General features: G+C 69.5%; 43 protein-coding genes. 17 read left to right on the top strand and 26 right to left on the bottom strand.

Annotation, left to right across the window (positions count from 1 at the left end; genetic code table 11):
- Positions 1-197 precede the first annotated feature (197 nt).
- From NS2_RS12280 to NS2_RS12265, 4 genes are read left to right on the top strand one after another with little or no spacing between them, the layout of a single operon-like run.
- The gene (locus NS2_RS12280; RefSeq protein WP_036551592.1) at positions 198-2,273 is read left to right on the top strand and encodes a lipoxygenase family protein; all 2,076 of its coding nucleotides are present in this window, start codon (positions 198-200) and stop codon (positions 2,271-2,273) included.
- 13 nt (positions 2,274-2,286) lie between these two features.
- Positions 2,287-3,423, top strand: a complete 1,137-nt coding sequence (locus tag NS2_RS12275) for a YncE family protein (protein WP_052086329.1) — start codon at positions 2,287-2,289, stop codon at positions 3,421-3,423.
- Between the two features lie 46 nt (positions 3,424-3,469).
- Positions 3,470-4,246 (top strand): acyl-[acyl-carrier-protein] thioesterase, encoded by a 777-nt coding sequence (locus NS2_RS12270; RefSeq protein ID WP_045437384.1) that lies wholly within the window; start codon positions 3,470-3,472, stop codon positions 4,244-4,246.
- A 9-nt stretch (positions 4,247-4,255) separates the two neighbouring features.
- Positions 4,256-5,404 carry a YncE family protein gene (locus tag NS2_RS12265; RefSeq protein ID WP_033087634.1) on the top strand — a complete coding sequence of 383 codons (1,149 nt, stop codon included), beginning with the start codon at positions 4,256-4,258 and terminating at the stop codon, positions 5,402-5,404.
- On the opposite strand, the gene NS2_RS12260 is transcribed toward NS2_RS12265, so the two are convergent.
- The 11 genes from NS2_RS12260 to NS2_RS12210 form a co-directional block, all read right to left on the bottom strand.
- Positions 5,392-6,783: a flavin-containing monooxygenase gene (locus NS2_RS12260; protein WP_147207167.1), complete on the bottom strand. Its 1,392-nt coding sequence runs from the start codon at positions 6,781-6,783 to the stop codon at positions 5,392-5,394. The genes NS2_RS12265 and NS2_RS12260 overlap by 13 nt on opposite strands.
- Positions 6,784-6,790: 7 nt before the next feature.
- Entirely contained in the window at positions 6,791-9,169 is a 2,379-nt protein-coding gene (locus NS2_RS12255; protein WP_147207166.1) for a KR domain-containing protein, read from the bottom strand.
- Positions 9,166-10,566, bottom strand: coding sequence for a cytochrome P450 (locus NS2_RS12250; protein WP_052086330.1), 1,401 nt, complete (start codon positions 10,564-10,566; stop codon positions 9,166-9,168). The genes NS2_RS12255 and NS2_RS12250 overlap by 4 nt, the downstream gene beginning before the upstream one ends.
- Before the next feature lies 1 nt (position 10,567).
- Positions 10,568-16,537, bottom strand: coding sequence for an SDR family oxidoreductase (locus tag NS2_RS12245; RefSeq protein WP_052086331.1), 5,970 nt, complete (start codon positions 16,535-16,537; stop codon positions 10,568-10,570).
- Between the two features lie 9 nt (positions 16,538-16,546).
- Positions 16,547-17,935: an acyltransferase domain-containing protein gene (locus NS2_RS12240; protein WP_033087637.1), complete on the bottom strand. Its 1,389-nt coding sequence runs from the start codon at positions 17,933-17,935 to the stop codon at positions 16,547-16,549.
- On the bottom strand, positions 17,932-19,173 hold the full coding sequence (locus NS2_RS12235) for a lipase family protein (protein WP_052486642.1): 1,242 nt from the start codon (positions 19,171-19,173) through the stop codon (positions 17,932-17,934). Before NS2_RS12235 ends, NS2_RS12240 begins: the two co-directional genes overlap by 4 nt.
- A gap of 86 nt (positions 19,174-19,259) precedes the next feature.
- Entirely contained in the window at positions 19,260-22,466 is a 3,207-nt protein-coding gene (locus tag NS2_RS12230; protein ID WP_106852377.1) for a V-type ATP synthase subunit I domain-containing protein, read from the bottom strand.
- Between the two features lie 250 nt (positions 22,467-22,716).
- Positions 22,717-24,333: an ATP-binding protein gene (locus NS2_RS12225; protein ID WP_082062613.1), complete on the bottom strand. Its 1,617-nt coding sequence runs from the start codon at positions 24,331-24,333 to the stop codon at positions 22,717-22,719.
- Between the two features lie 6 nt (positions 24,334-24,339).
- Positions 24,340-24,876: a hypothetical protein gene (locus tag NS2_RS12220; protein ID WP_033087641.1), complete on the bottom strand. Its 537-nt coding sequence runs from the start codon at positions 24,874-24,876 to the stop codon at positions 24,340-24,342.
- Positions 24,877-24,919: 43 nt separating this feature from the next.
- On the bottom strand, positions 24,920-25,210 hold the full coding sequence (locus NS2_RS12215; RefSeq protein ID WP_033087642.1) for a hypothetical protein: 291 nt from the start codon (positions 25,208-25,210) through the stop codon (positions 24,920-24,922).
- A 7-nt stretch (positions 25,211-25,217) separates the two neighbouring features.
- The gene (locus NS2_RS12210; protein ID WP_033087643.1) at positions 25,218-25,739 is read right to left on the bottom strand and encodes a hypothetical protein; all 522 of its coding nucleotides are present in this window, start codon (positions 25,737-25,739) and stop codon (positions 25,218-25,220) included.
- Between the two features lie 348 nt (positions 25,740-26,087).
- Here NS2_RS12210 and NS2_RS12205 point away from each other — a divergent pair, with 348 nt between their 5' ends.
- Both NS2_RS12205 and NS2_RS38165 read left to right on the top strand, forming a co-directional pair.
- Entirely contained in the window at positions 26,088-26,822 is a 735-nt protein-coding gene (locus NS2_RS12205; protein WP_052086333.1) for a DsbA family protein, read from the top strand.
- Between the two features lie 41 nt (positions 26,823-26,863).
- Positions 26,864-27,256, top strand: a complete 393-nt coding sequence (locus NS2_RS38165) for a LysR family transcriptional regulator (protein ID WP_052086334.1) — start codon at positions 26,864-26,866, stop codon at positions 27,254-27,256.
- Here NS2_RS38165 and NS2_RS12195 read toward each other — a convergent pair.
- Complete coding sequence (locus NS2_RS12195; RefSeq protein WP_033087644.1) at positions 27,213-28,259, bottom strand: alpha/beta fold hydrolase; 1,047 nt, start codon at positions 28,257-28,259, stop codon at positions 27,213-27,215. The genes NS2_RS38165 and NS2_RS12195 overlap by 44 nt on opposite strands.
- Positions 28,260-28,490: 231 nt before the next feature.
- Here NS2_RS12195 and NS2_RS12190 point away from each other — a divergent pair, with 231 nt between their 5' ends.
- Complete coding sequence (locus NS2_RS12190) at positions 28,491-29,384, top strand: LysR family transcriptional regulator (RefSeq protein ID WP_036546014.1); 894 nt, start codon at positions 28,491-28,493, stop codon at positions 29,382-29,384.
- Between the two features lie 13 nt (positions 29,385-29,397).
- On the opposite strand, the gene NS2_RS12185 is transcribed toward NS2_RS12190, so the two are convergent.
- Positions 29,398-30,807 (bottom strand): glycoside hydrolase family 1 protein, encoded by a 1,410-nt coding sequence (locus tag NS2_RS12185; protein WP_083415002.1) that lies wholly within the window; start codon positions 30,805-30,807, stop codon positions 29,398-29,400.
- A gap of 220 nt (positions 30,808-31,027) precedes the next feature.
- Here NS2_RS12185 and NS2_RS12180 point away from each other — a divergent pair, with 220 nt between their 5' ends.
- From NS2_RS12180 to NS2_RS12170, 3 genes are read left to right on the top strand one after another with little or no spacing between them, the layout of a single operon-like run.
- Entirely contained in the window at positions 31,028-31,573 is a 546-nt protein-coding gene (locus tag NS2_RS12180; protein WP_033087647.1) for a (2Fe-2S)-binding protein, read from the top strand.
- A complete protein-coding gene (locus tag NS2_RS12175) occupies positions 31,570-32,577 on the top strand; it encodes an FAD binding domain-containing protein (protein ID WP_186817593.1) in 1,008 nt (335 codons plus the stop codon). Before NS2_RS12180 ends, NS2_RS12175 begins: the two co-directional genes overlap by 4 nt.
- Complete coding sequence (locus NS2_RS12170; protein ID WP_033087649.1) at positions 32,574-34,820, top strand: xanthine dehydrogenase family protein molybdopterin-binding subunit; 2,247 nt, start codon at positions 32,574-32,576, stop codon at positions 34,818-34,820. The genes NS2_RS12175 and NS2_RS12170 overlap by 4 nt, the downstream gene beginning before the upstream one ends.
- A gap of 71 nt (positions 34,821-34,891) precedes the next feature.
- On the opposite strand, the gene NS2_RS12165 is transcribed toward NS2_RS12170, so the two are convergent.
- From NS2_RS12165 to NS2_RS12155, 3 genes are all read right to left on the bottom strand, one after another.
- Positions 34,892-35,998 (bottom strand): XdhC family protein, encoded by a 1,107-nt coding sequence (locus NS2_RS12165; protein WP_033087650.1) that lies wholly within the window; start codon positions 35,996-35,998, stop codon positions 34,892-34,894.
- 219 nt (positions 35,999-36,217) lie between these two features.
- Entirely contained in the window at positions 36,218-37,144 is a 927-nt protein-coding gene (locus tag NS2_RS12160) for a metallophosphoesterase family protein (RefSeq protein ID WP_033087651.1), read from the bottom strand.
- Positions 37,145-37,228: 84 nt separating this feature from the next.
- A complete protein-coding gene (locus tag NS2_RS12155; protein ID WP_143837476.1) occupies positions 37,229-38,404 on the bottom strand; it encodes a SaeA-related protein in 1,176 nt (391 codons plus the stop codon).
- A gap of 423 nt (positions 38,405-38,827) precedes the next feature.
- On the opposite strand from NS2_RS12155, the gene NS2_RS12150 reads away from it, so the two are divergent.
- Complete coding sequence (locus tag NS2_RS12150) at positions 38,828-39,241, top strand: hypothetical protein (protein ID WP_033087652.1); 414 nt, start codon at positions 38,828-38,830, stop codon at positions 39,239-39,241.
- Positions 39,242-39,845: 604 nt separating this feature from the next.
- On the opposite strand, the gene NS2_RS12145 is transcribed toward NS2_RS12150, so the two are convergent.
- Positions 39,846-41,528, bottom strand: a complete 1,683-nt coding sequence (locus NS2_RS12145) for an Hsp70 family protein (RefSeq protein WP_033087653.1) — start codon at positions 41,526-41,528, stop codon at positions 39,846-39,848.
- Positions 41,529-41,577: 49 nt separating this feature from the next.
- Between NS2_RS12145 and grpE the strand changes: the two genes are divergently transcribed.
- On the top strand, positions 41,578-42,111 hold the full coding sequence (grpE, locus tag NS2_RS12140; protein ID WP_033087672.1) for a nucleotide exchange factor GrpE: 534 nt from the start codon (positions 41,578-41,580) through the stop codon (positions 42,109-42,111).
- 97 nt (positions 42,112-42,208) lie between these two features.
- A complete protein-coding gene (locus NS2_RS12135; protein ID WP_036546024.1) occupies positions 42,209-43,354 on the top strand; it encodes a 3-ketosteroid-9-alpha-monooxygenase, oxygenase component in 1,146 nt (381 codons plus the stop codon).
- Between the two features lie 49 nt (positions 43,355-43,403).
- On the opposite strand, the gene NS2_RS12130 is transcribed toward NS2_RS12135, so the two are convergent.
- The gene (locus NS2_RS12130) at positions 43,404-44,762 is read right to left on the bottom strand and encodes an MATE family efflux transporter (protein WP_033087673.1); all 1,359 of its coding nucleotides are present in this window, start codon (positions 44,760-44,762) and stop codon (positions 43,404-43,406) included.
- Positions 44,763-45,432: 670 nt separating this feature from the next.
- Between NS2_RS12130 and NS2_RS12125 the strand changes: the two genes are divergently transcribed.
- Positions 45,433-47,004, top strand: a complete 1,572-nt coding sequence (locus NS2_RS12125; RefSeq protein ID WP_033087655.1) for a mucoidy inhibitor MuiA family protein — start codon at positions 45,433-45,435, stop codon at positions 47,002-47,004.
- 94 nt (positions 47,005-47,098) lie between these two features.
- Here NS2_RS12125 and NS2_RS12120 read toward each other — a convergent pair whose 3' ends face one another.
- From NS2_RS12120 to rimP, 7 genes are all read right to left on the bottom strand, one after another.
- Positions 47,099-48,085, bottom strand: a complete 987-nt coding sequence (locus NS2_RS12120; protein ID WP_033087656.1) for a DHH family phosphoesterase — start codon at positions 48,083-48,085, stop codon at positions 47,099-47,101.
- Positions 48,086-48,091: 6 nt separating this feature from the next.
- Complete coding sequence (gene rbfA, locus NS2_RS12115) at positions 48,092-48,541, bottom strand: 30S ribosome-binding factor RbfA (protein WP_033087657.1); 450 nt, start codon at positions 48,539-48,541, stop codon at positions 48,092-48,094.
- A gap of 20 nt (positions 48,542-48,561) precedes the next feature.
- Positions 48,562-48,852 (bottom strand): DUF503 domain-containing protein, encoded by a 291-nt coding sequence (locus NS2_RS12110; RefSeq protein WP_033087658.1) that lies wholly within the window; start codon positions 48,850-48,852, stop codon positions 48,562-48,564.
- 112 nt (positions 48,853-48,964) lie between these two features.
- Positions 48,965-52,087, bottom strand: coding sequence for a translation initiation factor IF-2 (gene infB / locus NS2_RS12105; protein ID WP_071811724.1), 3,123 nt, complete (start codon positions 52,085-52,087; stop codon positions 48,965-48,967).
- Between the two features lie 105 nt (positions 52,088-52,192).
- Positions 52,193-52,501, bottom strand: a complete 309-nt coding sequence (locus NS2_RS12100; protein WP_228102954.1) for a YlxR family protein — start codon at positions 52,499-52,501, stop codon at positions 52,193-52,195.
- A 152-nt stretch (positions 52,502-52,653) separates the two neighbouring features.
- Positions 52,654-53,736, bottom strand: coding sequence for a transcription termination factor NusA (nusA, locus tag NS2_RS12095; RefSeq protein ID WP_033087659.1), 1,083 nt, complete (start codon positions 53,734-53,736; stop codon positions 52,654-52,656).
- Positions 53,733-54,356 (bottom strand): ribosome maturation factor RimP, encoded by a 624-nt coding sequence (rimP, locus tag NS2_RS12090; protein ID WP_036546033.1) that lies wholly within the window; start codon positions 54,354-54,356, stop codon positions 53,733-53,735. Before rimP ends, nusA begins: the two co-directional genes overlap by 4 nt.
- Before the next feature lie 303 nt (positions 54,357-54,659).
- Between rimP and NS2_RS12085 the strand changes: the two genes are divergently transcribed.
- The 3 genes from NS2_RS12085 to NS2_RS12075 all read left to right on the top strand — a co-directional run bounded on the left by NS2_RS12085 (position 54,660) and on the right by NS2_RS12075 (position 57,330).
- Positions 54,660-55,232, top strand: a complete 573-nt coding sequence (locus NS2_RS12085; protein WP_231992920.1) for a hypothetical protein — start codon at positions 54,660-54,662, stop codon at positions 55,230-55,232.
- The gene (locus tag NS2_RS12080) at positions 55,229-55,663 is read left to right on the top strand and encodes a ferritin-like domain-containing protein (protein ID WP_033087661.1); all 435 of its coding nucleotides are present in this window, start codon (positions 55,229-55,231) and stop codon (positions 55,661-55,663) included. The genes NS2_RS12085 and NS2_RS12080 overlap by 4 nt, the downstream gene beginning before the upstream one ends.
- A gap of 206 nt (positions 55,664-55,869) precedes the next feature.
- Positions 55,870-57,330: a three-helix bundle dimerization domain-containing protein gene (locus NS2_RS12075; protein WP_261772278.1), complete on the top strand. Its 1,461-nt coding sequence runs from the start codon at positions 55,870-55,872 to the stop codon at positions 57,328-57,330.
- Positions 57,331-57,490: 160 nt separating this feature from the next.
- Here NS2_RS12075 and NS2_RS12070 read toward each other — a convergent pair.
- On the bottom strand, positions 57,491-57,671 hold a 181-nt coding region (locus NS2_RS12070), incomplete at its 5' end, for a VOC family protein (protein WP_045437373.1).

The raw sequence follows: 57,671 nt of genomic DNA, 5'->3' as shown, positions 1-57,671 counted from the left end.
CTATGTTGCTTAGTTTTTCTTGGAAACACCTGAGGGAATTTCCGTTACACAGATTTTGTGGATAGTGGCGTGATCCACAGTCCCCTGGCGCGCAACCCCGCGATCATTAAGGTTGCTGGAAAGTTGCTGAATTCTTGCCGCGACATGTCCGCCGTATCGGTCGGACAACGGCAAATCGAAATCTCGTCAGGATTGAAATGCATCGCAGACAGTTCTTCAAGGCTTCGGCGGCCGCCGGAGTCTCGGCCATCGGCACCCTTGCCCTTACCGGGGATCCAGCGCTCGCGGCACCGCCACTGGACCTGCCCCTGCCGTTCGGTGACCCGGCGGGACCCGGAACGGCCAATCCGCTACTGCCGCAGTTCGATCCGAACACCGCCGGACGGGCGTCGGAACTCGCTCGGCTACAGGGGAAATACGTGTGGTCCGAGGACGCCAATTACGTGCACGGTGTTCCGATGGCGGCCTCGCTGTCCATCGAGGACAATCCGACCCTCGAATGGTTCACGATGGTGATCGACGGGCAGTATCCGGTGATCTCCAATATCGCGATCGCGCTGAGCAAGCATTTCAACAGCCTTGCCGGAGATATGCTGCAACCCCTGGTGGATCAGTTGTCCGGTCTCAAGACCACGGTCGACAAGGTGCTCGGCGTCGTGGCGCCCTTCCTGCGGAGCCCGACCGCGCAACCGGTGGACCCGGCCGCGCGCGGGGGCGAATATCTCCTCGTCGAAACCATCCAGGCCACGCTGCGCACGCTCGACCAGATTCGCGACGATCTGTTCAAGACGATGCGGAAGATGTTCGACAGCCCCGGGCTCGGCAACTTCGGCACGGTGGACGGCGTGGAGCGGTATCGGCAGCTGTACGCCACCATGCCGGTGCCCGCGATCGCCGACAACTTCCGGGACGACCTGGTTTTCGCGCGCATGCGGGTGGCCGGGCCGAATCCCATGGTGCTGCGCCAGGTGCGCGGCTCGCTGCCGGGCAATTTCCCGCTCGACGACAAGGGCTACCGATCCGTCATGGGGTCCGGCGACAGCCTCGGCGGCGCGATCGCGCAGGGCCGACTGTATTTGGTCGATTACGCCGAATTGGGTCCGGCGGCGTCGGAATCGGCCACCTACAAGCTGCTGACCGGACCGGGCTACAACACCGCGCCGATGGCGGCCTTCGCGGTCCCCGCCGGTGGCGGGGAATTGCGGCCGGTGGCGATTCAATGCGGCCAGGATCCGTCGAAACACGTGATGTTCCTGCGCCCGGGACCCGGTGACACCGACCGCTATTGGGGCTGGCAGATGGCGAAGACCGTGGTTCAGACCGCGGATTTCAATCACCACGAACTTTTCTCGCATCTGGCGCGAACGCACCTGGTATCCGAGGCGTTCTGCGTGGCCACCCGCCGGCACCTGGCCGTCAATCATCCGCTGAGCGTTCTGCTGACACCGCATTTCGAGGGATCGCTGTATATCAACCAATTCGCGACCTACCTCATCCTGGCGCCGGAGACGACCGGTGACCTGATTTTCGCGTCGCTGCTCGAGGACACCATTTCCACCGCCGGACAGGCGCGTTTGGGCTGGGACTTCTACGAGAACATGCCGGCGCGAGAATTCGCGCAGCGCGGCGTCGACGACACGCACCTGCAATACCCGTACCGCGACGACGCCCTGCTCATCTGGGACGCCATTCACGGCTGGGCCGACGAGTACGTGCGTACCTATTACGGCTCTGACGATGACGTGCGCGGCGATTTCGAACTCGTCGCGTGGGCCGACGAGATCGCCCAGGTCGGAAAGGTCAAGGGTTTCAAGCGAATCGACACCGTCGATCAATTGGTCGAGGTCGTGACGATGATCGTGTTCACCGCCAGCGCCCAGCACGCCGCCGTGAACTTCCCGCAGAAGGATCTGATGGAGTTCGTGCCGTTCTACAGCGGGCTGACATCGGCCCCCGCGCCGACCACCCTCACCGGGCTGGCCGAGCCGGACTGGATTCGCATGCTGCCCCAGCTGCTGACCTCGATGGCCCAGCTGTATGTGCTGGACACGCTGGGCAGCCTGCACTACCGCCCGCTCGGCGACTACCGCAACAACACCTTCCCCTTCGCGAATGCGATCAACGATCCCCGGATCGTCGGCCCCGGCGGGCCCCTGGACCGGTTCCGGGCGGCGCTGAGCCGGGCCGAGGACACCATCGGCGCGCGCAACACCCAGCGCGAGCCCTACACCTACCTGCTGCCCAGCGGCATTCCGACCAGCACCAACTTCTAGGAGCGGTAAATACATGAAAACCCTTGGTCGTCTCGGCATCTCGTCGCTGCTGACGTTGTGCGTCGTATCCGGGACCGCGCAGGCCGCGCCGACGGCCGACCCGGCGCAGCCGCAAGGCCCGGCGGGCGAGCTGTATCTGCCCGAGGTGCAGAGCGATACCGTCGCCGTGATCGACACCGCCACCAACACCATCAAGGAGCGGATCCCGACCGGACCGGCCACCAAGCCGGGCGTGCTGGCCGCGACCCCGGACGGCAAGAAGATCTACGTCGACAATTTCGGCTTCCAGCCGCCCAGCGTCACCGTCATCGACCGGCCGTCCAACACCACCAAATCGATTCCGGTGCAGAGCCCGCCGCTGGGCATCTTCACCTCCAACGACGGCAAGGAGATCTTCCTGCCCGAGGTGGGCTTCGTGATCGAGGTGCTCGACGTCGCGACCGACACCATCGTGCGGCGCTTCCCCTACCCGGATCTGGCGGCCGGACGCCATCCCGAGATTCCGGCCGGCGCGATCCAGGGGCCGGACGGACTGCTCTACGTCGGGTTCATGCAGAGCGGCATGATCGAGGCGATCGACCCGATCAGCGGCAAGGTGGTGCGCCCGCCGCTGATCGTCGGCGGCTTCGGCACCTTCTGGTACAGCTTCAGCAAGGACGGGTCGAAACTGTATGCCAATTCGATCAATACGATCAGCGTCATCGACCTGAAGGACTGGCGGGTCACCAAGCTGCTGCACACCAGCGAGGACAGCCAGTACCGGTTGAGCAATCCCGGGGCGTTCGTCTCCACGCTGAACCCGGACGGCACCAAGTTGTACGTCACGGTGTTCGGCGGCAAGGACGTGCTGGTGGTGGACACCGCGAAAGACGAAGTGATCGGCCGCATTCCGACCACGGGCGCGTCGACCTCGGTCATGTTCAGCGCGGACGGCACCCGCGGCTACATCACCGACATGGGCCCGTCGTCCAACGCCTACCCCGGCCCGATCCTGGATCCGGTCCTGTTCGGCAACCTGGTGACCGCCGGTGTGGGGCTCACCCCGGGTCAGGTGATCGTCTTCGATCCGCGCACAGATCAGATTGTCGGAGACCCGATTCCGACCAATGTCGGCCCGGGCGTCCCGGTGTGGCTGCCGCCCATGACGTAGCGGCTACTCGTTCGAGACCATCCCCCATCGCACAGAGAGAGGTCAGATGACGAGCATCCCCGGTGTCCTGCCGGATCCCCCCTTCCAGGACGCGGGCTACGCGACCGACTGGCCGGTCCGCGCGGGCGACGTGGACCGCAACGGCCGACTGCGCCTGGACGGCATCGCCCGCTACCTGCAGGACATCGCCTGGGAGGACCTGAACGTGAGCGGCTTCGTCGACACCGATCCGGCCTGGATCGTGCGGCGGACCGTGATCGACGTGATCCGCCCGATCCGCTGGCCCGACCATGTCTCGCTGCGCCGCTGGTGCTCGGGTGTGTCGACCCGGTGGGCCAGTATGCGGGTCCGGATCGCCAGCGACGCGGGCGGACTCGTGGAGACCGAGGCGTTCTGGATCAATGTCGACGAGCGCAACGGCACCACGGCGCGGATCAGCGACGCGGGTTTCGCGCACCTGGCCGCCACCACCGACGAGCATCGGCTGCGCTGGAAGCCGATGCTCGACCGGACGCCGGGGCCGCAGTCGGGAAACGACCTGCCCTATCCGATCCGGGAGGCGGACATCGACCTGCTGATGCACATGAACAATGCCGCGTATTGGCAGGCCGTCGAACAGTTCCTGCCCGCCCGGCCGGAGCTGCCGATCGCGCCGCATCGCGCGGTCATCGAATACAACGCGCCCCTCACGGCCGATCAGCCGCTGCGCATCCGGCCGGAGGACCGTACGAGCGGGCTGCACCTGTGGTTCCTGACCGGCGAAAGCGTCAGCGCCGCGGCGCAGATCGGCCCGTATCCCCATATCCACGATCCCGTGAAGTGAGTTCCGCTCTTGTCCACACACGTTCGTTCACACGCACCGGGGCCGCTGTGGCGCGCCGCCGTCCTCTTCGCGACCTGTGTCACCACGCTGTTCCTGACTTCGGCCACCGCGCTGGCCAATCCCTCGATCTCGGGATCCACCTCGGGCCCCGGCGGGCCGATCTGGATACCGAACTACGGCACCGGATCGGTGCTGCGCGTCGACCCGGACACGCTGTCGGTCCAGCAGGAGGTGCCCGCGGTCGGCGACCATCCGATGGTGATCAAGGCGCTGCCCGACGGCTCGCGCATGTTCGTCGGCAACTTCGGGCCGGGCAACCCGCTCACCTGGAACGTCTCGGTGATCGATATGCCGAGCGGCCAAGTGGTCAAACGCATTCCGACGCTGGGCGCGCCCTACGCGACCATCATCCTGTCCAAGGACGCCCGCTACCTGTTCGTGCCCACCTCGCTGTCGATGACGCAGGTGATCGACACGCAGACGCTGGAGGTGGTGCGCACGATTCCGGTGCTGTTGCCGCCCGGGCCCGCGCACATCGAGGTGTCCCCCGACGGCTCCTCGATCTACGTGATGGCCGCGACCGGTGTGCTCACCAAGTACGACGCCTACACCGGCGCTGTGCAGGCGCCGCCGCTGTTCCTCAACGGGTCCACGCCCGGCTGGGGCGCGCTGTCCGCGGACGGCAGCACCATCTACACGGTCAACTTCTGGTCCGGCGTCACCATGGTCGACGTGGCCACGTGGACGGTGAAGAAGACCGTGTTCATGGACCTGTGGGCGGAACCGATCTCGGCGACCCTGTCCCCGGACGGCACCCAATTGTGGGTGTGCCTCTACAACTCCGACGAGGTGATCATTCTCGACGCCCGCACCGGTGACGAGATCAACCGCTTCAAGACCGACGGCGCGGCCGTCTACGCGGGCTTCTCCCCCGACGGCAAGACCGCCTATCTGTCGACCGTCTCCGATGGCGCGCCGCTGATCTACTTCAGCCCGCTGGCCGGGTGGTACAAGGCCAAGCAGCAGGCGTGGGATCCGTTCATGGCCAATCTGGCGAATCTGGACACGTCCCTGGTCGCCTACGACACGGCGACGCTGACACCGATCCGGTCGTACACGACCAAGGGCGCGTTCGTGGCGGGCGTCTATCCCGGCTGACGGCGCGGCGGCGCGACCGCGAGCTGTTTCGCGGTCGCGCGCAACCGTTTCCGGTACGACACGTGCTCGACCTGGAGCCAGTGGCGCTCGGAACGGTAGAAGTCGATGCCGCCGTTGAGCTTCGGGCCGAACAGCGGCTTCGCCTTCCGTGCCCGGAACCGCGCGACCCGCTGCGGATCGGTGCGCAGCAGATACAGGTACCTGGCCATGATCCGGGATTGGTAGTCCATGATCGGCCAGGTGCCCGTGGCGGTCTGGAAGTAGCCGATGACGAACAGGTTGTCGTACTCGGGGTGGAAGGCGTGCAGGTGCAGCGCCGGGATCGGGCCGTCGGACCAGTTCAGGTGCTCGCGGCCGATGAAGGGGAATTCGGCCTGCCGGTAGCCGGTCGCGTACACGATGACGTCGATCGGCTCTTCGGTGCCGTCGGTGAAACGCACCCGGTCCCCGCACAATTCGGCGATCTCAGGTTTGACGCCGATCTCGCCATGCCCGAGGTGGTAGAGCAGCGTCGAGTTCATGACGAAATGTTCTTCCAGCAGTTTGTGTTCCGGTCGCGGCAGGCCGTAGCGGACCGGGTCGTCGGCGCTGTTCATCCGCAGCAGCGGTTTGCCCATCGCCCGCACCAGCGGTCTGGGCATGCGGAATTTCAGGATGAACTCGTAGTAGGCGTCGGTGGGGATGCCGAACATGTACTTGGGCCAGATGTAGTTGCCGCGCCGCACACTCAGGACGGTGCGCGCGGCGCTGCGGCAGCTGTCCACGGCGATATCGCAGCCGGAGGTGCCCGCGCCGACCACCAACACCCGTTTGCCGCGCAGCACGTCCGGGCCGCGATAGTCGGCCGAATGCAGGGTGGTCCCGTTGAAGACGCCCGGGAACTCCGGCCGCCGCGGTGACCAGTTGTGGCCGTTGGCGATGACCACTCCCCCGTACCTGCGCACCGACGTGCCCTCGGCGGTGCGGATGCGCACGAGCCACTCCGGGCCGCCGTCGACGCGGTCCATCGACTCCACCGTGCCGCCGAACTCGATATGCTCGCGCACCCCGAAATGCTCGGCGTAGGAACGCAGGTACGCCATGATGTGGCGCTGCCCGAGATAGGTCGGGTAGTCGTCGGGGATCGGGAAGTCGGTGTAGCGGATGAACGGTTTCGAGGTGATCAGGTGCAGCGACGGGTAGGCGGCCCCGTTCGGGCAGTCCGGGTTCCAGGTGCCGCCGATCTCGTCGGCGCGTTCGATGACATCGACCGCGATGCCGTACTCCAGCAGATTCTTCGCCGCGGTCAGCCCCGCGGCACCGGCCCCCACCACGCAGTACCGATCGCTGCGATCGATGGTCGCGGCAGCGGTCCGCGCGGGTTCGAGCAGGGTCCTCACAGTTGAATCATCCTTTCCGGTAACGAATTCCGTGCACGAGCAGCCGTACCCGCCCGTCCGGGGCGTACGCGGTCGAGGTCCGGCCCTCGGCCGTGACCCGGCCGTCGGATCCCGACAGCGGGGCGGCGATCTCGATCGACTCGATGGTCAAGCGGCGCACCGGCTGTGCCGGGGTGCGCCGATATGCCTGCCGCAGCAGGGTTTCGAGCTGGTTCAGCGGCAGCTCCGGCAGCGGTGACGGCACGCCGGGCAGTAGATCACGCGGGCGGTCGGCGTCCACCTCGGCCGATCGGCCGTCGGGCAGCTCCCGCCCCAGGCGGAAGACGTGGCCGTTCCAGTGCAGCCGGTGCACCGGGGCTCCGAGCGAAACCGCCTCGGGATCGGCTGGGGTGGAGGGTGTTTCGACGCCGGGTCGGTCCCCGGCGGTGGCTGCGTACACGAGGGTGGCGAGGGCGACCGGGGTCCCCTCGCGCGTGACCCGCACGCGGACCACCCAGTCCCGGTGCGCGCCCCACCGCCCCTCGGCGGTCGCCCGCAGCCGCACGCCGGTCTCCGGCAGTGCCAGGGCGGACAGGTCCACGTGAATGTCGCGCAGCGCGGACGCCGGGCGCGGGCCGTCGTCGGGTTGCACCCAATCACCCAGCGAGCGGAGGAATTCCAGCAGCAGGCTGAGCGGGATCGCGGGGCGGCCGTCCACCCGGAAGTCGGTGCAGGCGGGAAACCGATCGGTGGTCAGGCGCAGCTCGGTCTCGAGCAGCGCGCCGACGCGGAACCGGATCGGCTCGCCCAGCAGCAGGAGCCGGTTCACCAAGTGGGCGACGCCGGTCAGACCGGTTGTCGGCGGGTAGCCGCGCAGCAGCGACGGCAACAGCGCCTTGCCGAACTCGCCGACCAGCGTGACCTCCCCCACGGTGCCCGCCACGATCTCCCGCTCCCAGTGGCGCAGCCCCTCCTCCACGCCCATGGCCGACATATACGCCAGGGTCGCTTCGTAATTGGTGATGATGCCGAGGCGTTCCCAGGTCGGCCAGCACATGGTGGCCACCGGGACGTCCCGGTCCGGGCTCGCGGCCCACAACCCGATGCGGCTCATGGCGTCATTGGCCGCCCCGTATTCGAGCTGGCCGACCATGCCGCCCCAGCGTCCGGCCAGTGACCCCGCCGTGCTGAAGAAGCGCACCGGCGGTGACTCCGGCAGCGCGGCGAGCAGATTCAGCAGGCCCGTCACCTTCACCCCGGCGGTGCGGCGCACGGACGCGGGGGATTTGACCGGCAGGCGGGCCGGGGCGTCGACGCCCGCGTTGTGCACCACCCCGGCCAGCTGCGGGCCGGCGGCCGCGAGCAGCGCGCGCACCTGGACCGGATCGGTGACATCGCAGCGGTGATAGACGATGTCGAGGCCATCGGCGCGCGCCGCGGCCAGCCCGGCGGCCAGCTGCCTCGCCTCCTGGGCGCGCGCCAGCTCGGTGCGGGCCCGCGTCAGCGAGCGCGAACGGGCGGCCGCGACGAGCACGCGCGCGCGATACTCCCGAAACTCGTTGTCCGCCATCATGATCAAGGGATCGACCGGGTCGGGTTGCGGGCTACGGCCGGTGACGATCACCCGGCAGCGATACCGGTCGGCCAGGCGCCGCGCCAGCGCCCACCCGATCCCCCGGCCACCGCCGGACATCACCACCACGTCACCGGGCCCGAGTTCGATGGCGGGCGCGGGGACCTCGGATCGGTCCGCCGTCAGCGTGTAGCGGCGGCCCGCGTAGTGGCCGATCTCGAAGGGGCCCCAGCGATACAGCTCGCGGCAGACGAGATCGGCCATTGCCGCGCTCAGCGGCAGGACCGCGGCGCGATCGGGCGATTCGGTCGCCGGAAGGTCCAGCACCCGGATGTTGACGGTGTCGAATTCGCGTGGCAGCCCCTTCGCCAGACCGGCCCACAGGCCGCCCAGCGGCTGCCCCCGTCCGGGGTCCGCGTACCCGTGCCTGCCGTCCATGCGGGTCACGGCCAGGTAGAACAGGCGGCGGCAATCGCCTTCCGCGCGCCAGTCGTCGTAGGTCTGCCGCAACAACCCGATCGTCTGCAACAGCGGCGATTCCCAGTCGCCCGGATCCGAAAGATCGAAGGGCCGTTCGTAATTCAGGTCCACGATGCCGTCCAGCGGCCCGGTCGATCGGTAGAACTCGGCGACGTCACCGCCCTCGTGCGGCGGGGCCAGCCGGGCGGGCGAGGCCCCGGCCCCGCGCAGGACCGCCAGCATCCGCGCCGCCGATTCGCCGCTGCCGCCCACCACCGCGATGCGGCGGCCCAGCAGGCCGATGCTGGGTTCCGGCGGCAGCGCCGCGACCTCTACCGGCCGCCAGACGAACCGGTGTACCGGCTGCACCGTCATGAGTGCCTCGGGACGATGCGCAGGGGCAGGCCGCCGACGGGGCGCAGGGACACCGCCGTCCGCAATGCGGGGTCACCGGGTCCGGCGGGGTGGATCGTGAACCGGGACACCAGCATCGCCAGGGTGAGCCGCATCTGGGTGGTGGCCATCGCCTCGCCCACGCATTTGCGCTGACCGCCGCCGAACGGGAAGTAGGTGTACCGGGGCCGATTTCGCTTGGCGGTCTCGGTGAAACGCTCCGGATCGAACCGCTCCGGCGTCACCCAGTAGTCCGGATGCCGGTGTGTCACATAGGGACTGAGGAACACGCATTCGCCTGCGGGAACGTGCCAGCCGCCGAGTTCGTCGGCGGCCCGGCTCGCGCGGGGATAGACCCAGATCGGCGGGTGCAGGCGCAGGGATTCTTCGACCGCCATCCCCGTGTAGGTCAGCTGCGGCAGGTCGGCCGCCACCGGCGCGCGGCCGCCGAACACCCGATCGGCTTCCTCTCGCATCCGCTCCTGTGCCACCGGCGCGTGCGCCAATTCGTGTAGCGCCCAGGCCAATCCGGTGCCGGTCGTCTCGTGGCCCGCCATGAAGACGGTCATCAGCTCATCGCGCACGTCCGCGTCGGTGAGCGCCGGGCCGTCCGGCGACTCGGCGGCGGTCAGCAGCAGGGTGATCAGGTCCGGCCGCCCGGCCCCCGCACCGGTGCGGTGCGCGGCGACGGCCCGGCCGAGCACGGCGTACAGGTCGGCGCGGGCGCGGGCGATGTGCAGATTCGACGGGAAGGGCACCCACGGGGGCAGCAGTTCGGGCACAGTGCCGCGGAACACCATGGCCTCGACCGCCGTCTCCATGGCCGCGCCGACCCGTCGGCGGTCGCCGTCGAGATCGGCGTCGAACATGATCCGGCCCAACGCGCCCAGGGTGATTCGCATCATGGCGGGCAGCACGTCGCCGGTGTATCCGCTGCGGCCGTGCCGCTCCCAGCGGTCGAGCACGACGGCGGTCGCGGACGCCATGGTATCGACCATGCCCTCGACGGCGCTGCGATGGAACAGCGGGTTGACCGTGCGGCGGCGCTCACGCCAGGCGTCGCCGTCGGTGGTGAGCAGCCCGTCGCCCATGAAGAGCCGGAAGCGCTCGTAGCCGGGGCCGCGGACGTAGTTGGCGTTGTTGTCCTGCAGCACATGCTTGATGGCGTCCGGGTGGAACGCCAGGGTGGCCGTCAGCAGGCCGAGCGGGAGCCGGACGGTATCGCCGTAATCGCGGCGCAGCCGCGCGAACAGGCCCGCGGCATCGGTGCGCAGCGCGGCCACGTGCCGCGGAATGCGTTGTGCGCCAAGCGGTCCCGGCGGCAACCGGTGCGAGGTCGGGGCGACGGTGCGCGAAGTCGGGGTGACGATGGCGGCCATATCACTCGGCCCCTTTCAGATAACCGGTGGTGATCCAGTGCAAACCTTTGAGCGCCAGGATGATTCGCCCGTCCGGGCGCACCGCCGCGAACAGGCTCTCCGGGGCCGACTGCCCCGGCGCGTCGTCGGGCCCGGGCACGATGGCGTACAACTCGATCGGCCCGTCCCGGGCCACGAGCGTGTCATTGGTGTGCTCGTACAGATCCAGCCGATCGATGCGCAGCGGGGCCGCGATCGGCACGCCCCGCTCGTCACCGGCGGACAGCACACCGGTGCGCAGCAGGCCGTCGAGCAGCAGGACGGGAACACGGAATCGGGAGAACACCGGGTCACCCGGGGAAAGCCGCGGCACGTAAGTCGACCGCTTGCCCAGTGGATGCAGCGCGGTACCGGTGGTGGATTCGAAGACGCCGGTCAGCAGCACCGGAGCACCCTCCCGGTGGTAGGGATCGGCCACCAGCCGCACCGCCGCCGGATGCCACGGCGTCCAGGCCGGGGCCGCGGGCAGGGTCGCCGCCAGCAGGACGGTCGCGCTGAAATGCCGCCGATCACGCACCAGCACGACGCCATTGGGGGCGATCACATCCCCGGTCACCTCGACACCCACCCGTACCTGGCCGAGGTCTGCGCGCTCCTCCAGGACCTCGGCCCGAATCCGCACGGGCACCGGCCGATTCGCGGCCACCTTGAGAAAATGATGGAAGGTCAGGTCCTCCAGGGCGAAAGCCCGGAGCCCGGGGACCAGGGCGCGCGCCGCCTCCAGCGCCAGCTCCGCCACGAACGCGCCCGGCAGGGTCGGCACCCCGCGCACCGTGTGGCCGGTCAAGTACGCGTCACGGTGCAGGTCGAACGTGCGCTCGTGCACCTCCCACCGGCGGCCGTCGACCTCCCCGCGGGCCACGCGGCGATCGAGATAGAACGGGCGCGGGGACGGACCCAGGAAGCCGGGCAGCAGCGCGTCCACCGCGCCGTACTCGGCCCAGCCCAGGTGCGCCACATAGGGAGTGCGCCGCGCCGACCGCAGCTGACGCAGGAAGTGCCGCGCGCCCTCGGCGGTCGGCATGTTCGAATACTGGCCACTCTGCTCGAAGTAGGACTTCGTCAACTCGTCCGCGCCCAAGCCGATATCGCCCCACAGGGTCCACCCGATGGTGAACTCGTCGCGGCCCGCGCCCGCCGCCGACAGCGCGGCGGTACCCAGGAAATCATTGGCCGACGCGTAATCCACCTCGCCGATCTGGCCGGTGACCCCGAGCAGCGAACCGAAGTTGCACCAGCGGCGCGGCGGCCGGTCCGCCAGCGCGGCGGCGAGATTCGTGTAGCCCAGCAGTTTGATGTCGCGAATGCGGCGGAACTCGCCGAAATCCTTGTCCGCGATCCGCGCGGACCGGTTCAGCCCCGCCGCATTGATCAACAGGTCGATCCGGTCCGCGCCGGCGTGGACGCGCGCCACCGCCCGCGCGACCGCCGCCGGGTCGGTGACATCGCAGACCAGGTATTCGACGGCGGCCGCACCGGCCTCCCGCATGCGCCGCAGGTTTCGTATCGTGTTGCGCGCGTTCGCCATTCGATCGAACTCGGCGCTCAGCTCGCGCGGCGTCGCCACCGGGTCCGCGGCGCGCCGCACGCGCAGGTATTCCCTTCTCGCGGCGGCGAACGCGGCATCCTCGAGCTCCAGATACCGGCCGGGCACCGCGCTCGGATCGCCGCTGCCGAGCACGTGGATCCGACCGGCGGTCTCGCGGGCCAGCGCCACCAGCAGTTCCGCGGTGATGCCCCGCCCGCCGCCGACCGCGACGATCACCGAATTCCGGTCCAGTGGTGCGTCTTCCGCGGAATCGTCGGCCAGGGCCGTCAGCGTCGCACGGTATCGGACGCCACCGGCGTAATAGGCGACGGGCATCGACCGTTCGAGCATCGACTCCGCCCGCACGAGCGCGCTGCCCGCCGCGCAACCGTCATCGGTGACCAGGGCGAAGGTGGCGCTGCCGGGCCATTCCAGCGCGGCGACCTTGATCGCCCCGGTGAACAGGCCCGCATACGGGGCGGGCGTCGTGTCGTCCAGCGCGTGGAGCAGCAGGGTCACCGTGGACGATCCGGATTCGGCCAGCACCCCCGACAGCCGCCGGGCCGCCAGGAACCACAGATCGTGCAGTGCGCGCAGGGCATCGGTGCGTTCGGCGCACACGTCCCCGGACAGATCGGCGATCAGGCGCAGATGCCGGACCTGCGCCCCATACTGGCAGTGATCCAGCAGTTCGCCGAACCGCTCCGGCGTGATCTCGGGCAGATACCGTACCCCCGGACCGGGACGCACGGACAACACGACGGTCCCCTCCGGCACCGAGATACCCTCCAACACAACGGGATCCTCGACCAGCAGCAAGGTCGGCTCGCCGGACAGGAATTCGATCGGCGCACGCACCGCCACCCCCGGCTCCGGCGCCAAGCCCCACACGTGCGGGTCCACGAGAGTCCCACCGGCCGTACCGCTTCCGGTGCGCGCGAGGATTCCCGCAGCCGCATCGCCACCGGTGCGCGCGGCGGCGGTCAGGCGCGAGGCGTCGGCGTTCGCGACGGCACGGTGCTCGGTGGACCCGGCCCCGCCGACGTCTCCCCTTGCCGTGTCGGGGACCTCGGAGGTCCCCGTGCCGCGACCGTCGCCCCGCAGGAAGCGCGACCCGGCTGGTCCGGTGACGCGGATCGCGGCGTCCGGCGCGCCCGCACCGCCCCGGCAGATCACCACCGCCGTGCCGTCCGGCGCGATGGTGCGCAGGGCCGCGTCGATGGCGAAAGCGCCTTCGCCGCCGAGGAAGTTCGGGCGGCCGCCGTCGTGCGCGCCGCATTCGAAATCGGCCGGGAGGTCAGGGGTGACGGATTCCAGGTAGCCGAGTATCGGGAGCCCGGCCGCGGCGGCGGTCTCCTCGGCAGTGAGCGCCAGCAGGAACGCGCCCTCCGCGATGCGGGTCCCGGCGGGCAGCAGGTCGCCCAGCAGTGCCCGCTGTTCCGCGGTCGCATTGCCATTGATGCCGCCTGCCAGGGCCATGCGCAGTTCGCCGGTGCGCAGGTATCCGGCGGCCACGTCGATCGCGCTCGAGGTGGCGGTGAAGCCGGTGTCGACGGTCATGTTCAGGCCATTGAGGCCGAAGTAGTTCGCGACCCGCGCGGGAATGACGTTGGGCATCATGCCCGGGAAGGTGTTCTCGGTCGACGGCGGCACCAGCGCCCGGACCTCCGCGGCGATTTCGTCCAGTACGTCCGCGAGCCAGGGTTCGCGGACCGCGTCGGTGCGCAAGGCTTCGGTGATGTCGTCCAGATAGCAGCGGGTCGCGTAGTGCAGCGCATTTCGGGTGGAGCCGAAATGTCCCAGTATGACGCCGGTTTCGGCCTGCTGGGCAGTCCAGAAGTCACCGAGATCGGTGCGGATGGTGCGGGCGCAGTCGAGGATCATCAACTGGCAGCGATCGATCGCGCGCATGAGGCCCGGTGGCAGTTTGACTTCCGCGAGGGTCGGCAGCGGATATCGGTCACCGAAGGTGGTCTCGGGGGCGACCGCTGCCGACCACTCGCGTGCGCCGGACGCACCGGGCAGGCGGGAAGCCGCCGCTACCACCGCGATCCGGCCCGAAGGCGTGGTCGGGCCCAATGACGGTGTGGACAGGCGAGCCGGGACCGCGTCCGCCACGGCCCGCGGCGGCTCTTCGATCACGAGATGGGCGTTGGTGCCGCCGAATCCGAAGCCGGACACCGCCGCGACGCGTGGCCGCTGTCCGCCCGCGGGCCAGCGCACCGCGGTCTTCGGGATCTCCAGATTGCTCGCGTCGATCATGAATTCGGCCGGGGCGCGGTCGAATCGGTGCTGTGGAGGGATCAGCTCGTGCTCGAAGCCGAGCAGTACCTGGATGATCGACGACGTGCCCGCCGCCCACCCGGTGTGACCGATGACCGACTTGTTCGAGGTCACCCGCACCGGCTCGGAGCCGGTCATGGTGGCGCGCAGGGTGGCGAATTCGGCGGCGTCACCGGCGGGGGTGCCGGTCGCGTGCGCGACCACCCAGTCCGGAATCACCCCGGTCATGCGCGGACTCGCCTGCGCGCGCCGCACCGCCAGCTCCTGACCGGCGGCGCTGGGCGCGTAGACGGCCTTGCCCTTGCCGTCGGAGGACGCGCCGAAAGCCTTGACCACACCGAGGATTCGATCGCCGTCAGCGCGCGCCCGGCGCAGCGTCTTGAGCACCACGGTGGCCGCGCCGTCGGAGAACAGCACGCCGTCACCGGTCTCGTCGAAGCTGCGCACCGCGCCCCGCTCCGACAGTCCGTTCAGCTTCGCGAACAGCACCGAACCGCGCGGGCCGACCGCGAACGCGCCACCGCACACCGCGATGTCGTAGCGGCCCTCGGCCAAGCCCTTGATGCCGAGATCCACGGCGTACAGCGAGGACGAGCAGGCGGTGTCGACCATCAGCAGCTCGGTGTCCCCCGGCAGTACGCCCGCCATCGCGGCCGCACCGACCTGATGCGGGAACACCCGGTCCGGATCGATCGCGCTGCGCGGATACCGGGCCCGCAACCGCGATTCCAGCACGGCCATCCGACGCTCGAGATCTTCGGTGCCGCTGCGCCGCAACACTTCCCGCGCCCTCTGCAGCACACCCGCGACCACCGTGGCCTCCTCGGCGTGCTGGTTACCGTCGGCGGTGTAGCCGACCAGGAAACCGCAGCGATCCGACGGCCGCCGGGTCACCGAATCCATCGCCTGCAAGACCGAATTGCGCAGCCACAGGGTGGTGGATTCGACCTCGGCACCGGACTTCCCGGCGGCTTCCAGCTCCGCGGCCAGGGCCGGGTGCGGGCTGAAATCGGTGATGAAGGCCGAATATTCGGAATACGACTTGTCCTCGGCCGACCGGTCCGGCGAGTGGAAGGCGGTGTTGTCCCAGCGATCCGGCGGGACCGTTTCGAAGCGCTGGTCACCGTCGAGCAGCGCGCGCCAGAACTCCTGCGGGTCATTGGCACCGGACACCGTGATGCCCATGCCGACGATCGCGATGGCATCTTCCGGATACTCGTCAGCGGCAAGAGCTTCCGACACCGGCGCAACAGCTTCCGGCGACGGTGCATCGACTTGCACGGGCGGCGAACCGGATTCCGACCGCTGCGCGGCGACTTCCACGGGCGAGGTGTCCGCGAGCGGCGGCGACAGCAGTGCCGCGCCGGTGGACAGGCCACCGTCGGCCAGCAGCACCTGCCCGGTGACCCAGGCGGCGTCCGGCGAGGCCAGGAAGGCGACGATGGCGGCGAATTCCTCGGGCGTGCCGAGCCGGTGCAGCGGCGTGGCGGCGACGGTCGACGCCCGCATTGCCTCGGCGCGCGGAAACTGTTCCACCACCGGGCTTTCCAGCATGCCGGCGGCGGCCGTGTTCACCCGGATACCGAATCCGGCATATTCGACGGCGAGATAGCGGGTCAGCGCCTCGACCGCGGCCTTGGCCGGGCCGCAGGCCAGGTAGTCGGCCATCACGAAGCGGCCACCGCCGAGGGTCGAGACGTTCACGATCGCCGCGCCGGGACGTCCCCGCATCAAGGGCAGGGCCAGGCGCGAACAGCCCAGCGCGCCCTTGAGATTCGTGTCGATGGCGCGATCGATCATCGCCTCGTCGACGTCGTCGAAGGCGGCGAGGCGACCGTCGGCGGCGCTGTTGACCAGAATGTCGAGCGCCCCGAATTCACTCGTGATCTCGGCGAACATCCGTTCCCGCTGGGCGGCGTTCGCCACCGAGGCCCGAATGATGTGGGCCCGGCCGCCCGCGGCCTCGATCTCGGCCTTGGTGGCCCGCGCCGCGGCGGGCGAGCGGAAATGGTTGATCAGGACCAGCGCGCCATCGGCGGCCAGCCGCACGGCGATCGCCCGCCCCACATTCCGCGCGCCGCCGGTGACCAGCGCGATCTTCCCGTCCAGCTGAGCTGTCATCACGCGGACCTACGCACTCACGATCAGGTCGGCGATGCGGCCGAGCGTATTGTGTTCGGCGATCTTGAAATCGGCGGGCAGCGGGCCGAGCCCGTAGCGCTCGCCCACCCGGCGCAGCAGTTCGGTCTGCTTCACCGAGTCGACGCCCAGTTCCGCCTCCAGATCGGTGTCCGGCTCGAAGACCTCCGGCGGGTATTCCAGGGCGTCGGCGTACAGCACCACCAATTGCCCGAAAAGCTGTTCGCCGGAATTGAATTCGACGGCCCGGGGTCGCTCCGCGACGGACTCCGCGGCATCGGCCGCCGCCGGTGCGGCGGGCTCAGCCGGTGGTTCCGCACCTCTCGCGTCGGCCTCGGCCAGGGCGGCCGACACCTCGTCGATCACCAGACGGGCGATGCGCTCCACACGCGAATCACGCAGTCGCACCGGCGCACTCCGCTCGGCGGTCGGCGCGGCGAGGGTCTCGGGAATGCGCGCGCCCGGTACGAGCAGCGGCACCGTCACCACGTCCGCGCCGAGCACCCGGCCGGTGATACGCGAGAGCGCGTCGAGCGCACCGCATTCGACGAAGACCTCGACACCGGCGGTACGCAGCTCACGCAGCGCGGTCGCGAAGCGGACCCGCCGCGTCAGATGACCGGCCAGCGCGACCGCCAGCTTGTCGGTGTCGCGATACGCGCGACCCAGGATCGGCGAGTAGACCTCCACGGACAGCCGGGCCTGCGCGAGATCCCTGGTGCGGAACCCGAACTCGATGAGGGCCTCGCGCAGCAGGGGACTGTGGAACGGGTACGGCGAATGCAGCGGCACCGCGCCGATCCCGAGCGCCGTCGCGACCGCCTGCGCGGTGTCGATCGCGGCGCACGGGCCCGCGACGACCGTCTGCCCGTCGTGGTTCTCCACCGCCACCACGGCATCGGGATCGCCGATCAGTCGCAGGATCCGCTCGGATCGGACCAGGTCCGCGCCGAGCGCCAGCTGATAGCCGTCCACGGCCGGCACCGACCGCAGCGCGGCCGAGCGGTGGCAGACGATCTCCGCTCCGGCGGCGGTGGAGTACGCGCCCGCGCAGACCAGCGCGGCGATCTCACCGAAACTGTGGCCCACCAGCACATCCGGGCGCGGTCCCCGGGCGAGCAGCATCCGGTACGCGGCCACCGACGCGGCGTAGATGGCCGCCTGCAACAGGTCCGGATCCGATTCCAGGAGTTCGTCGATGGCCGGGGCGTCCGGTGCGCACAGCAGCTCCGACACGGTCCCACCGGCGAGACGCCGTGTCACCGCGTCGATGTCGCGCAACACCTCCCGGACCTCGGGCCGGTCCGCGACCTCGGCCAGCGCGCCCGGGGCGTACGCGCCCTGCCCGGGAAACAGTGCGGCGCTGCGTACTTCCGTCATCGGTTCTCCTCCCGGCTGTCGAGCCGACTTGCCAGCCAGTCGATGGCGGGTCCCGCCGCCACGGCATTGGATGTGATGTGCTCGGCGCCGGGCACTTTCACGTAGGTGAGGTCGACGCCGCGGGCGCGATAGTCGGCCGCGAGTCGGTCATTGTCCTCGGGCAGCGCCACCTCGTCACCGGATCCGACGGCCAGATACAGGGGCGCGTTCGGGGTGCCCAGCGCGCCCGCGCGCAGTGTCGAGACCACCGCGGCCACCTGCGGGTCAGCCAGCGGCCAGCGACCGCCGACGGTCATGTCCCGGCCGTCGGCGAAGGCGTAGCGGGCCATGAGCTCCGCATTGCACATTTCACCGACCTGACGGCCCAGATCGGGATCGACGAACATCTGCGGCAGTTTCAGTTCCGGGTACGCGCGCGCCAGCCCGAAGGCCGAGACGAGATCGATGCCCGCGAACAGGCTTTCGTTCATCCGCCATCCCGAGTTGGTGATATCGGCGGGCAAGCCGATGGCGACGGTGCCGGCCAGGTTCAGTTCCGGCGCATAGGCCGCCGCCAGCTCGGCCGCGAATTCGGTGCCGCGCGCGCCGCCGGAGTAGCCGAACATGCCCACCGGCGTCGCCGCCGAGAGTCCCGCCGGGGCGAAGTTCAGCGCGGCGCGGATGCCGTCCAAGGTATTGCGGCCCTCGACATAGGCTGCCGTGAACTGGTTTTCGGGTCCCAGGTAGTCGGGCACCACCACCGTGTAGCCGCGATCGAGCAGGAAGGCCAGATCGATGATCTCGGTGATCATGCCGGTGGACGCCAGATATCCTGCGCCCGCGCGCAATTGGTAGGAGGGATTGCATCGCGAATCCAGTGCGTCGATCCACGGATCGAAGGCCACCAGGCGATCGGTCCGGGCGCCGCCGACCGGTTTCAGGATTGTCGCGACCGTCGTCCACGGCCGCCCCTGCGAGTCCTGGCTCGCGTACTTCACCTGCCACGATTCCAGCGCGGTCCGCGCCGGAACGTCGCGCACCACAACGGGCCTGCTGTCCACGACTTCGCCCATGGCCAGGCCCGCCGCCGACGGTGGCTGGGCGTAGAACGAGTCCGCGGCGGGTACCGGCGGCACCGCCGCGGCGTCCGGCGGGGCCGAATTGCCCACGGCCGCAACGGCTTGCCCGGCGACCACCGCCGCGATGACGACCAGCGCGGAGCACAGTCGCGACGCGGTGGGCGGTTGGATTCGAATCATGGTTCCACTCTCGGGTTCATCTCGGAGAACACCCGTGGCCGGCCCGCCCGATGGTGCGGGCCGGCCACGGTGCTGCGATCAGGACGTCACAGCGACACGGACACCAGACGGTTGCCCGAATCACGCACCGGGCCGTCGGCCACACCGGCTCCGACGGTCGGGACGCTCGGTGCCGCTTTGGTCTCCTCCGGCGAGACCTGCTGCACGGCACCAGAATTCGGTGCCAGCAGCGCCTGCAGACCGGCCACCACCTGCTCGGTGGTGAGGTCACCACCGTCGAGGCGGAAGCCGCCGCGCGTGCGCCGGCTCGACGTCTTGGCCGAGGTCTCGTCGATCGGCTGTGCGACGAAGGCCAGCGGCCACGAGAAGGTGATCGGCAGGCTGATCCCGACCGAGGCCAGGAAGATCAGGCAGCCCACCACGAACAGGCTGCCCGCCAGCCCGCCGATGACCAGTGGCGCGGCCACCACGGCGGCCCCGATCAGCAGCGCGCCCAGCGCACCGATCCCGACCATGAGGGCCAGCACCGGCGAGGCCAGCAACAGCAGGCCCAGTGCGACCGCCGGGAACGCGAACACCGCGACCGGCAGGAGCAGCAGGTACGGGACCGACAGCACCGCGGCGATCGCGACGCCGAGGATGGCGACGATCGCCGTGGCGACGACCGCGACCGCCGCGAGCGCCACCCCGAGGGCATTGCCCACCAGGAACACCGCGGCCGTCAATGCCAGCGCCAGCCCGATGCCCAGGGCGGTGGCCACGAAGATGGTCGCGATGGCAGCCAGCGCGATCGGGATCGACACCACCCACAGCGGCGGGAAGAGCCCGGTCACGATGACCAGGGTCGCGGCGAAGGCGAGAATCGCCACGGCCCAGATGATTCCGAAGCCGACGAACGCGGCGGCCACACCGAGGGCCACCACGCTGCCGGCCGCCATCGCGGTCCCGATCATGACCAACAGCCCGACCAGCATCGCGCCGAAGATCAGCGGCGAGGCCAGCAGCGCCAGCGGCGGGGCGGCGATGATCAGCAGCAGCGCCGCCAGCACGAAGCCCACGAAAGCCACCGCCGCCAGCAGGAATCCGCTCGCGAACACCAGGCCCGCGCCGATGATGGCCGCCGCGGCCGTCAGCAGCATGTACGCGCCGCCCTCGACCAGGGTGAGCACGGTCGCGCCCGCGGTCAGGAAGCCCAGCCCCAGGGCGACGAACGCCGCGAAGGCCAGATCCGCGAGCAGGATGATCGGAATCGCGTACGGCATCAACACCATCAGGAACAGCGAGCCGACCAGCACCGCCGCGGCCAGGCCCGCGATCAGGACGAGCCCCACCGCGACGCAGATAACCGTGGCTATGATGACCGCCCCGAGACCGGCCAGCATGAGCGCGAGCGCGTTGATCACGGGCAGCACGACCAGGCCGAGGAACAGCAGCGGTGCCAGGAACGGGCCGATGATCGGCAGCCCGAGAATCAGCAGCCCGGCCGCGATCGTGCCGATGACCAGTGCCACGGCGGCGAATGCGAGCCCGCCCAGGGCCAGCAGCTTGGCCGCCGAACCCACCAGGTAGCCCATGATGACGCCGCCCGCGGCCGCGATCACCAGTCCGGCCAGGGCCAGCGCGAGCAGCCAGGTCACGGTGACGCCCGCGGCGATGCCCAGCAGCACCACCCCGGCCACCAACGCCACCACCAGGATTCCCAGTGCGATCGCCGCGGCGGCCGCGAGGAAACCGGCGGCCACGACCGCCAGCACCACCAGGATCGGCAGTGCCAGCAGGCCGAACGGCGTCAGCAGCGACAGCAGGCCGGTGATCACCGCCAGTGCGGCGACCGCCAGCGCGCCCAGCGCCAGCAGGCCGAAAACCACTGCGGCCGTGGCCAACAGCCCCAGCACGAGCACCGCGAGGGTGGCCGTGAACAGCAGCGGCGCGAGGATCAGGGCCAGCGGCGGCAGCAACGCGCTGGCCGCCACCGCGATCAGTCCGGCCACGACGAACGCGATACCGGTCGCGGCGATCCCGACGATCAACGCGGCCGCCGCGGCGAGGATCGCGCCGACGGTCACCACCGCGATGCCCGCCAGCAGGCCCGCGAGCACGAACGGCGCGACGAACTGGAACGCCACCAGACCCGCCACCACGAACGGCAGCGCGACGACCGCGGCGACCAGCAGCACCGGTGCGAGCACCACCGCGCCCACCACCAGCGCCCCGACCAGGGCCGCGGCGGCGAGCCCGCCCACCACGACCACCCCGGCGACGACCGCGACCAGGGCCGCCGCCGCCAGACCCAGCGCGATGATGCCCACCACGGGCATGGCCAGCACCGCAACGAAAATCGGCACCGTCAGGAACGGCAGCAGCGGCAGCGCCGTGTCGTGCAACTGCGTCTGCGGCAGCAGCGCCCGCACCGCGTCACGCAGCGGGGCGAAGGCCGCGTCGAGTGCCGAACCCGGATCCGCGACCGCGCTCAGCACCGGCGCCAGGAACCCGCTCAGGGCGGGGGCCAGCTCGCCGAGCGCGGGCGCGAACTGCGCGAGCATCGGCGACAGGTCGGTCCCGCCCGCCACCGGCGCGAGCAGTTCGCGCAGGGCCTGGGCCTGGTCACCGCCCGGTTGCGGGAAGCCGAACAGCTCGCGCGCCTGGGTGATGAGGGTGTCGATCGCATTGGCGGCCGGGTCGGTTCGCCGGCCGCCGGCCAGCTCGGTGGCGTCGCGGACGAAGGCCAGCAGATCCTGCACCGGCTGCTGTAGCGGACCGCTGGGCACCTGCTGGGCCCACGCGCCGATCTGGTTCAGATCCAGTCCGGAGGAGGCGATCTGGCCGACCACACCGGCGATCTCCTCGACGGCGGCGGGCGCACGGCCGGTGCCGCCGCCGGTGGCGCCCCCGTCGTTCTCCAGGCTCGCCGCCCGCAGCGGGGAACGCGGCGCGGCCGGAGCCGACGCGTCGCCCTGATCTGCCGTAACCGCCTGCGGCGCACGGGATTGCACGCCGCCGGTGAAAGCACCGACCGGGTCGGCCAGGGGTGTGCCCGCGGTCAGCGACGCGACACCGCTCAGGGCCGATTCCAGCTGGGTGCGCGCGGCCGGGTCCAGGTTCGAGCCGACGGCGGTACCGAATTGCGTGAGCAGTTCGGAGCCGTCGGGGCCGGTGGCCGTATCGGCGTTGGCGAGTCCGCCCATGCCGAGCGAGGCCGTCGCCACCGAGGCGAACGCCGCGGCCGCGTACAGGCCCCGGCGATTTCTGGAGTTCTTTCTTCGAGCCCGGCTCGATGCCTTGGTTTCCCGCATTTTGAGGCCCGGGGTAAAGCCATTCGATAACTGCACGTTTCGCCTATGCCTTTCGCACGAGTACATCACTACTGGGTGAGCAAACCGCGATCCGAATTCTCGAGACAGCGCCGTCTCGGGGGTGCGCGCGGTCGCCGACGATGGATGTCGCACAAGAACACTCGAATCCCTCGACAGAAATAAGACAGCGGTTGTTTTCAGTTTTTGGAGCAGTCGGCCGGTGCGGAGGAGATTCGCCGACGCGGCCCGTTCAATGCGAAAGCAGCGCGAGCAGAACGAGAAACGTGACCACGGTGGCCGTGCCCAGAGACAGCAGCCGCCGGAAACGCCGCCGCTGCGCTTCGCGGAGGAATTCGTCGACGGTCCGATTCCGCGAGGCATCCCGCGGACACAATTCCACCGCCTCCCGAAGTAGTTTTCCGTCGTAGAGCAGTCGCTTCGGACGCTCGTTCGCCGCCCACACGCGGGCGTCCTCCCAGATCCGGCGCCGGGACGAGGTGGGCTCGCGTTCGTCGGCCAACCAGTCCGCCAGCCGCGGCCAGTCGGTCAGCAGCGCGTCATTGCACAGTTCGACCGCGTCGCCGACGGCGCTCAGCACGCCGGCCGCGGTCAGCCGATCGATGACGATGTCGGCGGTGGCGGGATGCGGCGACTCCTCCAGCAGAATCCGGCGCGGCAGCCGGTCCCGGTTCGCCGAGCGCGGACCCGGGATGGCGAGACTGAGCAGAATCGGTTGCGCGACAAGACGTTCGTACTCGGTCAGCGACTCCCAGGACCGTTCGGCGTCGGCCACCAGCCGCTGCCCGAGACCGCCCAGTGCCCGGTAGGCGTCCAACGTGGAGGTGATGCCGGAGCGCTGCTCCCACACCGCGGTGAGCACCGGCGTCAGCACCCGCAGCACCGCGGCTTCCGTCCCCAGCCCCAGCGTTCCGATATCGCGCAGCATCACCTCGGCCAGCGTGGCCTCGACCCGCCAGCCGAGCTTCGCCGCGGGACGCAGAATCACCTGGCGCAGTTCGGTTTCCGTCAGCGCGCCCAGCGTCAGCGACCTGTCCGGCAGCGCCTCGGCGAGCACCGGATAGGCGTCCAGATCGGCGCGCTGTTCGGAACGGAACGCCAGCACGACCACCATCCGGGGCCGGTCCGGGTCGGTGGCGAGACGCTCGAGGTCGGCGAGGAAGCGTTGCCGCACAACCTTATCGGGGCAGTGCGTGAACAGGCGCTCGGCCTGATCGACGATGAGGAGCGTGGCTTCGCCATCGAGTTCCCCCAGCGCGGCTACCGCGTCCGCGAGTGCCGACTCCGGATCGGACTCCAAAGCCACCGCCACCGAACGTTTTTCGGCGGCCCCGGCCCGCAGCCCCGCGCCCAGCACCGAGGATTTCCCGGAGCCCGCCGCGCCGAGCAGCAGCACCAGTCGCGGGCCGCCGCCCCCGCGTACGGACTCGACCAGGTGTTCCAGATCCGCCGAAATCGCACGGCGGCCGAAGAATATCTCCGCGTCCCGCGGCCCGTAGGGCTCGGTGCCCCGGTAGGGCGGGCGGTCCGGGTTCGGCGCCGGGGCGGTGTCGCGGGCGCGCGACCACGCGCCGTGCCATTCGTTGAGGTCGTACAGCCGCCGGTCGGCCCGGCCGGAAGTCGGTCGCGCCTTCGCCTCGTCGATGAGGACCGACAGCAGCGGCAGCACCGAATCGAACCTGGCCGGGATATTGCGGCCCAGCCGCCAATCACTGAGGCGCTGACCGCTGAAGGCCCGCGTCCCGGGTGAGGAGCGCAGGTTCACTCGCCGCACGACGGACTTGCTCGGCGGTGAGCCCGCCGCGGCGTGCAGTCGAGTCAGCCGTATCGCGAATTCTTCTCTGGACACTGTCGCCTATCTCGCTGTCCGGGTTGGGGAAACGGTGGTCGGCTCCACGGTCGTGGCGGAGAAATTGCTGGAACACGCCAGCGACAACCGCTCCAGCGCGGTGTTGAAAGCGGTTATCGCGGTTTGGAGTTGCGCCGACTGATCGCCGGGCCCGGGGCCGCCGGCCAGCGCCGCGCGCAGACCGTCGAGGGTGGAGCGCAGGTCCGCACCCGAGGTGGCCGCGTTCTGGAACTCGGTCCGGATGAGCGAGGACGCCGTCATGGTCGCCGCCGCCGCGCCGAGGCCGCCGCTGATGGTGTCGGCGGCCCCGCGGGCCGAGTCGATCTGGTCGAGCACCGCGTTCAGATCGTTGCGCTCCGAGGCCGGGCCGATCCCGCTCAGACCGTCGGATAGTTGCCGGATGGCGGTTTGCAGACCATTGGCGGCCTGCGCGCCGCCGGAGCAGTCGGCCGCGTCCGGCCCGGCGCTCGTCGTCGGTGACGAGCCCGGGTTCTCGGTCGTGCCGCAGGCCGCGAGCAGGACCGCCGCCGCCGCGATGAGCACGGTAGCGGCTGCCCGTACCCGACGGCTACCGGTCCGCGCGGAGCTACAGAACATGTCCCAGCACCACCAGCGCGGCGCTCTGCACGGAAGGAAGCAACGCCAGGTACACCGCGACCGCGCCACTCAATCCGGTGGTCAGCAGCTTGTGCCGATTCCACCACCCGATGGGGCCCTGCCGTTCGATCTTGTTGTGCGCGACCGCGGCCCGGCCCTCGGCCACATTGCCCTGGTGGTAACCGAAGCTGACAGCGGCCGACTGCAGGTCGGTCAGGTCGGCCAGACTCGGCGCCGAACCGATCGAGGTATCGCGGCTGGCCTGATTCGTGATGCCCATCGCCGCCTCAGGCCCCGATGCCTTCCCGCCACGGGCGCATCAGTTCCGCGTAGACGTCCTCGGTGAACTCACCGCGCCCGACCAGATCCGCGAGTACCGCGGCGGTCACCGCCTGGTTGAGGACGCTGACCGCGCCGAGCGAGCCGAGCGATTGGAGGATGCCCGCGATGTCCCCGGCCCCGGCCCCCGGGGACATGGCCTGTCCGGCGACGGCTGCCGCGATCTGGGTATTGCGGGCGCGCCCGAATTCCTTGGCCACCCGGGTGGCGATCTGCAGCGGCTGCGATGTGCCTTGCTGCCCGAGCCCGGACAGCAGACCGGACAGCCCCGACAGGCCGGAGAGCCCGCCCGTGCCGGAGGCCGCGTTCTGCAGCTGCCCCAGCTGGGATTCGGCGGCCTTGGCCGCGGCGGTGTTGAGTCGTTCCCGTTGCTCGGCCGTCAGCTGGCCAGCCTGTTCGACGATGGTGAGGACGGCATTCCATTGCGGGCCGTACAGGTACTCGAGGTGCAGGGTTGCTTGATCACTCATACCGATCTTCTTTCTTCCTTCGTCCCCGATCCCCGTGGTCGCCCACGCGCCGGGAGCCTGCGCCAGACGAGCTCCAACCGATAACTGAAAGTTAGCTACCGTGCCGCTAATTTTGTCGGTCAAGTGACACAAGTCAACCCGAAAGAATCGCCCACGATGTAATTTCGCTGGTGAAACGCCGGTTACGTGGTTCCCGGACCGGGATTTCGTTACGCAATGTTTCCACGCGCCCCCTTGACATTTCACACTCTTTGATGTTTGCCGAAGGTGTGCTAACTTGGCCAACACTTCGCAGTGTCAAGCGAAATCTGTGGCCTCATGGCCCGAAACCCTGGAGAGAATCCATTCATGCGTAAGACCCGGACGGGCCGCTTCCCCCGGGCAGATCAGTCGGAACGCATCGGTGTCCTCGGACGCCTGCTGAGTGTGGCCATCCCGCTGATACTGACCGTGGCGATCGGCTTCGGACTGTCCGACCAGATCCGCACCCGCGACCGCGCGGCCGAGGCCGCGGCGGCCGCCGTCGCGGGCCCGGCCACGCTCACCGATGGCCTGGTCCGGATCGGCAACCCCGACGCGAAGGTCGTGGTCACCGTGCTCGAGGATCCGCAGTGCCCGCTGTGCGGGTCGTTCCAGAAGGTCACCGGACCCACGCTGGACGCCCTCGTGCAGCAGGGGGCGATCGCGGTCGACTACGGCATGATCGCCATTCGCGACAAGAGTTCGACCACGGCGTACTCGAGCCGGGCGAGCAATGCCGCCGCCTGTGTCGCCGAGGCCGATATCGGCAGCTGGCCGGCGTGGCGGCGGGAACTGCTCAGTCGTGTTCCGGCCGAAGGATCACCGGGCCCGAGCGACCAGGAACTCATCGACATGGCCGTGCGCGCCGGTGTCGCACCCGGCCCGCGACTCGACGACTGCGTGACGAGCCGCCGCTACGGCGGATACGTGACGGATCGGACCGGCAAGGCGATCGCCGACCGACTGACCCGGGCCCCGGCCGTACGGATCGGCTCCACACCGGTCACCAACCTGACTCCCGAGGGCCTGGACGCCGCGGTGCGCGCCGCGCAGCCCGGGTGACCCCGATCGGCGGATGCCGAGGATCGACGAAAGGCAAGGTAATGAAAGCGATTCCGCTCCCGACCGCGGAAGAACCACTGAACCTGTACCGCCTGACCCCCTTCCTGGAAGTGGCCGAGCAACTCAGCTTCACCCGGGCGGCGCGCCGCCTGCACATGACCCAGCAGGCCCTGAGCACCTCGGTCCGGCGCTTGGAGAAGGATCTGGGTGTCACTCTTTTCGAGCGCACGACCCGGCAGGTCGCCCTGACCTCTGCCGGGCACACCCTGCGGGACGGCTCCAGGACCCTGTTGACGGTCTCCCGCGAGGTGACCGTCCAGACCCGCGCGGCGGGTTCACCCGCCATGCTCGGTGACCGGGACGAGCCCGGCAGCGATCAGGCGGCGGTCGTCACCGCAATCGGCCTGTCAGCCAGCCGATCACCTCGGGCATGACGACGCCCAGTTCGGACATGGCGCAGTGGCCGCTGCCCGCGATCGATTCGACCCGGGTGTCGGGGCGGCCGCTGAACACCAGGGTGTCGGCCCGGGGGATGTGAATGTCGTCGGCCCCGTTGACGACGAACATCGGTGCGTTGCTCCGCTGTTCGAGCAGTGCGTCCAGCGACATCGCCGACGCGCGGGCCACGATCTCCGCGGCGGTCGGGCGCTGCTCGAAACCCAGTGCGTGCGCGACGATATCGGCCATGCCGACCTGCCAGGTGCGGTCCGGGGCGAAGGCGGCCTGCACCGGCCCGCCGATCACCACGGCCGCGTCGGCCTTGCCGGACAGGCCGCTGTAGGCGGAGAAGTAGCCGCCCATGGAGAAGCCGAGATGCGCCACGATCCCATTGCCCATTTCTCGGGCGGCCACGATCAAACTGTCGATGAGCCCGGTGCTTTCGCGCGACAGGGGGATCCGGGTTTCCCCGGTGCCCGGGATGTCGAAGGCCAGCACGTGCGCGCCGGTGTGCGCGGCCAGGGTGAGCAGGATCTGGTGCAGGTCGATCTTCCAGCCGTCCACGCCGCCGCTGGCGAGCAGGACCGGGGCGTCGGCGGCGGTGCCCGGCGCGGTGAACAGGTGCACGGGCACCGCGAGCACGGTCCCGCCGTAGGGCAGATCCAGCACGCGGCGTTCGAAGCGCATCGGGAAATCGGTCGCGGCCAGCAGATACTCGTCGATCTGCCGCTGGAACGCGACCCGCTTCGGGGTATCGGCCAGGACCGGGAACTTCGCCCATCCGTAGGCGAGCGCGGCCAGCTCGTGACGCCCGTCGGCGGCATATTTCGCAGCGCGCGTGGACCATTCGTGCACCCACCCGCCCGGCTCGTCCGGCCACATCGCGGCGACGGCGGCACGCACGGCGTCGACATCCGACGCGGGCAGGCCGGTATTGACCATCTGCGGATAGCGCTCCGCGAAGACATCGCGCGGATCGAGCGGCCACTGATACGGCATCACAATCTCCTTAAAGCATCGTCACTTGCGTTAAGGCTAGCCACGGCGCGCCTATAAACGCAAGGAATTTGCGTTACTGTTCCAGGGTGGATGACACCGGAGTCGGATGCCGCCCAGCCGCCCTGCCCCCGGCCGTCGAGTGCCACACCCGGGAGGGAATCCGCCGATCACCTCGTCGGCGTGCCGGTCAACGGATTCGGTGGGGCGTGTTGGGGCGCTTACAGTTCAAGGGTGGAATTGAGGCAGTTGCGGTACTTCGTGGCGGTGGCGGAGGAGCTGCATTTTCGGCGGGCCGCGGAGCGGTTGTTCATCTCGACTCCGACACTGAGTCAGCAGATTCGGGCCATCGAGAAGGAGGTGGGCGGGCCGCTGTTGATTCGGGGGAATCACGGGGTGGAGTTGACGGCGGCCGGGGAGGTGCTGTTGAAGTCGGCGCGATATGTGCTGGAGGCGGCCGAGATCGCGGTGCGGGAGACGCGGGCGGTGGCGCAGCCGGGCAATGCGTCGTTCCGGCTGGGGATCGTGAACGGCGCCCCGCAGTGGCTGCCGGGGCGAATCGAGTCGCTGCTCAAGGCGCGGCAGCCGGGGGTGCGGATCGCATTCACCACCGGGACCAGCGGCGATCAGGCGCGACTGCTGGATTGCGACGAAGTGGATCTGGCAGTACTGCGGCTGCCGGTGCGCCTGGCCGAGCATCTGGCGTATACGCCCATCGCCGACGAGGAACTCGGCATCGTCATGTCGCGCGAGAATCCGCTCGCCGCGGCGGGTTCGGTGGAGCCGGCCCGCATCGGCGACCACGAGCTGATCATGTTCGCCCGTGACGCCGCGCCCGAGGTCCACGACTCGGTACTCGCGCAGCTGCGCGAGCGCGGCGCGTCGGTGACGCTCAGCGACAGCGCCATGAGCCACGCCCAGATGCTGCAACTGCTCCCGCTGCGGCCCGAGGCCATCGGGGTGGGCTCGGCGCGCACCGCGACGGTCCCCGGCCTGGTCTGGCGGCCGCTGCAACCGTGCCCCCTGGTCATCACCTACGCCGCCGCCTGGCGCGCGACCACCCGTAATCCGCTGCTGCACACCATGATCGACGCCTTCGCCGGCGGCCTGCGCCTCACCTCCGGCTGACCGGAGCGGCCGGTCAGGGGACGGAGACGGGGCGCAGGCAGCTCTCCAACGGGACGATGATGGAGCACAGGGCGGGCTTGCGGGTGGGGCGGTAGTCGGCGGGCACGCCGCTCTGGGCGGTGATGGTCTCGAAGGCGGCGACCGCGTCGGTGGGGCGGCGGGTGAGGGTAGGGTCGGTCTTCACATCGACGGTGTAGAGGCCGAATCGCGGTGCGTAGCTGCCCCATTCGTAGTTGTCGGTGAGGCTCCAGTAGTTGTAGCCCATGACGTCGATGCCGTCGGCCTTGGCGCGCTGCAACCAGTAGACGGTGTCGCGCAGGTGGTCGGCGCGGTCGTAGCCGTCGGCGCGCGGGGCGGCGTTGTCGGTGGGAAGTCCGTTCTCCACCAAGTAGATCGGCAGGCCCGGGAACTTCTCGGCGTAGGCGCGTAGGTAGTAGTAGATGCCCTCGGGTTCGATGGCGTTCTTCCACAGCTCGCTGCCGAGCAGGTCCGGGCTCGGCGGATTCGACAGGGAGGCACCGTAATAGAAGTCCGCGCCGATGAAATCGAGTTTGCCGTGCACGCGATCGACGAAGAGCATGTCGGTCAGGCCCTGGATCACGGGGTATTGCGCGACATTGCTTGTCACCTTCGCGCCGGGCTGACGCTGATGGATGTAGTCGTAGATCGCGCCGTGTGCCTGCACCAGCCGATCGAACATCGGCAGCGCGTCCAGCACCCCGATATCGCCGATCTGGATCGACTGCGCGACATAGCCCATCGGCTCGTTGATGGTCACCCACAGCGGGTCGACGCCCGCGTACCGGTCCACGACCCGGCGCATATTGGTGAGCCAGTCCGAGACCATGCCCTGGTTCTTCCAGCCCCCGCGATCGGCCTCCCAGCCCGGGATCACCCAGTGGTCGAGGGTCAGCATGGGCCGCATGCCCGCGGCCCGGATCTTCTGGATGACCTGGTCGTAGAAGCGGAATCCGGCCTCGTCCCAGACCCCGGGCTGGGGTTGCACCCGCGCCCATTCGATGCTGAGGCGGAAGACCTTCAGCCCCATCCCGGCGGCCAGGTCGATGTCCTCGGCATAGCGGTCGTAGAAGTCGACGGAATCGCCGTAGCGGTCGGGGGCCTTGCCGGAGTCGGCGTAGCGGCTCCAATTGCTGTCGGGTGCACGGCCTTCGGACTGGAATCCGGCCATGGCCACGCCCCACAGGAAGTCGGGCCCGAACGCGGGCACGCTGGTCGGCGCGCCCGAGCTGCCGGTCCCCGAACCGCTCGCGCTGCCCGAGGCCGACCCCGAGCCCGAGCCGCTGGAGCTGCCCGACGATCCCGTCCCGGCGATATCCGCCGGTTCGGCGTTCACCACGGCGGATACGCTCGAAGCGATGGCCAGCGTCGACAGCATCGAGCACAGGATGCGGGTACGTCTCATCTCGGCGGAATCTCCCTGGGCGATTCGATTGCGGCGCAGCGCCGCTCGGCCGTCCGGCCGACCGGACTATAACTGGTCGCTCGTCCAGCATGGGCCGATTCCGCCGAGTTCGCCCACCGAGCGCGATCCGGTCGAGGTTGCTAGGCTTTTGCCAGTTCATCCCAACCGCAGTCCGGCAACCATCGCGGTACTCCAGAGTCCGCGAGGCAGGAGGCGAGGTATGACCGTCGAACCATCGAAACGGACCGGCACGCAACCGGCCGAATTCATCGGGCCCACCCGCACCATGGCCACGCTGCGCGTCAACGGCCACGAGCACTATCCGGTCCTGGAACCCCGCACCAGCCTGCTGGACGCGCTGCGCGAGCACCTGCACCTGACCGGCACCAAGAAGGGCTGCGATCAGGGCGGCTGCGGGGCCTGCACGGTGTGGATCGACAACCGGCGGGTGCTGTCCTGCCTGACCCTGGCGCTGGCCGCCGAGGGGCGCGAGATCACCACCATCGAGGGCATCGCCGACGGTGACCGGCTGCATCCGGTGCAGCAAGCGTTCCTGGAGACCGACGGATTCCAGTGCGGGTACTGCACCCCCGGGCAGATCATGTCGGCCATCAAATGCATCAAGGAGGGCCACGCCGAATCCGAGAGCGAGATCGCGGAGTGGATGAGCGGCAATATCTGCCGCTGCGCGGCCTATCAGAACATTCGCGACGCCGTGTGCCAGGGCCGGGACGGCATGCGGCACAAGGAAGGTGGGCTGCCGTGAAACCCATCTGCTACGCCCGGCCGACCAGCGTCGAACAGGCCGTCTCCACCGTGACCTCCAGGCCCGCAACGGTTTTCCTGGCGGGCGGCACCACCCTGGTGGACATGCTGCGCATCGGCGCGATGGAGCCGGACAACATCGTCGACATCACCTGGCTGCCACTGGGCGGCATCGCGCACACCCCCGACGGCGGGCTGCGCATCGGCGCGCTGGCGACCATGAGCGAGGTGGCCGCGGAACCCGTTGTGATCGAACGCTATCCGTTCCTGTCGGTGGCCCTGTGGAAGGGCGCGTCGGCGCAGCTGCGGAACATGGCCACCATGGGCGGCAATCTCATGCAGAAGGTGCGCTGCTCCTACTTCCGGGAGCCCGGAAGCGCCTGTGACAAACGCGATCCCGGCTCCGGCTGCGATGCCGTCGACGGCCTGCACCGCGGGCACGCGATTCTGGGCACCGGCCCGTCGTGCTTCGCCACCCATCCCTCGGACGTGGCGATTCCACTGGTCGCGCTCGACGCCACCGTCACCGTGTGGGGTCCGCGCGGGGAACGCAGCATCGGCTTCGACGACTTCTTCCTGCTGCCCGGCACCACCCCGCACCTCGAGCATCCGATCGCGGCCGACGAGCTGATCACCCGCATCGACGTGCCCGCGCTGCCGTTCGCGCGCAACTCGCACTATCTCAAGGTGCGCGACCGGGAGTCCTACGAATTCGCGCTCGCCTCCGCGGCGGTCGCCATGAGCATCGCCGACGGCACGGTCCTGGATGTGCGGATCGGGCTGGGCGGCGTGGCCACCAAGCCGTGGCGTGCGCGCATCGCCGAGCAGATGCTGATCGGCGTCTCCGCGACCCGGGAGAACTTCACGAAGGCGGCCGCGACCGAATTGCAGGCCGCCGACACCTCGCATCCGATGAACGCGTTCAAGCGCGAGCTCGCGGTGCGGACACTGGTACGTGCCCTGGAAACCGTTCGGCCGCAGCATGACTCGGGAGGTACGCGATGACCGCCACCGCCGCCCGGCCGCTGGTCGGGCAGGGTTTCGATCGGATCGACGGGCGCGCGAAGGTGACCGGGGCGGCGCAGTACACCGCCGAGGTGCCCCTGCACGGGCTGGCGCACGCGGTGCTGGTGGGTGCTCGGATCGGCAGTGGGAACGTACTTTCCGTCGATGTCACCGCCGCGCTCGCCGCCGGGGCGGTGGCGGTCTACACCCACGAGAACCTGCCGAAGGTGGCGGCCATCCCGCCGCAGTGGCCGTCAGGGTTCGGCGGGGCCGCACCCGGGCAAACGTTCTTTCCCATGCAGGACAATACGATTCACTACTACGGCCAGCCCATCGCGGTGGTGATCGCGGATACCTTCGAAATCGCTCAGCACGCCGCGGAACTCGTGACCGCGCGGTACGAGGCGCGGGAGCCGTTGGTGCGACTGGACGATGGGCGCGACGCGCAGTATCAGCCGGAGAAGGTGTTCTGCAATCTCGTCCCGGCGGCACAGTCGCGCGGCGACTTCGGCGCGGCCTTCGGCTCCGCCGCCCATTCGGTCGACATCACCTACCATTTCGCCGCCAATCACCACAATCCGATCGAATGCTCTGCCACCGCGGCCATTTGGGACGGCGACACCGTCACCGTCTACGACGCCACCCAGGGCGTGTCCGCCACCCAGGCCACCGTGGCCGCCTACCTGGGCATGTCGGCGGGCAATGTGCGGGTGGTATCGCACTATGTCGGCGGCGGGTTCGGGGCCAAGGCCATGATCTGGCCGCACGTCACGCTCGCGCCCATGCTCGCGCGCGAGCTGGGCCGCCCGGTCAAGGTGGTGCTCGATCGCGAGCAGATGTTCTACGGCACCGGATTACGCGAGGAACAGGAGCAGCGGGTCACGCTGGCCTGTGACGACAAGGGCACGTTCACCGGGCTGCGCCACCACAAGCTCTCGGTCACTTCACCTTTCGACGACTGGGCCGAGGTGTCACTCGGCGTGGCCGGGCAGGCGTACGCGATTCCCAACTGGGACGGGCAATACCGGCTCATCCGCGGCAACACCATGACCCCGACGTTCATGCGCGGACCCGGTGAGGCTTCCGGCATGCTCGCCCTGGAGTGCGCCATCGACGAGCTGGCGGCCGCGATCGGCCTGGACACCATGGCATTACGGCTGCACAACCACGCCACCATCGCCCCGGAGAGCGGCCACCCGTGGAGCTCCGACGGCTACGCCGACTGCGTGCGCATCGCCGCCGAACGCTTCGGCTGGTCCGCCGAGGCCGGGCGTGGGCCCGCCCGCACCGACGGCAACTGGCGCATCGGCTGGGGCATGGGCACTTCCGGCTACCCGGTCTACGAACCCGGGCAACCGCAGCGGGCGCACGCGCGCCTGCTGGCCGACGGGGCGCTGATCGTGCAGGCGGGCACCCAGGAGTTCGGCACCGGCGTGGCCACCACCATGGCGCAGGTGGCCGGGGACGCCATGGGCATCGAATTCGACCGCATCCGAGTCGATATCGGCGATACCGACTACCCGAACATCGCCGCCGCGGTCGGCTCGATGGGCGCGGGCATCATCAGCGCCGCCGTCCACACCGCCTGTACCGACCTGCGCAACCAGCTGATCGCACTGGCCGTCGGCGACCCCGAATCCCCACTGCACGGCCGGATTCCGCAGGAGATCGAATCCCGCGACGGCCGCCTGCGGGTCCGCTCCAATCCCGCCGTGGGCGAGACCTATTCGGCCCTGCTGGCCCGCCACCACCTCACCGACATGGAAACCATCGGCACCTGGAATCCACCCCCGGCCGATCTCCCGTTCGGCCGCATCAGTTTCGGTGCGCAGTTCGCCGAGGTAGCGGTCGATCCCGACCTGGGTCTGGTCCGAGTCCGCCGTATGGTCGGGGCCTTCGCCCCCGGCCGCGTCCTCAACGCCAAACTGGCCCGCAGCCAGGTCCTGGGCGGCATGAACTGGGGCCTGTCCCAAGCGTTGATGGAAGCCACCCTCCCCGACCCCCGCACCGGGGCATGGATGAACCCGTCCCTGCTGGAGTACCTCCTCCCGGTCAACGCCGACGCCCCCGAGGTCGACATCACCTTCATCGAGGAACCCGACAACATCGTCAACCCGCTGGGCGTCAAGGGTCTCGGCGAACTGGGCATGATCGGCGCAGCCGCCGCCATCATCAACGCCGTCACCCACGCCACCGGCACCCGCATCACCCAAATCCCCGTCCGCCTCGAGCACCTCCTCTGACCCGTCGAGTGGCAAACCCTGGAGGGAGAATCCGACAATTCCCCTCCGGGGGTTGCCGCTCGGCGAATGGGTCAGTGGTGGATGGGGCCGGGAGTGTGGGTCAGGGGGCGGGCTGAGGCTCCGGTGGATTCGGCGATGATCTGGGCGGCGATGGAGACCGCGGTTTCGTCCGGGGTCGAGGCGTTCAGGTCCAGGCCGATGGGGCTGCGCAGCCGCCGCAACAGCTCCGGCCCCACCCCGGCAGCCGTCAGCCGCGCGAGCCGGTCCTCATGCGTTCGCCGCGAGCCCAGCGCCCCCACGAACCCGATCCCCTCGATCCCCAGCGCCTCGGCGATCATCGGCACATCGAACTTGCTGTCATGGGTGAGCACGCACACCACCGTGCGCGAGTCGACCCGTCCCAGATCGCGCTCCCGCCGCAGATACCGATGCGGCCATTCCACCACCACCTCGTGCGCGGCCGGGAATCGCGCTGCGGTGGCGAAGGTCTCGCGCGCGTCGACAACCGTCACCCGATACCCGAGCTGCGCCCCGAGCCGACTCAACGCCCGCACGAAGTCATTGGCCCCGGCCAGAATCATCCGCGCGCGCGGCCCGAAACTCTGCACGAACGCGCGCACCGGAAACTCCGGCTCACATTCCTCCGAACCGACCGTCCCGGTCCGCCCGCCCGCCGCCATATGCATCGCGTCCCGGCTCGGCCCTGACGATTCCAATCGGCCGGTCGCCGAATGTGCCGCAGCAGCCAGCGATTCGATGCCATCCTCAACGAGATGCCATACCGGCGCGCTGTTCAAGGTCGTCACCAGGGAAACGGCCCGCCCGGCCCGCAGCGCCCGATCCAATGCCGCGAGCTCCTCGAGCCGCTCCGCGCCCACCCGCTCGACGAAGACCTCCATCTCCCCTCCGCAGGTCAGCCCGATGGCGATGCCGTCCGGATCGGCGATCCCGAAGTGCTCGAGTACCGCGGAGCCGGTGGCCAGGACGTCGGCGGCGGATTCGACCACCGCGGCTTCCACGCAGCCGCCGGACAGCGAGCCGATGACCTCGCCCGCCGCGGTGACGACCATGGCGGCTCCGAGTTCGCGGGGGCCCGCGCCGGTCACGGCCACCACTCGCGCCAAGGCGACCGGTCCCTGCCGGACCCGATCGATCAGCTGCGGCAGCACATCGCGCACCGGACCATCTTCACAGGTCAGGACCCATCACGCACGCCCAGCCAGGTTGCAGCTATATGACAGCTACCGCGCTTGCCGCTGCTGTGTCCGCGCCATTCCGGCAGGCTTCGGCCGGGATCCGCCGCGGCAGTTCTGGAGCAGCAGTGGCGGATCCGGCCCGTGGGATGCCGGAGGGGGCGGTGTTGCGGGCTAGGCCAGGCCGCGACGGCGTTCGACGGTTTACTTCATTTTCAGGGCGGCTTCGCGCATTTCGGGGGTGATCTTGAAGTGGCCGCCCCACTCGTTGAGTTCGTCGCCGTAGTCGGGGACGGGGAGGATCTGGCGCAGGAGTTTGTCGGGGAGGCCGCGGCGCTGCCATTCGCGGGGGTAGCCGAGGGATACCTCTTCGAAGCGGACGCCGTCGTACCAGGTGGTGCGGGGGATGTGGAGGTGGCCGTAGACCGAGCAGACCACGTTGTAGGTGGTGTGCCAGTCGGAGGTGAGGTCGGTGCCGCACCACAGGGCGAATTCGGGGTACCACATCATGTCGACGGGGGTGCGGACCAGCGGCCAGTGGTTGATCAGGACCAGCGGGGTCTCGGCGGGCAGGGCGTCGAGGCGGCGCTGGGTGTACTGGACACGGGCGTGACACCAGGCGTCGCGGGTCAGGTAGGGCTCGGCCGAGAGCAGGAATTCGTCGGTGGCCACCACATTGCGGTCCTTGGCGATGGCCAGGCCCTCGGCCTTGGTCTTCGCGCCCGCGGGCAGCCACGAGTAGTCGTAGAGCATGAACATGGGCGCGAGGGTGACCCGGCCGCCGTGGTGCTCGGCGCCCGCGCCCTCCCACACCGGGAACGGGTCCTCGGGGGTGAGCACGTCCAGGTCGCGGCACAGCGAGACCAGGTAGTCGTAGCGGGCCGCGCCGTGCATCTGCACGGGATCCTTTGCGGTGGTCCACAATTCGTGGTTGCCGGGCACCCAGATGACCTTGGCGAAGCGGCCGCGCAGGGTCTCCAGGGCCCAGCGGATGTCGTCGGTCTTCTCGCCGACGTCACCGGCCAGGATGAGCCAGTCCTCGGGGGAATCCGCGCGGATCGCCTCGACCACCGGCTTGTTGCCCTGATGACCGACATGGATGTCGCTCACCGCCATCAACTTCGGAGTCACCCGGTTCCGCCTCTCTGATCATGACCGTCCCTGCGGCAACAGCAGCGGCCCTCACCAGATTCCCATGGCGTCCGCGGGCGGCCTTCAGCGCACCCAGCGAATCCTGGCGTCGGGCGCGAAACCGGCGGCGACGGTGAGGGTTCCGGACGGCTCGCGGCGGCAGGAGGCCACTGCCACGTGGCAGGGCCGCGGGATCTCGGCCGGAATGCGGACGCCACCCTCGATCTCGTAGCGCATATTGGTGACCTTCCAGCGCCGTGCCCGCGGATCGTCGGGGTCCACCGGCGGCGCGTCCGGGCGCGCCACCACCATGACCTCGGTAATGCCGGTCGGCCAGACGAACACCAGCAGCCCGCTGCTCTCGGCCAGATTGCGCACCGTGGGCATGCCGCTGGGTAGCTCGGAGTCCGCGGCCGTACCACCCGCCCGGTCCGCGCCCGAATTCCCGTCGGAACGCACCATTTCCGAGACCCGCCCCGACACCGACGCCACCACGCCGTACACCGGCACCGGCCCGCTCAGCGCGCCGCCGTCCTCGAGGGCGGTGCCGCGCGTGCGCCCGACCACCCGCCAGGACCCATCGGCCAGCAACCGTGTCACCCGATACTCCACCTGCGGGGTCGCCGACGGCCCCCAGGCAATCACCACGGTCCCGTCCGGTTTCCGCCCGGCCGTCACCTCGGCGGGCGACCCGACCTGCAACTCGGCCAGCGCCGCCAGCGCCTCGACATGATCGGCGCACACCTCGAGCACCGCCCGCACCCCCGCCATCCGCAATCCGGGATCCGCGGGCAACGCCTCGAACAACCGTCCCGCCTCGACAACCGCGGCCCGCGCCCGCCCGATCAGCAACTCCCGGCTGGCCCCTCGCGGATCCGGATTGGCCACATCCGCCGCCCGCCGGTCCAGGAAGTCCAGGTGCTCCGCCAGCGCCTCGACGAACCTGCGCCCCGCACAACAGGACACGGCCCCGCGCCAATGCATCACCGCCTCGGCGAGCACCCGCTCCACCTCCTCCCCCACCGCCCGCACCGCGGTCGCCCCCGCCGCGTCACCCCTCAGATCCCGCCGCGCATCCGCGACGAACCCGGCCGCCTCCTTGGGCCGCCCCGCCCACAACGCCCCCCGCGCCGCCCGCAACGCCGCCTCCCACGGCCGTCCGGCTCCCGCCGAACGCGTCTCGCCCGATCCACCGTTGGAGTAGGGCCGCTGCTGCCACCCTGTCGCCGGCGGAGCCCCTGCCCCGCCCTGGGCCGGCATGCCCGAATCCCGCTGAGCACGAGCGCTTCCCGCAGCTCCATGCCCTGCCGATCCACGCATCTCGCCTGATAGGTCGGATTCAGCGCCCGAAGTCGGCGACGCCCCGGAGCCGCCCGAGGCTTCGGCCCCGGTCCCACCACCGGCCGCGGACGCGCCCGAATACCGCCGCGCGCCACCGGTTTCCGCCGCGCCCGGCGGCCGTTCACCAGCCGCGGCGCTCGAATCTCCGTGCGCGCCGGCCGAGGACGCGGACCCACGGCCGACGCCTGAGCCGCGACCGGCGGTTCCCGGGCCGGTGGTCGAGTCCGCGGGTCCCCGCGCAGCGGATGTCGTCGAGCCATCGTGAGGCCTGCCTCCGGCAGCCGGGTCGCCCGGCGTGGGACGGCGCGAGGTGGACGAGCCGGTAGTGGGTGGGGCGGCGAGGTGTTCGCGGCCCTCGACGACGGTGCCGAGTTCGTCGGTCAGGCCGACCAGGACGCGTTCGGCGGTGGGGTGGTCCAGGCCGCCGGTCATGGCTTCGCGCAGGAGATAGTCGAAATCGGCTGCTATCAGCAGGTCTTCGACCAGGACGGCCGCGCGGACCTGGGGGCGGAGTTGATCGGTGACGGTTTCGATGACGACCAGGAGGTAGGCGTCGACGATGGGGCCGCCGGGTTCGAGGACGTCGCGGATGTGGATGAGGAGTTCGTCGAGGACGACTCGGACGCGGCCGGGTGGGAGTTCGCGGGTGCGGGCGCGCAGGGCTTCGGCGCGCAGGCGGATCTCCGCGGTGTGGTGGGCGGCCGAGAAGTCCAGGTGCAGCAGGGTCAGCAGGGTGGGGACCGGGTCGCCCGGTAGCAGGCGTTCGTACTCGGCCAGGAGTTTGCGGATCTGCCGGCGGCGTTCGGGACTCAGCTCCGGGGCGGCCGGGCGGGGTGGGCGCGGGGGCGTCGTCGATGATGCGGTGGCGGCGGATGTGGGCGGCGATCTCGGCCAGCTTGAGCCCGCCCATGCGGCCGATGTCCTCGAGGCCGGGGAGTTTGGCGGCGGGGATGCCGCCGTGGCGCTGGACCAGGCGTTCGATGGCGGCGTCGAGCATCTCGTAGCGTTCGGCGTCGCGGCGGCCCCGCAACTGCTGCACCCGATCGGCCTCGACGAGCCGGGAACCGGTGTGCAGCAGGGGTTCCGAGAGCTCGGCGTGCGCGTCCACCAGCAGCCCGGCCAGCACCCGGAACTTGGGATGGTCGCGCAGCTTCTGCCACAGCGCCCACACCTCGCCGATGCGCGCGGCCACCTCGGCATCGCTCAGCCGCGCCGCCTCGGCCAGCGGAATGTCGTACAGCTCGAAGGCATCGGATTCCTCCAGGCCGCCCCGGCGCTCCACGGCGGCGAGTACTCGTTTGCGATAGTCATTGGCGTCGAAGGCGTGCATCGGTTTTCGATCGTACGGGTGAGATCTCGGTCAGGAGTTGCGGCGGCGGGTGCGCTGCAACTGATCCAGTTCGCGCTCCACATCGGCCTGCGACAGGGTGGCCCCGGTCCGCACCGACAGCGTCAGCGGCATATCGGCGTCCACGTGGTAGGCGGTCACGTGCAGCACCCCGTCGAATCCCATCTCGAAGGTGACCCGGACTTCACTGCCTTCCGGGTACCCCGGCGGAATATCGCGAATCCTGCCCTCCACCAATACCTTCGTGTCCTCGGGCCGGGTCGAGGCCGCCTGCCCCTGCTGCTCCACGATGGTCAGCTCGATCTGATCCTGATCCGCGCGCACCGTGCCGTAGGAGCGCCGCACCTTGATGGGCAGCGTCTGATTGCGATGCACCAGCCAGCTGGCGGCCAGCCCGTTGAACGGATCCAGCGCCAGCACCCCGAACCCGCGCGACACCACGGTGTCCACCTGGATCTCGATCATGCGGCGCACCAACGAGACCGGCTGCCCGAAGGAGTCGGCGACCCGTCTCAGCGCGGCCTCCAGATCACCCGGATCGGCCTCCACGAGCTCCGCGCCGTCGCGTAATCGCCCGCGGGTCACCAGGTCCGCGGCCACCAGCCGCTCCATCTCCAGTTTCTCGCCGTAGAGCGCGGCCCCGCGCGCCACCGACAGATCCGGATCGCTCAGCTCACCGGCCAGCCCGAATTCCTTGTGCAACTGCTCGGCAACCATCGGCATGCGCGAGGAACCGCCCACCAGCAGCAGCCGATCCACCCGTCGCACCCCACGCTGCTCGGCCGCGGCCAGCACCGCCTTGGTGAGATCGAGGGTGCGGCGCATGAGCGAGGCGGTCATGGTCTCGAGTTCGGCCCGGCTCAGCTCGATCACCGCCCGCGCGCCGTCGTGCGCGATCACCACCTCGGTGCGATCGGCCGTGGTGAGCTCGTGCTTGGCCTGCTCGGCCGCCAGCACCAGCAACTGGGAGCCGACCGAATCATCCAGGGGGTCTTCGGCATCGGGGTTGGCGATGCAGAACTGCTGCGACAGGTACAGCGCCAGCCGCTCGTCCCAGTCCGCGCCGCCGAGCTGATGGTCGCCCTCCACGGCCAGCACCGAGATGCGCCGGTCGGCGAGTTCGATGACGGTGGCGTCGAAGGTGCCGCCGCCCAGGTCGTAGACCAGCACGGTCTCGCGCGTCGGGCCCTTGCCGATCTCCAGGCTGCCGTCCAGCCGCCCGAAGCCGTAGGCCAGCGCCGCCGCGATGGGCTCGGAGAGCACACCCGCCACATCGAATCCGGCATAGGTCCCGGCCTGTATGGTGGCGCGGCGCTCCTCGTCACCGAAGTAGGCGGGCACCGTGATCACCGCCCGCCGCACCGGTTCGCCCCCCGCGAATTCGGCGTCGGCGGCAAGGCTTTTCAGGATGAGCGAGGACACCGCGGGCGCGGACCACAGCTGCCCGTGCGCCCCGAACCGCCACTCCGCATCCCCCATGCGGCGCTTCACCAGCGTGCACACGTGGTCGGGATCCAGGCGGGCCTGCCGCCGCGCGCCCTCCCCCACCACGTGGTCGTGCGCCGAGGCGAACAACACCACCGACGGAACGGTCGGTTCGCCGTTCATCCCGACCAGCACCTCCGGCCGACCGTCTGCGTCAATTGCCGCAATTGCCGAATTCGTTGTGCCCAGATCGATTCCGTAGACCCCCATGGGCGCGATGGTAGCAGCCACCGCCGACCGCTGGGACTATCGTTCCACCATGACCGATCCAGCCCCGACGGCCACGATTGCCGCTACCTCCGCATCGGCGGAGGTACCCGAGACCGTGGAGGTGTCCGCACCCACGCTCGACCGCATCACCGAGCGCATCGACGACCTCGCGCGCGTCATCGCCCGCCAGGCCGCAACCATCGAGCGACTAGCCGATGAGGCCAAGCTCAAGATCCGCGACGAGCGGGCCGAGCACGACGCGCCGCTGATTCGCGACCTGTTCGCCCTGCACGGACTGGCGCAGACCTTCGCGTCCACCTCCAATTCGGAACCCGACCGCCAGGGTTTCGAGGCCATGGGCCGCCGGGTGGAGCGCATGCTGACCGAACGGGGCGGCCAGCTGGTGACGCCGTTCCGCGGCACCGCCTTCGACCCGGACACCATGGAGGCCGCCGAGCTCACCGACACCGACGATCCGACCGCGGACCGGACCGTGGAGTCGGTCATCCAGCCGGGCCTGACCGTCGGGGACCGGTCGATCCGGCCCGCGAAAGTCGTTGTGCGCCGCTATCGCAGGTCCTAGCGCACCGGTGGCGGCACTGCTCAGAAAACTGACACTTGTTCCGTTAAGCGGCAGTGCTTAGCCTCGGGCGGAGGACCCTCGAGCGTGGAGGAAGCACATGAGCCGGCATTATCGGAGCATCGATGTCGGGCAGCCCATGACGCGATTCGCCCGGGGCTGGCACTGCCTCGGGCTCGCCGAGGGTTTCCGGGACGGGAAACCGCACTCGGTCAACGCCTTCGGCACCAAGATCGTGATCTGGTCCGACGGCAAGGGCGAACTGCACGCCCTGGACGGCTACTGCCGGCACATGGGCGCGGATCTGTCCTACGGCAGCGTCAAGGACGACAATATCGCCTGCCCCTTCCACGATTGGCGCTGGCGCGGCGACGGCAAATGCGCCGCCATCCCGTATGCGCGCCGCGTTCCGCCCTTGGCGCGCACCAGGTCCTGGATCACCTGCGAGGAGAACGGGCAGTTCTTCGTCTGGAACGATCCCGCGGGCAATCCGCCGCCGCCCGAGGTCGCCATCCCCCACATCGAGGGCATCGAGACCGACGAGTGGAGCGACTGGGACTGGAACACCCTGCTCATCGAGGGCGCGCACTGCCGCGAAATCATCGACAACAACGTCGATATGGCGCACTTCTTCTACATCCACTTCGCGTACCCGGTGTACTTCAAGCATGTGTTCGAGGGGCATGTCGCCACCCAGTTCCTGCATTCCAAGGGCCGCCCCGACATTCACGCCAAGTCCAACTACTCGCAGGAGATGTCGCTACTGCGTTCGGAAGCTTCGTATTTCGGCCCCTCCTACATGATCAACTACCTGCACAACGACTTCGGCGACAACACCGTCGAGGTGGCGCTCATCAACTGCCACTACCCCGTCACCCACAATTCCTTCGTCCTGCAATGGGGCGTGAGCGTCCAGCGCATCAAGGGCCTCCCGCCGGAGAAATCCGACAAGCTCGCCAAGGCCTTCGGCAAGAGCTTCGGCGTCGGCTTCCTCCAGGACGTCGAGATCTGGAAACACAAGACCCGCATCGACAATCCCCTGCTCACCCAGGAGGACGGCCCGGTCTACCAGCACCGCCGCTGGTACGAACAGTTCTACGTCGACGTCGCCGACATCAAGCCGGAAATGACCGCCCGCTTCGAATACGAGGTCGACACCACCCACGCCAATGAGAACTGGCAGGCCGAGGTCGCGGAGAACCTGGCCCGGCAGGCCGCCGCGCAGGCCAACGGTTCCGCCGACTGAGTCGCGGGTTCCGGCCGCCGGTACGCCGGAATGCTGTGGCCGGGGCGGATTACGCCATTCGTCCCGGCACCTCCGCACCCACCCGCGCCCAGCGGCCGGACAGTGCGCGCCAACTGACGGCGGCCAGTCGCAGCAGCATGAAAGCGACCAGGCCCGTCCAGATTCCGCCGATGCCCCAGTCGTAGGCGAGGGAGAGCCAGATCAGCGGGAGGAAGCCGATCAGGGCCGAGCCGAGGGTGGCGTTGCGGAGGAAGGCGGCGTCGCCCGCGCCGAGCAGGACGCCGTCGAGCGCGAAGACCACGCCTGCCACCGGGATCATGGCGACGAAGAACCACCAGACCACGTGGGTGCGGTCCAGGACCGACGGATCATTGGTGAACAGGCGCGGGATGAGCGAGTATCCGGCCGCGAAGATGGCTGCCAGCACCACCGAGAAGACCGTCGACCAGCCGGTGATCCGCCGCGCCAAACCCCGTGCACCACGGGCATTTCCGGCACCCAGTGCCGCACCCACCAGCGTCTGTGCCGCGATGGCCAGCGAATCCAGGGTCAGGGCGAGGAAACTCCAGATCTGCAACACCAGCTGATGCGCCGCCACCGAGGCCGCGCCGAAGCGGGAGGCGACCGCCGCGGCCGAGACGAACGAGGCCTGGAAGGCCAGGCTGCGCGCGATCAGGTCGCGGCCGAGCGCCAGCTGCGCCTTCATGATCGTGATATGCGGTGCGAGCGGCACTTTCGCGCGCCACAGCGCACTCACGAACAGCGCGCCCGAAATCGCCTGCCCCACCAGGTTCGCGACCGCCGAACCCGCCAGCTCCAGGCGCGGCGCGCCCAGCAGCCCGTGCACCAGCGTAGGGCACAGGATTCCCGAAACCACCAGCCCCGCAAGCACATACAGCAGCGGCCGCCGGGTCTGCTGCACCCCGCGCATCCACCCGTTCCCCGCCATCGACAACAGAATCAACGGCACCCCGAACAACGCGATCCGCACCCACGACTCCGCCGCCCGCGCAATATCATCCCCGCCCGCGATGGCCTGCGTGATCGGCCCCGCGAACACCTGCACCACCGCCACGATCACCAACCCCACCCCCACCGCGATCCAACTGGCCTGCACCCCCTCGATCACAGCTCCCCGCTCGTCCCCCGCCCCGTGCCGCCGCGCCGCCCGAGCCGTCGTCCCATAACTCAGAAACGTCAACTGCGAACTGACCTGCGCCAGAATCAAACCGCCCACCGCCAGCCCAGCCAGCGCCAGCGCCCCCAGCCGCCCCACCACGGCCATATCGAACAACAGATAAATCGGCTCCGCGACCAACACCCCGAGCGTCGGAATCGCGATCCCCAGAATCCGCCGCGGCCCCGCCCCCGCGGCCTCGGCCCCACGCACCTCGGCAACCTCGGCAATCTCCGCCACCGAACCTCGACCCCCGCCGACCGACCGGGACTTCCCGAGAGATCCCGGCGCCTCATCCGAGTCCTCGAAATCCGCCCCGAGCGCCTCCGCAGCCGAACCCGGGCCCCGCCCGACCTCCCGCGACTTCCCGGCAGATCCGGGATCCTCGCCCGCGTCGTCGAAAACCTCGGTGCTGCTCATCAGCTCACCATCCCACACCGCCCCGACACCCCACCCAGCCGCGCCGACCCGCCCGCCACCCGCACGAACCGCCGAACCAGCCCGCCACCAGCGCTTTTCCCGCTCCCACCCGAACCGGGCAGGGGCCACCCATCACCGCTCCCGGCCGGACACCGCGCAGATATATGTCCCCCGCGTCGTCGGTTTGTCCCCGCGTCGTCGGTTTGTCCCCGCGTCGTCGGTTTGTCCCCGCGTCGTCGCTTCACCGAGCCGGAACACATAGTTACGCAAACCTATGTCCGTGTCGACATCTGCATCCTCGACTACTCCGAAGACCTGTGCCGCCGGGTAGACCGTCGCTCCGCCCCAAGAGTCGGCGACTATCCGTCCCACGCGAATACCGGTCCGACACGCGGCCGCGGGCGCCGACTCCCCCGACACGGCCGAATTGTCACCCGTATTTCCGTCGACGCGCGGCGGTGGCTCGGGCAGGCTGGGCGGCATGGTCGATCTCGAGACAGCAATCGCGGCGGTGACGGTCTATCCGGATCGGGCCCGGGTCACCCGGTCCGGCAAGGCGACGTTGGAGGCGGGTGAGCATCGGATCCGGGTGTCGCCGCTGCCGCTGGAGTTGGTGCGCGATTCGATCCGGGTGGCCGGGCGCGGCGAGGTGACGGTGCTCGGGGTGGACATCGTCACCGAGCGGCAGCCCGAGCCGTCCGATGAACAGGTCGCCGAACTCACCGCGCGCCGCGACGAAGTCGATGTCGCGCTCACCGAACTCGCCGACGCGGACCGGGCCGCGGACGCTCGCGTCGAATTCCTGCAGCGCCTGGTCCACAAGTCGGCCGGGCAGCTGGCCAAGGCTTCCGACGATCGGGTCGTGGCCTTCGGCGACAGCCTCGAAGCCCAGTACGGCGCCGTCCATGCCGGACGCCGCGAGCGAGCGCGCCTGCGGCAGGACCACATTCGGGAGAAGAACTCGCTCGAGCGGCGGCTGGCGGACCTGGGCCGCAAGAACCGCCCCGACATCCGGGCCGCGATCATCACCGTGGACGCCGCCCAACCTGCGACCGTGGAACTGGAGCTGTCCTATGTGGTGCCCGGCGCGCGCTGGGCCAGCACCTATGACCTGCGCATCGACGAGAATGGCCTGAGCCTGCGCTGGTTCGGGCTGGTCAGCCAGTCCACCGGCGAGGATTGGCCCGAATGCCGCCTCGAGCTGTCGACCGCCCGCCCGGCCGTCGCCCTCGATGTGCCGGAACTGGATCCCTGGTATCTCAGCACCACTCCACCGGAGCCGAAGCGGCGGGCGATGCGCTCGTCTTCGTCGGGCTCCGACATGGACATCCCCAGTTTCATGCGGAACGAGGAGCGCGCGCCCGCACCCGCCGGTGCGCCCCCGCAACTGCCGCCGGTCCCCGTCCGGGAGGCAACCTCGACCGTCGAGCACGGCACCACCGCCGCGACGTACTCCCCGCAACGTCCGGTCGCCATCGCCGCCGACGGCACCGAACACCGTACCCTGATCACCGCCCTCGACCTCGAGGCCGACCTGGATCACGTGACCGCCCCGATCCGTTCCCCCGAGGCGATCCTGCGCGCCACCGCCCGCAACACCTCCGAGCACACCCTCCCCAAGGGCCGCGCGTCGCTGTTCAACGACAGTGAATACGTCGGAGCCACGAACCTCGACATCTGGGCCCCGGGCGAGGAACGCGAGCTCGCCCTCGGCGTGGACGACCGCATCCGGGTGGAACGAGAACTGGTGCGCCGCAATGCCTCCAAGGCCACCCTCGGTTCGGCCCGCCGCGTCGAGATGGAGTACACGATCACCGTCGCCAACCACGGCACCCGTCCCACGGTGGTCACCGTCCTGGACCGTCTCCCGATCGCCCGCGACACCACCCTCACCGTCCGCGACACGGTCCTCAAACCACCCCCGGCCGAACGCGGCGACCTCGGCATCCTGACCTGGAAACTCGACCTCGCCCCGCAGGCCACGACCACCATCACCCTCGGCTACCGCGTCGAGGCCCCGAAGGGCGTCACCGTCTTCGGCCTGCCGGACTGACCGAGTCGCCGTTCGACCACATCGTCTACCCGACCGCGGCGGGCCACCCCGCCGTGGCGGTGAGAAGAGCCCGAGAACCGCAGCGGGTCTCGGATCAGCCCAGTTCGCGCAGTAGGTTCGCGAGCATGTCGGCGGCCGCGCCAACCGTAGAATAGCCTGCGGCATACCGGTGCCCGCCGCCGCCGAGCGCGGTGGCGACCCGGGCGACATCGACTCCGGGGGTGCCGTCGTCGCCGGCGTGGGAGCGCAGGGAGACGGTCCAGTGTTCGGACTCGGCGCGGGATTCCTTGAAAACCGCGGCGACCTGGGCCTCGGCGGTGGTGCGGCTCAGGTCGATGATGGATTCGACCTCTTCGGAGCGCACGGCTTCGGTGTCCTCGCGGCGGACGACCGCGTAGACCAGGCCCGCGCCGTTCGCCGCGTCCGGGAGCAGCTGGGCCGAGGCCAGGACTCGCGACAGCATGGGCAGCCACGCGAAGGGGTGGGTGTCCATGAGGGTGCGGGTGATGGTCGCGCCGTCGATGCCGGTGGCCAGCAGACGTTCGGCCAGGGTGTGGGAGCCGGGGCGGGTCCACTTGAAAGAGCCGGTGTCGGTGACCAATCCGGCGAACAGGCAGTGCGCGATATCGCGGTCGATGGGCTCGCCCCAGGCATCGAGGACGCGGGCGATGACACCGGCGGTGGATTCGGCCGCCTCGTCGATGACGTTGACGCCACCGAAGCGGGTGTTGGACCGATGATGGTCGATCACCAAAGTGGTTGCGGCACCGGCCAATCGATCACGCAGGACGCCCAGCCGCCCGGCGCTGCCGCAGTCCACCGTCACCAGCACGTCCACCGTGGCGGGCACCCGCTCGACCGGGACGATCAGCTCGGTGGCGGGCAACGACCGCATGGAGACCGGCAGCTCGGCCGGTTCGGCGAAGGCGACGACGACCGGGACCCCGCGTCGACGCAGCACCTGCGCCAGCGCCAGCCCGCTGCCGATGGTGTCGGCGTCGGGCTGGACGTGGCAGAGAATCGTCACCGATTTCGCATCATCGAGAACCTCGACGGCAGGGGTGACATCGACGGGGGTCACAGCGGGTCAGGCTTCGTCGTCTTCGTCCTCGTCCGACTTGTAGGGGTCCGCGTCACCGGCGTAGCTCGCGCCGACCGCCACCTGCGCCACGCGGGCGTCGGAGGCGCGGGCCTTGGACAGCAGCTCTTCCATCTCGCGCGCCGCGTCGGGCACGGTGTCGAGCTTGAACGCCAGCGTCGGGGTGAACTTCACCCCGGTGCCCGCGCCGACCTTGGACCGCAGGATGCCCGCGGCCTTCTTGAGACCGGCGGCGGCCTCCGCGTAATCGGGCGCGGCGTCGATGCTCTCGCCCATGACGGTGTAGTAGATGGTCGCCTCGCGCAGGTCACCGGTCACCTTGGCGTCGGTGACGGTGACGAACCGCAGTCGCGGATCCTTGATCTCGTATTCGATCGCCGTGGCGACGATGGACGAGATTCGCTTTGCGAGTCGGCGTGCTCGGGCCTGATCAGCCATGTCGAGCCCTCCTCACTTCTTCAGTCTTCGGGTCCGAAGATGCGGCGGCGTACTGCCAGCAACTCTAACTCCGGACGATTGGCGACGTGCCGTTCACACTTGTCCAGCACCTCGGTCAGGTGGTTCATGCCGTAGCTGACCATTGCCACACCGAGCATGGTCCGTCGATAACGGTCATGATCTCCGCCCTCGGTCACACTCACGTCGAACCTTTTCAGGTCCGCGATGATCGGGCGAATGACGGAGCGCTTCTCCTTCAGTGAATGCACATCACCGAGCAAGATATCGAATTCGAGCGCTCCGAAGAACATCTTTTCAGTCATATGAACGCGCCCCGGGGAAATGCGCGCACGGTTACCCGGAAAGGGAAGGGGCACAACCCCGCCGGACCCGGAAGGGCCCGGCGGGATCGTGTACTGCTTCCTAGTCGCGCGGCTTCTCCCGCAGCTCGTAGGCCTCGATGATGTCGCCATCCTTGATGTCGTTGAAGCCCACGGTGATACCGCACTCGTAGCCTTCGCGGACCTCGGTGACGTCGTCCTTCTCGCGGCGCAGCGACTGGATGGTGGTCTCGGAGATCACCACGTTGTCGCGGATCAGGCGCGCCTTGGCGTTGCGCTTGACCGTGCCCGAGAGCACCCAGCAACCCGCGATATTGCCGAACTTCGACGAGCGGAAGATCTGGCGGATCTCCGCCCGGCCGAGCTCGTGCTCCTCGTAGATCGGCTTGAGCAGACCCTTGAGGGCCTTCTCGATCTCGTCGATCGCCTGGTAGATGACCGAGTAGTAGCGGATGTCCACGCCTTCGCGGTTCGCCAGCTCGGTCGCCTTGCCCTCGGCACGGACGTTGAAGCCGATGATGATCGCGTTGGAGGCCGACGCCAGGTTGACGTTGGTCTCGGTGACGCCACCGACACCGCGGTCGATGACGCGCAGGCGCACCTCGTCGCCGACATCGATACCGAGCAGCGCCTCTTCGAGGGCCTCGACGGTACCGGAGTTGTCGCCCTTGAGGATCAGGTTCAGCTCCGAGGTCTCCTTCAGAGCGGCATCCAGATCTTCCAGGGAGATCCGCTTGCGGCTGCGCGCGGCCAGGGCGTTGCGCTTGCGAGCGTTGCGGCGGTCGGCGATCTGACGCGCGATGCGGTCTTCCTCGACCACGAGCAGGTTGTCGCCTGCACCCGGCACCGAGGTGAAACCGATGACCTGGACGGGCCGCGACGGCAGCGCCGCCTCGACGTCGTCGCCGTGCTCGTCGACCATGCGGCGCACGCGACCGTAGGCGTCGCCCGCCACGATCGAGTCGCCGACGCGCAGCGTGCCGCGCTGGATGAGCACGGTCGCCACCGGACCACGACCGCGGTCGAGGTGGGCTTCGATGGCCACACCCTGCGCGTCCATGTTCGGGTTCGCCCGCAGATCCAGCGAGGCGTCCGCGGTCAGGACCACGGCCTCGAGCAGCTGGTCGATATTGGTGCCCTGCTTGGCGGAGATGTCGACGAACATGGTGTCGCCACCGTATTCCTCGGCCACCAGACCGTATTCGGTCAGCTGCTGGCGAATCTTCTGCGGATTCGCGCCTTCCTTATCGATCTTGTTGACCGCCACCACGATCGGCACGTCCGCGGCCTGCGCGTGGTTGATGGCCTCCACCGTCTGCGGCATGACGCCGTCGTCGGCCGCGACCACGAGGATCGCGATGTCGGTGGCCTTCGCACCACGGGCACGCATGGCGGTGAACGCCTCGTGACCGGGGGTGTCGATGAAGGTGATCAGACGCTCTTCGTCGTTGACCTCGGCCTCGACCTGGTAGGCGCCGATGTGCTGGGTGATGCCGCCGGCCTCGCCCTCACGGACGTTGGCCTTACGAATCGTGTCCAGCAGTCGGGTCTTACCGTGGTCGACGTGACCCATGACGGTCACCACCGGCGGGCGGATCTGCAGATCCTCTTCGCCGCCGTCGTCCTCGCCGTAGGTGAGGTCGAAGTTGGCCAGCAGCTCGCGGTCCTCGTCCTCCGGGGAGACCACGTGCACGACGTAGTTCATCTCCGAACCCAGCAGCTCAAGGGTCTCCTCGTTCACCGACTGGGTGGCGGTGACCATCTCACCGAGGTTGAACAGCGCCTGCACCAGCGAGGCCGGGTTGGCGCCGATCTTCTCGGCGAAGTCGGACAGCGACGCGCCACGGGCGAGACGCACGATCTCACCGTTGCCGCGCGGCAGCCGCACGCCACCGGCGATGGGCGCCTGCTGGTTCTCGTACTCGGCGCGCTTCGCCCGCTTCGACTTACGACCCTTGCGGGGCGCGCCACCCGGACGACCGAAGGCACCCGCGGCACCGCCGCGACCACCACCGGAACCGGGACGGCCACCGCCGCCACCGCCGCCGGGACGACCCCGGAAGCCACCGGGCGCACCGGTGTTACCACCGGCACCCGCGCCGGCACCCTGACCGGCACCGGGAGCGCCGCCACCGCGGTAGCCACCGCCACCGCCACCGGGACGACCGCCACCGGCACCACCGGGACTACCTGGACGCGCCGGACGGCCCGCGCCGCCGGGGCCACCGGCCGGACGCTGAGCGCGCGCGGGCATGGCACCGGGGTTGGGACGGGGAGGCATCGAGCCGGGGCTCGGACGCGGGCCACCCGGACGGGGACCGCCCTGACCGGCGGCCGGACGCGGACCACCCTGACCCGGACCCGGCCGGGGACCGCCCTGACCGGGAGCCGGACGCGGACCACCCTGACCCGGACCCGGACGCGGGCCACGCTGTTCCTGACCCGGACGCGGACCGCCCTGCGGACCCGGACGGGGACCACGCTGATCCTGACCCGGACCCGGACGCGGGCCGCCCTGCTGCTGACCGGGACGGGGAGCCGGACGCGGAGCGGGACGCTCCGGAGCCGACGAGAAGGGGTTGTTGCCGACGCGCGGCGGCTTCGGGCCCGGCTTCGGACCGGCCGGACGCGGGGCCGCCGACGGGCTCGGCGCGGCCGAGGAGCTCGGGGCCGCGGCGTTCGGCTGCGGAGCCGACGGACGCGGGCCGGGCTGCGACGGACGCGGGGCGTCGGTGCGCGGGGCGGGGGTCGCCGGGGCGGAAGACGCTGCGGGAGCAGCGGTTTCACGCACGACGGGCTTGGGCGCGGGACCCGGGCGAGCCGCGGGAGCGGCCGACTCGGCGCGGGCGGCCGGAGCCACCTGCGGAGCCGGGGCCGGAGCGGCCGCGGCCGGAGCCGGAGTCGCGGGGGCCGGAGCCGGGGTCGGGCGCGGTCCCGGACGGGGACCGGCACCGGGGGTGGCCGGCTTGGCGGCCGGACGCGGGGTGCCCTCACCATTGGGCTTGGGGGCCGCGGGCTTGCCGCTCCCACCGGACGGGGCGCTCTTGGGTGCGAGCGACTCCCGCAGCCGGCGCGCGACGGGTGCTTCCACCGTCGAGCTCGCCGACTTCACGAACTCGCCCTGCTCCTTGAGCCGCGCGAGTAGTTCTTTGCTCGTGACACCGAGTTCTTTAGCCAACTCGTGCACGCGGGCCTTGCCTGCCACTGCTCTCCTCACTCAGAGGTCGAGCGCGGCAGCCCGTTTCACGGGACGCGCGCACGACCTCGACTAATTTCGAAGGCCGATCATTTCTGGGACTTCACGGTGTGCTCATGAGTGCTCGTGCCTGTTCTCTACGTAATGCTCCAGGGCTGAGATATCCAGATTTCCGGACACTCGTAGTGCTCTGCCGATCGCTCGGCGCCGAACTGCTTGGCTCAGACAAGCGGAAGTGGGGTGCAACCAGGCACCCCGTCCGGGAAGTCTGCGCCGCGGATCCGGAACGATCACAACCGCCTGCCCACTCTCGGCAGAAGACTGCGCCACGACCCGCATCAGATCGGCAGCCAGCTCGCGTCTGCGACATCCGATGCAGGTCCGAACGGGTGTCGATCTTGCTGACACCCGCTCGGCGCGCAGAGAAGCCGAAGACTCGCGCTGAGCCTGCGTCCACTCTACCGCTGTCACGTCCCGATCTCCGCATCCGTACCCCTTGGAAGTTACCAACCTGTCATCCCAGGGGTCTGTTTCACAAATCTCGGAACCGACCGGGCCGGATGGATCCGGCAAGATCAACCCCGGTGGGCCGCTGCGTCACCCCGATGCGACGCCGCATCACCCCGAGACGACTCGGACCCACCCGCCGGACGCACGCCACCCTGGTTTTCCTGGGCCGCATCGGAGCGAATGTCGATCCGCCAGCCGGTGAGCCGGGCCGCCAGGCGGGCATGCTGGCCCTCCTTGCCGATGGCGAGGGAGAGCTGGAAGTCCGGGACCACCACGCGCGCGGCGCGGGCGTCGGGGTCCACGATGGTGACGGATACCACTTTCGACGGGGACAGCGCATTCCCGACGAAGGCGGCCGGATCCTCGGCGTAGTCGATGATGTCGATCTTCTCGCCCGCGAGTTCGCTCATCACGTTGCGCACGCGCTGGCCCATCGGGCCGATGCACGCGCCCTTGGCGTTGACGCCGGGCACGGTGGAGCGGACCGCGATCTTGGAGCGGTGCCCGGCCTCCCGCGCCACGGCCACGATCTCGACCGAGCCGTCGGCGATTTCGGGGACCTCGAGCGCGAACAGGCGGCGCACCAGGTTCGGGTGAGTGCGCGAGAGGGTGATCTGCGGGCCGCGCGGGCCGCGCGAGACGCCGACCACGTAGCACTTGATGCGGTCGCCGTGCTCGTAGGTCTCGCCCGGGACCTGCTCGGCGGGCGGGATGACCCCTTCCGCGCCATGGGCTTCGGAGCCGATGCGGACCACGACCGTGCCACGGGCGTTCATGCGGGCGTCGCGCTGTACGACGCCGCCGACGATATCGCCCTCGTGGGTGGAGAATTCGCCGAAGGACTTCTCGTTCTCCGCGTCGCGCAGGCGCTGGAGCACGACCTGGCGGGCGGTGGTGGCGGCGATGCGGCCGAAACCCTCGGGGGTGTCGTCCCATTCGGAGATGACATTGCCGTCCGCGTCGACCTCGCGGGCCATCACGCGCACCACACCGGTCTTCTGGTTGATGTCGATGCGGGCGGTGGGCTGGTGGCCGTCGGTATGCCGGTAGGCGGTGAGGAGAGCGGACTCGATCGCGGAGATCACCGTCTCCATCGAGATCCCCTTATCGGCGACAATCGCGCGCAGGGCTTCGATTTCGATGTTCATTCCACGATCCCTTCGGTCAGTGAATCGGACGCTGCTGTTGCTTCTGAATCGGTTTCGGATACCTCCTGCGCACCGGGCTGGGGACGGCCCGGCGCAACTCCCCCTGCCAGTTCCAACTCGGCCGCGCCGGGTGGATTGAATTCCACCTGCACGACCGCGGATTGGATATCGGCCAGCGGCACCGTCACCCGGTGTGGCTTCCGCTTGCCGCCGAGGACCAGCGCGACATCGCCTGCGGTGGCGACGCCCACGCGGGCCTCGAAGCTGTTCTTGCCCTCGGGTGATTCGGCGCCGGGGCGTAGGACGATCTTGACCTTGCGGCCCTGGGCGCGCTGCCAGTGGCGCGGGGCGGTGAGGGGCCGGTCGATGCCGGGGGTGGTGATCTCCAGCAGGTAGGCGGTCTCGCCGAAATCACCGGCGTCGTCGAGGGCCTGCGAGATCTCCGAGCTGAGTTCCGCGACGGCGTCCAGGTCCGGCGATCCGTCGCTGTCGACGATGACCTTGACCTTGGCCTGCGCTGTACCGGCAGCCGAAATCGCGACGCCTTCGAGGTCGAGTCCTCGGCGTTCGACGAGTCCAGCAACTAGCTGGCTCACCCTTTCCTCGGTCGGCATCGGCATGTGGGGCGGCTCCTGGTTCAGTTGTCACGGGTTGAGTTGTCGTCTGCTCGGCGCTAGCTGTTCGTTGACTCGGGTCGAGCCGGTGGTGACTCGGCGAAATACCGTGCCGAAGGTCTAGCGTAACGCGCTGAAAGCGTGTAAAGGACCAGCCGACTCGCTCGAGTTCGGCATGGTCGGCACTGCGCCGCATGCGGCGTGTCCACCGGCGACGCGCCCGTGACGGTTACCCGTCGTTCCAGATCACAGCCTATCCGAAGGCCCTGGCGCAGCAAGCTGTCGGCGACGGCTGGCACCATGTATGCCGTGCCCAGCAGTCAGAGCGGCCATCGCGCCGGTGTCGCCGATGTCATGATCCCGGACCCACCCGGATCGACCCCGTCTCCCGCCTCCGCCGTGAACCGCCGTGCGGCGCTGCGGCTGGCCGGTGGCGGCGCATTGGCCGTGGCGGCGGTGGGCGCACTGGCCGCGTGCACGAAGGACGAGACCCCCGCCGCGCCGGATCCGCTGCTGGCGCTGGAGAGCTCGGCGCTCGCCGAAACCGCGGCAGCGAATGCCGCCATCGCCACCATGCCGGAACGCGCGGGCGCACTGAAGGTCATCGCCGACCAGCGCACCGCGCATGCCCAAGCGCTGCGCACCGAAATCGACCGCGCCATCGGCGTTTACGGCGACGGCACCACTCCCGGCCGCCGCACCCCACCACCCACCGCCGTCAGCGTGATCACTCCGGTCTCCCTCACCGACCTGCGTAGCAAACTGCAGAATTCCCAGCGAGCCGCGGCTGATCTCGCCGTCACCCTTTCCGGCTATCGCGCCGGTCTCCTGTCTTCGATCAGCGCGTCCTGCGCCACCCACGCGGGGGTTCTCCTGGCATGACCACAACCGATCAGCAGGCACTCATCGATGCGTTGAGCGCCGAATACGCCGCTGTCTACGCCTACGGCGTGATCGCCGCCTACGCCAACCACGATCGGGACAGACTCGTCGCCGAATACGTCGCGGCGCATCGCGCGCGCCGCGACGCGATCATCGACGCGCTGAAGGCTTCGGGCGCAACGGTCCCCGAGCCCGCCGCCGCCTACACCTCCCCCGTCAACGTCAACGACCCCATCCCGGCGGCCAAGCTGGCGGTCACCGTCGAATCCGACACCGCGGCGGCCTGGTACTACCTCGTCGAACGCGCCGAGACCCCGGAGCTGCGCCGCACCGGCATCGAAGCCCTCACCGAATGCGCCCTGCGCCTGGCCACCTGGCAGTCCATCCTGGGCACCAGCCCGGTCACGGCCGCCTTCCCCGGCAAGCCCTGAACCACCCGGCAAGCCCTGAACCACCCGGGCGAGCCCTGAACCGCACGCCGTGCCCGGCGTCGGTCACCGGAAGTTCGCCCGGGCGTACTTGACGTTCGCGTTCTCGATCCTGGGCGGGCACCGAGAGGGACTACGGTCCTGGCGGCGCGGCTTTTCGTATTTTCCTGCCGCGCAACCATATTCGGTTCGAGGTCGAGGGAGATGATGTGGCGGTCGATGCTGCACGGAAAGCGAAGGTCCCGGGCGAAGAGAAGGCCGCGCGCGCGGAGAAGGCGCTGCGGGAGGTGACCGATCGCCTGGTGCGGGACTATGTCGAGGCGCATCCGGCGGAGCGGGTCGAGGCCGTGGTGGGGGCGGTGCGCAAGCGGTTCGAGGGGCATTCGGTGCGGGATTTCGTACCGATTCTCGTCGAGCGGATTGCGCGGCGGGAGTTGGATCCCACGCGGGCGAAGAATGGTGCGGCGCAGGTCGAGCCGAGTGCGCCGGGCACGAGCGGGGAAGGCGCGGGCCCGGCGGCGGAGACCACGAGCGTGTTCGCCGCGGTCGCTGGGCGGTTCGTGCCGGCCCGGGTGCTCGAGAACAAGCGGATGCTGGGGGTCGTGGCCGCGGGGCTGGTCGCGGTGCTGGCGGTGGGGGTGGTGCTGGCGGTGCGGCAGCCGGATTCGTCGTCGGCCACCGCGGCCGCGCCCGGGTTGACGACGGTGCGCGGGGTGGTCGGGTCGGAGAAGGCGGAGTTCTTCGGCGATCCGAAGGTGGCCGAGGCGCTGGCACAGCGCGGATTCAAGGTGGAGGTGGAGTCGGCCGGGTCGCGGCAGATCGCCACCTCGGTGGATCTGGGCAAATACGATTTCGCGTTTCCGTCCAGTTCGGCCGCGGCGGAGCTGGTGCAGCGCAAGAGCGGGGTGACCGGCAAGTACGTGCCGTTCTCCTCCCCCATGGCCATCGCGACCTTCAAGCCGATCGCCGACCTGCTGACCCAGGCGGGCATCGTGCAGCCGGGCGCGACAACGACTTTCGATATCGAGAAGTATCTGTCGCTGGCCGAGAAGGGCGTGCAGTGGAATCAGCTCGAGGGTAACTCGACCTATTCGGTGCCCAAGAACGTGCTGGTTTCCACCACCGACCCGCGGACGTCCAATTCGGCGGCCATGTATCTGGCGGTGACCGCCTACGTCGCCAATGACAACTCCACCGTGCGCGGCGCGAAGGCCGAAGACTATGCGGTGTCGCGGGTTTCGCGCCTGTTCACGCGGCAGGGCTATACCGAGTCCAGCAGTGACGGCCCGTTCAAGGACTATCTGTCCAACGGCATGGGCACGGTGCCCATGGTGTGGGTCTACGAGGCCCAGTACGTGGACGCCGCCGCGCACGGCAAGGTGAAGCCGGACATGGTGCTGATGTACCCCAAGCCGACGGTCATGTCCCAGCACACCGTGGTGCCGCTGAACGACAAGGGCGACCGCCTCGGCAAGCTGCTGACCACCGATCCGGACCTGCAGCGCCTGGCCGCCCAGCACGGCTTCCGCCCCAATGACGTGACCCTGTTCACCGATGTCACCACCGCGCACCGGATTCCGGTCGACGCCAACCTCGTCAACCAGGTCAGCCCACCCGACTACGACACCCTCAAGCACCTCCTCGACGGCGTCGCCAAGTCCTACAACTGACGCCGGGTCCGACAACCGGATCGCCGCGATCGCCTCGATCCCACGGACCAGCACTTCCAGGCCGCCTCGGCAGGATCCCGGTGCCACACGGGCGGATCACCGCCGCCCGAGCCCATGGCCGGTGGTGCCGCACTCGAAACCGGGTGCGGCACGGTGCTGTTCAGTCGAGGCAGAATTCGTTGCCCTCGACGTCCTGCATGACGAGGCAGGATTCGTCGAAGCCGTCGGCGCGCAGCAGTCGGACACGGACCGCGCCGAGTTCCAGCAGGCGCGCGCATTCGGCTTCCAGAGCGGCCACGCGCTCCTCGCCGACGAGTCCGGTACCGGCTTGCGACTCCCCG

Source organism: Nocardia seriolae NBRC 15557 (assembly GCF_007990715.1).
Classification (GTDB): Bacteria; Actinomycetota; Actinomycetes; order Mycobacteriales; family Mycobacteriaceae; genus Nocardia; species Nocardia seriolae.
This window is presented reverse-complemented; position numbering and strand designations above follow the sequence as displayed.

Bases quoted from the DNA above. Each gene is read 5' to 3' on its own strand.
- NS2_RS12280 (WP_036551592.1), top strand. From the start codon at position 198: ATGCATCGCAGACAGTTCTTCAAGGCTTCGGCGGCCGCCGGAGTCTCG.
- NS2_RS12275 (WP_052086329.1), top strand. From the start codon at position 2,287: ATGAAAACCCTTGGTCGTCTCGGCATCTCGTCGCTGCTGACGTTGTGC.
- NS2_RS12270 (WP_045437384.1), top strand. From the start codon at position 3,470: ATGACGAGCATCCCCGGTGTCCTGCCGGATCCCCCCTTCCAGGACGCG.
- NS2_RS12255 (WP_147207166.1), bottom strand. From the start codon at position 9,169: ATGACGGTGCAGCCGGTACACCGGTTCGTCTGGCGGCCGGTAGAGGTC.
- NS2_RS12250 (WP_052086330.1), bottom strand. From the start codon at position 10,566: ATGGCCGCCATCGTCACCCCGACTTCGCGCACCGTCGCCCCGACCTCG.
- NS2_RS12245 (WP_052086331.1), bottom strand. From the start codon at position 16,537: ATGACAGCTCAGCTGGACGGGAAGATCGCGCTGGTCACCGGCGGCGCG.
- NS2_RS12240 (WP_033087637.1), bottom strand. From the start codon at position 17,935: ATGACGGAAGTACGCAGCGCCGCACTGTTTCCCGGGCAGGGCGCGTAC.
- NS2_RS12235 (WP_052486642.1), bottom strand. From the start codon at position 19,173: ATGATTCGAATCCAACCGCCCACCGCGTCGCGACTGTGCTCCGCGCTG.
- NS2_RS12230 (WP_106852377.1), bottom strand. From the start codon at position 22,466: ATGCGGGAAACCAAGGCATCGAGCCGGGCTCGAAGAAAGAACTCCAGA.
- NS2_RS12215 (WP_033087642.1), bottom strand. From the start codon at position 25,210: ATGGGCATCACGAATCAGGCCAGCCGCGATACCTCGATCGGTTCGGCG.
- NS2_RS12210 (WP_033087643.1), bottom strand. From the start codon at position 25,739: ATGAGTGATCAAGCAACCCTGCACCTCGAGTACCTGTACGGCCCGCAA.
- NS2_RS12205 (WP_052086333.1), top strand. From the start codon at position 26,088: ATGCGTAAGACCCGGACGGGCCGCTTCCCCCGGGCAGATCAGTCGGAA.
- NS2_RS38165 (WP_052086334.1), top strand. From the start codon at position 26,864: ATGAAAGCGATTCCGCTCCCGACCGCGGAAGAACCACTGAACCTGTAC.
- NS2_RS12195 (WP_033087644.1), bottom strand. From the start codon at position 28,259: ATGCCGTATCAGTGGCCGCTCGATCCGCGCGATGTCTTCGCGGAGCGC.
- NS2_RS12185 (WP_083415002.1), bottom strand. From the start codon at position 30,807: ATGAGACGTACCCGCATCCTGTGCTCGATGCTGTCGACGCTGGCCATC.
- NS2_RS12180 (WP_033087647.1), top strand. From the start codon at position 31,028: ATGACCGTCGAACCATCGAAACGGACCGGCACGCAACCGGCCGAATTC.
- NS2_RS12170 (WP_033087649.1), top strand. From the start codon at position 32,574: ATGACCGCCACCGCCGCCCGGCCGCTGGTCGGGCAGGGTTTCGATCGG.
- NS2_RS12155 (WP_143837476.1), bottom strand. From the start codon at position 38,404: ATGCCGGCCCAGGGCGGGGCAGGGGCTCCGCCGGCGACAGGGTGGCAG.
- NS2_RS12145 (WP_033087653.1), bottom strand. From the start codon at position 41,528: ATGGGGGTCTACGGAATCGATCTGGGCACAACGAATTCGGCAATTGCG.
- grpE (WP_033087672.1), top strand. From the start codon at position 41,578: ATGACCGATCCAGCCCCGACGGCCACGATTGCCGCTACCTCCGCATCG.
- NS2_RS12135 (WP_036546024.1), top strand. From the start codon at position 42,209: ATGAGCCGGCATTATCGGAGCATCGATGTCGGGCAGCCCATGACGCGA.
- NS2_RS12125 (WP_033087655.1), top strand. From the start codon at position 45,433: ATGGTCGATCTCGAGACAGCAATCGCGGCGGTGACGGTCTATCCGGAT.
- rbfA (WP_033087657.1), bottom strand. From the start codon at position 48,541: ATGGCTGATCAGGCCCGAGCACGCCGACTCGCAAAGCGAATCTCGTCC.
- NS2_RS12110 (WP_033087658.1), bottom strand. From the start codon at position 48,852: ATGTTCTTCGGAGCGCTCGAATTCGATATCTTGCTCGGTGATGTGCAT.
- nusA (WP_033087659.1), bottom strand. From the start codon at position 53,736: ATGAACATCGAAATCGAAGCCCTGCGCGCGATTGTCGCCGATAAGGGG.
- rimP (WP_036546033.1), bottom strand. From the start codon at position 54,356: ATGCCGATGCCGACCGAGGAAAGGGTGAGCCAGCTAGTTGCTGGACTC.
- NS2_RS12080 (WP_033087661.1), top strand. From the start codon at position 55,229: ATGACCACAACCGATCAGCAGGCACTCATCGATGCGTTGAGCGCCGAA.